57 protein-coding genes and 2 tRNA genes (2 of these 59 cut by a window edge) are annotated in these 57,671 nt (G+C 34.1%); 41 read left to right on the top strand and 18 right to left on the bottom strand.

Translation table 11 applies throughout. The annotated features are described in order from the left end of the window. The 14 genes from BAZ10_RS03505 to BAZ10_RS03440 all read left to right on the top strand — a co-directional run. Positions 1–435, top strand: partial view of a hypothetical protein gene (locus BAZ10_RS03505; protein WP_245803734.1) — the 3' portion only. The gene continues 93 nt to the left of window position 1, outside the view; only the last 435 of its 528 coding nucleotides appear in the window; its start codon lies beyond the left edge, outside the window; the stop codon is at positions 433–435. A gap of 23 nt (positions 436–458) precedes the next feature. Then, positions 459–1,286 (top strand): DKNYY domain-containing protein, encoded by an 828-nt coding sequence (locus tag BAZ10_RS03500; RefSeq protein WP_245803733.1) that lies wholly within the window; start codon positions 459–461, stop codon positions 1,284–1,286. A gap of 70 nt (positions 1,287–1,356) precedes the next feature. After that, positions 1,357–2,223 (top strand): DUF4303 domain-containing protein, encoded by an 867-nt coding sequence (locus BAZ10_RS03495; protein ID WP_078770866.1) that lies wholly within the window; start codon positions 1,357–1,359, stop codon positions 2,221–2,223. 56 nt (positions 2,224–2,279) lie between these two features. Then, complete coding sequence (locus BAZ10_RS03490; protein ID WP_078770864.1) at positions 2,280–2,660, top strand: hypothetical protein; 381 nt, start codon at positions 2,280–2,282, stop codon at positions 2,658–2,660. A 10-nt stretch (positions 2,661–2,670) separates the two neighbouring features. After that, positions 2,671–3,237, top strand: a complete 567-nt coding sequence (locus BAZ10_RS03485) for a DUF4303 domain-containing protein (protein ID WP_078770863.1) — start codon at positions 2,671–2,673, stop codon at positions 3,235–3,237. A 294-nt stretch (positions 3,238–3,531) separates the two neighbouring features. Continuing rightward, the gene (locus BAZ10_RS03480) at positions 3,532–3,789 is read left to right on the top strand and encodes a DUF7660 family protein (RefSeq protein ID WP_078770862.1); all 258 of its coding nucleotides are present in this window, start codon (positions 3,532–3,534) and stop codon (positions 3,787–3,789) included. Between the two features lie 134 nt (positions 3,790–3,923). Further along, the gene (locus tag BAZ10_RS03475; protein WP_221407194.1) at positions 3,924–4,730 is read left to right on the top strand and encodes a DUF4274 domain-containing protein; all 807 of its coding nucleotides are present in this window, start codon (positions 3,924–3,926) and stop codon (positions 4,728–4,730) included. An 8-nt stretch (positions 4,731–4,738) separates the two neighbouring features. Continuing rightward, positions 4,739–5,443, top strand: coding sequence for an SMI1/KNR4 family protein (locus tag BAZ10_RS03470; RefSeq protein ID WP_078770950.1), 705 nt, complete (start codon positions 4,739–4,741; stop codon positions 5,441–5,443). A gap of 32 nt (positions 5,444–5,475) precedes the next feature. Then, complete coding sequence (locus tag BAZ10_RS03465) at positions 5,476–5,937, top strand: SPRY domain-containing protein (RefSeq protein WP_078770860.1); 462 nt, start codon at positions 5,476–5,478, stop codon at positions 5,935–5,937. 61 nt (positions 5,938–5,998) lie between these two features. Beyond that, complete coding sequence (locus BAZ10_RS03460) at positions 5,999–7,216, top strand: hypothetical protein (RefSeq protein WP_078770859.1); 1,218 nt, start codon at positions 5,999–6,001, stop codon at positions 7,214–7,216. Between the two features lie 15 nt (positions 7,217–7,231). Next, positions 7,232–8,077, top strand: a complete 846-nt coding sequence (locus BAZ10_RS03455; protein ID WP_078770858.1) for a leucine-rich repeat domain-containing protein — start codon at positions 7,232–7,234, stop codon at positions 8,075–8,077. A gap of 202 nt (positions 8,078–8,279) precedes the next feature. Further along, positions 8,280–10,745, top strand: a complete 2,466-nt coding sequence (locus tag BAZ10_RS03450) for a tetratricopeptide repeat protein (protein WP_078770857.1) — start codon at positions 8,280–8,282, stop codon at positions 10,743–10,745. A gap of 62 nt (positions 10,746–10,807) precedes the next feature. Next, complete coding sequence (locus BAZ10_RS03445; RefSeq protein ID WP_078770856.1) at positions 10,808–13,015, top strand: ATP-binding protein; 2,208 nt, start codon at positions 10,808–10,810, stop codon at positions 13,013–13,015. 4 nt (positions 13,016–13,019) lie between these two features. Then, positions 13,020–13,649 (top strand): response regulator, encoded by a 630-nt coding sequence (locus tag BAZ10_RS03440; RefSeq protein ID WP_059155790.1) that lies wholly within the window; start codon positions 13,020–13,022, stop codon positions 13,647–13,649. A 79-nt stretch (positions 13,650–13,728) separates the two neighbouring features. On the opposite strand, the gene BAZ10_RS03435 is transcribed toward BAZ10_RS03440, so the two are convergent. After that, a complete protein-coding gene (locus tag BAZ10_RS03435) occupies positions 13,729–14,295 on the bottom strand; it encodes a hypothetical protein (RefSeq protein ID WP_078770855.1) in 567 nt (188 codons plus the stop codon). Positions 14,296–14,590: 295 nt separating this feature from the next. After that, positions 14,591–15,577, bottom strand: a complete 987-nt coding sequence (locus BAZ10_RS03430) for a resolvase (RefSeq protein WP_245803732.1) — start codon at positions 15,575–15,577, stop codon at positions 14,591–14,593. Between the two features lie 296 nt (positions 15,578–15,873). Here BAZ10_RS03430 and BAZ10_RS03425 point away from each other — a divergent pair, with 296 nt between their 5' ends. From BAZ10_RS03425 to BAZ10_RS03405, 7 genes are all read left to right on the top strand, one after another. Continuing rightward, complete coding sequence (locus BAZ10_RS03425) at positions 15,874–16,827, top strand: hypothetical protein (protein ID WP_078770853.1); 954 nt, start codon at positions 15,874–15,876, stop codon at positions 16,825–16,827. 213 nt (positions 16,828–17,040) lie between these two features. After that, positions 17,041–18,591 (top strand): L-piperidine-6-carboxylate dehydrogenase, encoded by a 1,551-nt coding sequence (amaB, locus tag BAZ10_RS03420; RefSeq protein WP_078770852.1) that lies wholly within the window; start codon positions 17,041–17,043, stop codon positions 18,589–18,591. Between the two features lie 76 nt (positions 18,592–18,667). Next, a complete protein-coding gene (gene lat / locus BAZ10_RS03415; RefSeq protein ID WP_078770851.1) occupies positions 18,668–19,990 on the top strand; it encodes an L-lysine 6-transaminase in 1,323 nt (440 codons plus the stop codon). A 77-nt stretch (positions 19,991–20,067) separates the two neighbouring features. Then, positions 20,068–20,298 (top strand): putative signal transducing protein, encoded by a 231-nt coding sequence (locus BAZ10_RS03410; protein ID WP_059324365.1) that lies wholly within the window; start codon positions 20,068–20,070, stop codon positions 20,296–20,298. 167 nt (positions 20,299–20,465) lie between these two features. Beyond that, positions 20,466–20,666 carry a bacteriocin-like protein gene (locus BAZ10_RS18880; protein ID WP_131828230.1) on the top strand — a complete coding sequence of 67 codons (201 nt, stop codon included), beginning with the start codon at positions 20,466–20,468 and terminating at the stop codon, positions 20,664–20,666. Positions 20,667–20,872: 206 nt separating this feature from the next. Beyond that, positions 20,873–21,052 carry a bacteriocin-like protein gene (locus tag BAZ10_RS18875; protein ID WP_131828785.1) on the top strand — a complete coding sequence of 60 codons (180 nt, stop codon included), beginning with the start codon at positions 20,873–20,875 and terminating at the stop codon, positions 21,050–21,052. 300 nt (positions 21,053–21,352) lie between these two features. Continuing rightward, positions 21,353–22,843: a serine hydrolase gene (locus BAZ10_RS03405; protein ID WP_078770850.1), complete on the top strand. Its 1,491-nt coding sequence runs from the start codon at positions 21,353–21,355 to the stop codon at positions 22,841–22,843. 273 nt (positions 22,844–23,116) lie between these two features. Here BAZ10_RS03405 and BAZ10_RS18960 read toward each other — a convergent pair whose 3' ends face one another. Then, positions 23,117–23,278 (bottom strand): hypothetical protein, encoded by a 162-nt coding sequence (locus BAZ10_RS18960; protein WP_165690088.1) that lies wholly within the window; start codon positions 23,276–23,278, stop codon positions 23,117–23,119. A gap of 231 nt (positions 23,279–23,509) precedes the next feature. Then, entirely contained in the window at positions 23,510–24,634 is a 1,125-nt protein-coding gene (chrA, locus tag BAZ10_RS03400) for a chromate efflux transporter (RefSeq protein WP_108721270.1), read from the bottom strand. 376 nt (positions 24,635–25,010) lie between these two features. Between chrA and BAZ10_RS03395 the strand changes: the two genes are divergently transcribed. Then, positions 25,011–25,241 carry a hypothetical protein gene (locus BAZ10_RS03395; protein WP_078770848.1) on the top strand — a complete coding sequence of 77 codons (231 nt, stop codon included), beginning with the start codon at positions 25,011–25,013 and terminating at the stop codon, positions 25,239–25,241. Positions 25,242–25,272: 31 nt separating this feature from the next. On the opposite strand, the gene BAZ10_RS18955 is transcribed toward BAZ10_RS03395, so the two are convergent. Both BAZ10_RS18955 and BAZ10_RS03390 read right to left on the bottom strand, forming a co-directional pair. Next, on the bottom strand, positions 25,273–25,428 hold the full coding sequence (locus BAZ10_RS18955) for a hypothetical protein (RefSeq protein ID WP_165689655.1): 156 nt from the start codon (positions 25,426–25,428) through the stop codon (positions 25,273–25,275). Positions 25,429–25,679: 251 nt separating this feature from the next. After that, positions 25,680–25,756 (bottom strand) — tRNA-Ala (locus BAZ10_RS03390). Between the two features lie 104 nt (positions 25,757–25,860). Here BAZ10_RS03390 and BAZ10_RS03385 point away from each other — a divergent pair. The 7 genes from BAZ10_RS03385 to BAZ10_RS03355 are packed head-to-tail and all read left to right on the top strand — an operon-like array spanning position 25,861 to position 32,233. Continuing rightward, positions 25,861–26,397 (top strand): C40 family peptidase, encoded by a 537-nt coding sequence (locus BAZ10_RS03385; protein WP_078770847.1) that lies wholly within the window; start codon positions 25,861–25,863, stop codon positions 26,395–26,397. A gap of 48 nt (positions 26,398–26,445) precedes the next feature. Next, on the top strand, positions 26,446–27,258 hold the full coding sequence (locus tag BAZ10_RS03380) for a 2,3,4,5-tetrahydropyridine-2,6-dicarboxylate N-succinyltransferase (RefSeq protein WP_059325083.1): 813 nt from the start codon (positions 26,446–26,448) through the stop codon (positions 27,256–27,258). Positions 27,259–27,269: 11 nt separating this feature from the next. After that, positions 27,270–28,463: a glycosyltransferase family 87 protein gene (locus tag BAZ10_RS03375; protein ID WP_078770846.1), complete on the top strand. Its 1,194-nt coding sequence runs from the start codon at positions 27,270–27,272 to the stop codon at positions 28,461–28,463. 1 nt (position 28,464) lies between these two features. Beyond that, positions 28,465–29,391, top strand: coding sequence for a glycosyltransferase family 2 protein (locus BAZ10_RS03370; protein ID WP_078770845.1), 927 nt, complete (start codon positions 28,465–28,467; stop codon positions 29,389–29,391). Further along, positions 29,392–30,165, top strand: a complete 774-nt coding sequence (locus BAZ10_RS03365) for a polysaccharide deacetylase family protein (RefSeq protein WP_078770844.1) — start codon at positions 29,392–29,394, stop codon at positions 30,163–30,165. It begins immediately after the preceding gene. Then, positions 30,162–31,265 (top strand): glycosyltransferase family 4 protein, encoded by a 1,104-nt coding sequence (locus BAZ10_RS03360; RefSeq protein WP_078770843.1) that lies wholly within the window; start codon positions 30,162–30,164, stop codon positions 31,263–31,265. The genes BAZ10_RS03365 and BAZ10_RS03360 overlap by 4 nt, the downstream gene beginning before the upstream one ends. 26 nt (positions 31,266–31,291) lie before the next feature. Continuing rightward, positions 31,292–32,233, top strand: coding sequence for a proline dehydrogenase family protein (locus tag BAZ10_RS03355; RefSeq protein WP_078770842.1), 942 nt, complete (start codon positions 31,292–31,294; stop codon positions 32,231–32,233). A 145-nt stretch (positions 32,234–32,378) separates the two neighbouring features. On the opposite strand, the gene BAZ10_RS03350 is transcribed toward BAZ10_RS03355, so the two are convergent. From BAZ10_RS03350 to BAZ10_RS03305, 10 genes are all read right to left on the bottom strand, one after another. After that, a complete protein-coding gene (locus tag BAZ10_RS03350; protein ID WP_078770841.1) occupies positions 32,379–32,690 on the bottom strand; it encodes a DUF962 domain-containing protein in 312 nt (103 codons plus the stop codon). 121 nt (positions 32,691–32,811) lie between these two features. After that, positions 32,812–33,540: a tryptophan synthase subunit alpha gene (gene trpA, locus BAZ10_RS03345; RefSeq protein ID WP_078770840.1), complete on the bottom strand. Its 729-nt coding sequence runs from the start codon at positions 33,538–33,540 to the stop codon at positions 32,812–32,814. Between the two features lie 17 nt (positions 33,541–33,557). Then, positions 33,558–34,739 (bottom strand): tryptophan synthase subunit beta, encoded by a 1,182-nt coding sequence (gene trpB / locus BAZ10_RS03340; RefSeq protein WP_078770839.1) that lies wholly within the window; start codon positions 34,737–34,739, stop codon positions 33,558–33,560. 9 nt (positions 34,740–34,748) lie between these two features. After that, the gene (locus BAZ10_RS03335) at positions 34,749–35,396 is read right to left on the bottom strand and encodes a phosphoribosylanthranilate isomerase (RefSeq protein ID WP_108721200.1); all 648 of its coding nucleotides are present in this window, start codon (positions 35,394–35,396) and stop codon (positions 34,749–34,751) included. Between the two features lie 697 nt (positions 35,397–36,093). Continuing rightward, positions 36,094–36,867 (bottom strand): indole-3-glycerol phosphate synthase TrpC, encoded by a 774-nt coding sequence (trpC, locus tag BAZ10_RS03330; protein WP_078770838.1) that lies wholly within the window; start codon positions 36,865–36,867, stop codon positions 36,094–36,096. 268 nt (positions 36,868–37,135) lie between these two features. After that, entirely contained in the window at positions 37,136–38,125 is a 990-nt protein-coding gene (gene trpD, locus BAZ10_RS03325) for an anthranilate phosphoribosyltransferase (RefSeq protein WP_078770837.1), read from the bottom strand. A 6-nt stretch (positions 38,126–38,131) separates the two neighbouring features. Next, positions 38,132–38,701, bottom strand: coding sequence for an anthranilate synthase component II (locus tag BAZ10_RS03320; protein ID WP_078770948.1), 570 nt, complete (start codon positions 38,699–38,701; stop codon positions 38,132–38,134). A 106-nt stretch (positions 38,702–38,807) separates the two neighbouring features. Continuing rightward, entirely contained in the window at positions 38,808–40,229 is a 1,422-nt protein-coding gene (locus BAZ10_RS03315) for an anthranilate synthase component I family protein (RefSeq protein ID WP_078770836.1), read from the bottom strand. Between the two features lie 253 nt (positions 40,230–40,482). After that, complete coding sequence (locus BAZ10_RS03310; protein ID WP_078770835.1) at positions 40,483–40,893, bottom strand: DUF695 domain-containing protein; 411 nt, start codon at positions 40,891–40,893, stop codon at positions 40,483–40,485. After that, positions 40,877–42,556 (bottom strand): amino acid permease, encoded by a 1,680-nt coding sequence (locus BAZ10_RS03305; protein WP_078770834.1) that lies wholly within the window; start codon positions 42,554–42,556, stop codon positions 40,877–40,879. The genes BAZ10_RS03310 and BAZ10_RS03305 overlap by 17 nt, the downstream gene beginning before the upstream one ends. 524 nt (positions 42,557–43,080) lie before the next feature. Here BAZ10_RS03305 and BAZ10_RS03295 point away from each other — a divergent pair. From BAZ10_RS03295 to BAZ10_RS03285, 3 genes are all read left to right on the top strand, one after another. After that, the gene (locus tag BAZ10_RS03295; protein ID WP_078770832.1) at positions 43,081–46,050 is read left to right on the top strand and encodes a tetratricopeptide repeat protein; all 2,970 of its coding nucleotides are present in this window, start codon (positions 43,081–43,083) and stop codon (positions 46,048–46,050) included. A gap of 55 nt (positions 46,051–46,105) precedes the next feature. Beyond that, a complete protein-coding gene (locus BAZ10_RS03290; protein ID WP_078770831.1) occupies positions 46,106–47,881 on the top strand; it encodes a porin family protein in 1,776 nt (591 codons plus the stop codon). A gap of 56 nt (positions 47,882–47,937) precedes the next feature. After that, positions 47,938–48,009 (top strand) — tRNA-Arg (locus BAZ10_RS03285). Between the two features lie 395 nt (positions 48,010–48,404). Here BAZ10_RS03285 and BAZ10_RS03280 read toward each other — a convergent pair. Continuing rightward, a complete protein-coding gene (locus BAZ10_RS03280) occupies positions 48,405–49,220 on the bottom strand; it encodes a hypothetical protein (RefSeq protein ID WP_078770830.1) in 816 nt (271 codons plus the stop codon). Between the two features lie 211 nt (positions 49,221–49,431). On the opposite strand from BAZ10_RS03280, the gene BAZ10_RS03275 reads away from it, so the two are divergent. Further along, positions 49,432–50,520, top strand: a complete 1,089-nt coding sequence (locus tag BAZ10_RS03275) for an alpha/beta fold hydrolase (RefSeq protein WP_078770829.1) — start codon at positions 49,432–49,434, stop codon at positions 50,518–50,520. After that, entirely contained in the window at positions 50,517–51,938 is a 1,422-nt protein-coding gene (locus BAZ10_RS03270; protein WP_078770828.1) for a S41 family peptidase, read from the top strand. The genes BAZ10_RS03275 and BAZ10_RS03270 overlap by 4 nt, the downstream gene beginning before the upstream one ends. Before the next feature lie 68 nt (positions 51,939–52,006). Here BAZ10_RS03270 and BAZ10_RS03265 read toward each other — a convergent pair whose 3' ends face one another. Next, positions 52,007–52,990: a BtrH N-terminal domain-containing protein gene (locus tag BAZ10_RS03265; RefSeq protein ID WP_078770827.1), complete on the bottom strand. Its 984-nt coding sequence runs from the start codon at positions 52,988–52,990 to the stop codon at positions 52,007–52,009. A gap of 172 nt (positions 52,991–53,162) precedes the next feature. Here BAZ10_RS03265 and BAZ10_RS03260 point away from each other — a divergent pair, with 172 nt between their 5' ends. The 7 genes from BAZ10_RS03260 to BAZ10_RS03230 form a co-directional block, all read left to right on the top strand. Further along, entirely contained in the window at positions 53,163–54,059 is an 897-nt protein-coding gene (locus BAZ10_RS03260; protein WP_078770826.1) for a hypothetical protein, read from the top strand. 272 nt (positions 54,060–54,331) lie between these two features. Then, positions 54,332–55,081 (top strand): sulfite exporter TauE/SafE family protein, encoded by a 750-nt coding sequence (locus BAZ10_RS03255; RefSeq protein ID WP_078770825.1) that lies wholly within the window; start codon positions 54,332–54,334, stop codon positions 55,079–55,081. Position 55,082: 1 nt separating this feature from the next. Continuing rightward, positions 55,083–55,325: a MoaD/ThiS family protein gene (locus BAZ10_RS03250; protein WP_078770824.1), complete on the top strand. Its 243-nt coding sequence runs from the start codon at positions 55,083–55,085 to the stop codon at positions 55,323–55,325. A gap of 5 nt (positions 55,326–55,330) precedes the next feature. Continuing rightward, complete coding sequence (locus tag BAZ10_RS03245; RefSeq protein WP_078770823.1) at positions 55,331–55,747, top strand: molybdenum cofactor biosynthesis protein MoaE; 417 nt, start codon at positions 55,331–55,333, stop codon at positions 55,745–55,747. A 49-nt stretch (positions 55,748–55,796) separates the two neighbouring features. After that, entirely contained in the window at positions 55,797–56,672 is an 876-nt protein-coding gene (gene fdhD / locus BAZ10_RS03240; RefSeq protein WP_078770822.1) for a formate dehydrogenase accessory sulfurtransferase FdhD, read from the top strand. Continuing rightward, entirely contained in the window at positions 56,669–57,019 is a 351-nt protein-coding gene (locus BAZ10_RS03235) for a DUF7009 family protein (RefSeq protein ID WP_078770821.1), read from the top strand. Before fdhD ends, BAZ10_RS03235 begins: the two co-directional genes overlap by 4 nt. 21 nt (positions 57,020–57,040) lie before the next feature. After that, positions 57,041–57,671: the 5' end (the start) of an FdhF/YdeP family oxidoreductase gene (locus BAZ10_RS03230; RefSeq protein ID WP_078770820.1), read on the top strand. Its footprint extends 1,763 nt past the window's final position; the window shows 631 of its 2,394 coding nt (coding positions 1–631); its start codon is at positions 57,041–57,043; the stop codon falls past the right edge of the window.

Below are 57,671 nucleotides of genomic sequence, written 5' to 3'. Positions count from 1 at the left end.
CCCAATCGGGTTACAAGAGAAGTTCCGGAAACAGGAGCTGTACATAATTATACAACCCGTAAAGAAGTTACTGAGCGTCTTAATCCCATGATTGTTATGACTTCCAAAAATGCTGAAATACTGAAATTTCGGATACAGGGAAATATAAGTTCCGGTGGACTCAACATTAATCGGATTAAGAAAATTCGTTTTGAAAAAGGAGAGCAGAATGGTAATAGTATGACGCTGAGATACTATGTGGAAATCAAAAAGACTCCCGGTAAAGAAGGCTCTAATGTAGCGGGTTATAATTATACAAAAGATGAAACCTATAAAATTCCGAACGATGTTAAAATAATAAAAATTGAATTGTACGAAGACCGAATCGATGATATATCCGATACAACCCCAAAGCTTATTGCTGAACAAACGTTTAATTTCTTTGCAAAAATATAATCACTTGAAAATGAATTCTAGCAATGCATGCACCTAGATTAATAAGTATAGACCAGAATGATATTGCCGATTTTGATAAAGAAGCGGTATTTTTTGATCCAGCCACAAAATCCCGAATTTCCTATTGGACAGACGGGACGGATATATATTGGCGTACAACGAAATTAAAAGCTAATCCGGAATGTTTTTTTGTATTTAATAAACTCTTTGCTAGGGATAATAAGCATTGTTTTATGCAGAATAAAAGACTGAAAAATGCGGATGTAAACAGTTTTGAGGCATTAAATTATTGCTTTGCAAAAGACCGTCATTTTGTATGGTGTCTGGGTGGAAAATTTGAACCTTATGATATTGAGACTTTTGAAGTATGTGATGATGGTTTTAATAAAAATCTGATGCACCAGACCTTTTATTTTTCAGATGGAAGCTCAGCTGATGGTACGACACAAATTTCCTCAGGTTATGCGAAGGATAAACATCAGGTCTATTGTTATGATCATACAGGTAAAGTGAAAATACTGAAAGAGGCTAACCCTAAAACCTTTGTTTCCTTTAATGATGGTAAGTTTGCCAAAGATAGTCTGCATGTTTACTATTATTTTAATCAGATTAAAAAAGCAGATCCCAAAACATGGAAATTACTGGATCTCAAAGAAGGTTATTCCTGTGATGCAAAGCGTGCGTTCAGATTTAAAACTTGTTTGGAAAATACTGATATAGCAACATTATCTATTTATGAATTCATCGATAAAGAAGGTTATACAACAAAATTTTTAAAAGATAAAAACGGATTGTTTGATTTGGATGGAACAAGGATTACAGAAGACAAACTGAAAAAAGATTATGCCTGAAAAATTTAGAAAACTGATATCTTTTAACCGAATGGAAAACCTTTGTCTGGGAATATTAAAGTAGAAAAACATGAGTAAAAGCAATAATAAGATAAAACTGAGTGAAGAAGAAGCGGTGAAAATAATCGTTGATCTCGATCAGATTGTCGTTTCCCTCGATAAAATAAAAAGTCATTTTGCAGAAGACAGCAATTTTCAGAAACATGATAAAACACTTAGTGACTATATCATAAACGAAAAAGTTAATCAGACACTGGCACAAATCAGAGGTTTATTATCCTCTAAATTTTCACTGAGTGTAGGTGAGGACGATATGGATGATCTGGAAAGAGCTTGCAGCACTAATAGATACTGGACTCCTGAGAACAATGAAATGGATACTGTTTCTGTAAATCCTGAAAATTGGCATGAAACGAATCTTCCTGTTTTATCTAGTTCAATTGTAAATGAATTCGATTTTTTTCATCAGCTTTTCAGTAAGAAAGAACAAAAGATGTATGCCTTTGCCTTGATACTGGACAATGATTGCCTTACCGCTTATGCAGCAGTTTCTACAACCGAAAGCTTAAAGAAAATCCATAAAAATAAAGAATGGGATGCTCCTGAATGGTGTCTGTGCGTTAGCCAAGGCGCTGTAAAAGAAGGTGTAGACACTTTCACCAAACTGCTTTTGGATCGCTACAGAAAGGATATTGTACCGTTATTTCAACAGGGATTTGACTATGCACGCGAACGGCAAAAAAATCTGCAGTTATTTACAGATGCTCTGCGCATTGCCAAACAGGAACTTGTGAAAAAATATGGTAATGAAGTAGAAGAAATGGCTTTTTACATAAGCATACCGGGAGAGCCAATTGTAGAAAAGAACACTGCATTGGCTATCAATAGTGATAGCAATACGAAAGTAAAAGAACTATTGGATAGCTTATATATTTAGAATGAAATTTTGACATACTGGTCGCTGAAAATGATACTTCAATACATTAGAATGATATGAAAAAAAAACTTACAAACCCACCATCAGATAAGCGTGACAGAGAACTGTGGATGCAGCATGGGGCAGGCTATATTGTGTTCGAGAATATCCGGAAATCTGCTATCAGCAAAATCCCGCCAGAAGCTGACAACACACTTCGGGAAGCTCATCTAACAGCGATAGACAACACCATATATGGCATGATGATGCAAATGGACGGAATATTTGGCTCTCTGGAAAATGAAAACTACCGCCTGGATTTGCAAACCAATATTGTCCTTTATAAAGATGGCGAAGTGGTTGAAGAACTTAATACTCTTGAAGGAGACGGAATGTGTATGGGATTTCATGGATGGATAGAAAACGATTTTGGAAGCGATGAAATTGTAACTGATTAGGATTAAAAAAATGAATTTAGATTTTGAAAAATTAGCTGTAGAGATTGAAGCAGCAACCCGAAAATATTTTCAGGAAATAGTGGCTAATCATGCTGCTGAAAATATTTATGCTTTTGCATTATACAGCGACGAAGGTGCTATGACGGTTTGCCCGGCAACCAATACGATGGATTTTTTAGCTACCAGACCTCAAAACGACTTGACCTATTATACATTTGATCCAGCAGAATGGTGCTATGAAGGTAGCAGGCCAGGCGATGGATTTTCTGCAATATCCCATCAGCTGTATGAAGCAATCGAAGATGATATGAAAGAAGAATATGATAATGACGATGAGGAAAATGATGAGGAGTTTGAAGAGTTCCAGCAAACCTTGTATCAAACTTGTTTTGAAGTTTTACTCAAATTAAAACAAGAAAACTTCTTTAAAAACCTTGTTGGGAAAGACATTTTCTTAATGTTTTCCGTAACTGAATATGAGTTTGATCGAAATAAACTGAGAGAGATGATTATTTTACTGAATGATAATCCATACCAAGAGGAATATCTGGACTGGATGAAAACATGGCGCAAATAAAAGAAAAGGCTTCCGCTTGCGTGAGCGTTTCGCTCGTGCAGGGAAAGGAATTCAAGTGAAAAATTATTAATTATGGCAACAAAATAATAAACCAATTGAAACATGGTCTTTAAAAGTATTTGAACAAAAGCCAGATTATGTGCATCAAAACCCTGGGAATGGGAGTATAGCAGTTCAATAAATTATTGTGATGATTTTGGACAAATTTTGAAAATCGATGTTAATAGATAATGTGGATACGAGCAGGGAGAATGCTGATCAAACGTAAAACTCGAAAATATTATAGCCAATTATATGAATGATACACTTAACAACTTTAAAGTTACAGACAGGCAAAGCTTCATTAAGTTTCTTGACTTATTACGTAAGGACCTTTTAGACAATCCTGAAAATTGGGAAAACAAAACATTGCCCGATTTTCTAGAAGCTTTAAGTGCATATACCGAAGACGTTCAGGGGTATTACAACAATATAAAACTAGATATAAATGCTGACAAACCAGACTGGTCAACCTTTGCAGATATTTTTAAAGGTGCAAAAATTTACGAATAGAAATTAATACCTGTTATAAAAACCGCTATTATCAGGGATATTTTCATCTGGCACCTTTTATTATCTTTAATTTGGGAATTTATTATGATAAAAGTGAAGAGTAGTCTGTTTGTACTGACCGAAATACATAGCCTATGAATATAACAAATCAGCAACAAGATTTTATTAACACCCATTTTCATGAAGGCATTCAGCAAAGTGAGTTAGACGAATCAATATTCAGAGAGTTAAAGACTTCGGAAGAATTACATTACCTCGCTACCCATCATAATTGGGACAATGGTGTGAAAGTTTTACAATGGATTGTTGAAAGTCCTATTTGTAGTGAAGCGACTGCTCTGGAGTTATTCTGGCTGGCACAGCCACAGGATTTTCAGCAATGTAAATTGGATATAACGTTACAGGATGAATACCTGAACGAGGTGTTTACACTGCTGAAAACAATTTTAAAGAATTATCCTGATAACTTTTATAAAAAAACAAGTCGTCAGTTTGATCCGGCACCATTTTATGAAAATGAGCTCATTATTCCCGACTGGATTTATCAGAAAACCAATGGCGAAGACAGCTATGTGTACTACGAAGAGGATGACATAGAAGATTGGTTTGATGCGGATTGGAAAAACAATATCCAGCGTGCAGAATCTGCGATTGAATTATTCAATATAGCCTGGTTTCTGGACGAACCAGAACAGGCATCGTTGATTTTAGAGCATCCGTTATGTGATAAAGGAGTTGCAGTTCTGGTATTTTGGCGACTGTACAACGAATGCGCTATGTATACCGAAACAAACGGGAAGTTAAAAGAGATAATTCATAACATTCTGAATAATACTTATCCTGAGATGTTGAGCTATGATCCTAAAACGGATGAAAAAGTTGATTACAAGAAGAAAAAGATAGTCTGGGAAATACCAGAAATATTTAGAAAACAGGTTTAAATATGCCTATGAGTACTTTAGAAGACTTAGAAAAAGAATTTAACTTTACTTATCCGGAGCTTTATAAGCAATTATATGCCGATAGAATGCTGGATTGGGGTTCTGATGGAAACGGCTGGTACACTAATGTTTTTCCGACGTTAAAAGAAAATCCGCCTTTGCTTCTGTTTGGAAGTGATATCGAAATTTGGGATCCGATTGTTTATCGCGATGGAATCAGGGAAATAGTTAACCATGAAGTATATGACATCAATCCTAAGTACCAAATGCTTCCTCTCGCAAAAAACGGTGCCGGAGATTTGTATGTTTTCCAATTGGATATGGAGAATAATGGTGAAATTCCCATTACATTTTTTGGTCATGATTCAGATGCTGAAGTTTTATCCAAAAATCTACAGGATTTTATCTTCAGACAGCTTTTGGAATCTCTAACCGAAATAGATGAATACTCGATGCTCTATGAGGATTCTGAAGAGAAAATCAAACAGAACCTGCATAATCAGCTGAAGACACACCGTAAGTATTTAAAAGCTGAACAAGTTGAAATTCTGGAGGATCTTTACCAGCGTGATATTTTTGAATATACTTACAAAACACCCAATGGTAGTGAATTTGAGGCAAAAGGCCTGCTGACTTTTGACGATCTTGAAAAGCTTATTAAGCAGGAAATGGCATTTGAAAAATTGAACATAAAATTTGATTATTGGAAATAGAATAATTGACTCAATAATTATAAAAAAACACAATGATGAAAAAGAATGTTGCTTTCCTGATTTTGAGTGCGCTGCTGGTTGTGTTCTACAGTTGCAAAGAATCGGAAAGAAAAAAAACGATTTTTCCGAATTATCTGAAAAATACCAACTGGATTCTTAATGAAGGAGGACTTATAGCTCCGGATGGTGGGAAAACTTATTATATGTCTCCAAGAATTGACACTGCAGTTATTTTCAACTTTCATGCTGTCAACTTTTTAGATGAAGAAAAATTCAGAAGCTATGATGCATGGGAATGTGGGAATGATTGCTTTACTGAGGTGCACGGCAGGTATTATTTTACGGGAGCTAACCAGATCAAAATGGAAGTTGACAGCATTAGCAAGTCCGATTTCTGTGACAGGCCAACACAAATTTTCAATCCATCGAAGGAAATGGTTTTCAATCTTGTAAAAGATGGAAAGCAGTTAAAACTAACAAGGAAAGATAAGTAAGAAGATTGTTGAATTGATGCTGAACTTTCGAAAAATGGATTAAAAACAATAAGAACAGTAAATGGAGAATAAAGAAACCTGGATAGAAGGAGATATACTTTTTTATAAAGATCATGGTAATATTGAGAATGCAAATATTCATTCACTAGAGTATGCATATGTACATATTTTAGGAGATGTACCCTTTCTGTTTGTTTTCGCAGATCATCAACACTATATATCTACCGAGCTGAAAGGTTTTGAAGAAGTATATCGCGAACTTTCGGATAGGTTTGGTTTTGACTCCGAAATCTTTTTTGCAGTATGTAAAGCCGGAAATGAAGATGATAAAGTAAAAATATGGGCAAAAAAAATGCCTCGGAATTATCAGATTCTTGACGAATATCCGGATGATATCGATTTTGGCTATGAAGTTTATGCGGAGCCCAGGCACATGTTATCGTGGGATACTACATACGAGCAACTGGAAGGATCGGGTTTTGTGGAAGCTTATTTTACAGATTTTGGTGCCAGATATTTAAGATTCAGATATCCGGTTAGAGTAGAGGGTCTTCTTATCGATCAATTAGAAGTATATGCCGACAATATCAGTACTAATCGCCCTGTACAGGAGTTCTTTGTAAGCCTGTACGAGGAAACGAATACTGATAAAAGTTATCAGCAATTGAGAGAACTTTGGGTTGATGACGATATTGATATTAGTCGGTACGGTTATGAAAGAGAAGACCAATGTTATCTGCAATTTGTTTTGACAAACGGTATAAATGCCTCTATTTGCTATACTTATGATAAAGGGTATTCTTATGACGATGGCAGCACATCACTTCATTTCTATAACAAAAGGGAGTACAAGTATTTTTTAGAAAATAAAGAATATGAAGAAGTGATGGAAATATCAGGATTAATACCATTCGATAATAGTTTGGATATGAAAGTTAATTATATCGATAATGATGGCGTTAAGCACATTCCGCTAAAGGTAAAAGAACTATTGGGAGAGAAAAGTGGTATATGGATCGACAATACAAATCATAAAATAGGATTTGCGGGAATAGACACTGCATTGATTCTAGACCTTGAAAAAATTAGACATTTTACCTTTCAGAATGTTCTTCCGGCAAAAGGAGCAGGGTATGCAGATCTTATTGTTCATCTTAGTACCGGAAATTATCTGTACGTTTTTATAGAAGATACTTATTTCTTCGATCAGTTTGCTCAGCAATTGGAACAAATGACGAAAAAGGTGGTTGAAATTCCTGAAGCATATTATAACTGTTAAAAACATGCATATCAGATGTATATAGGAAGCACAGCTAAAGAAAGACCAGATCATTTTGTGGTAATAGAAAGTGGAGATTCTGCCACAGAAATTTTAGCATTAATGAAAGAAAAACAGATTTTCAATCTTATTCTGGATGGAAAAACCTGTGATACAGCTATTTTTGAACTTCCTGAGTTCAGAGAAGTCTTCGGAAATGTCAATATTATCTATTTTTCCAACTTCAATATTGACAAAAGAGAAATTTTGTATGCCCTGAAAAATGCTTTTCGTCTCGAAATAAGGAAATGTACATACAAAGGAAAAGAACTGATTGACTGGACTGTTTTTACGCGATTAGAAGAGCTGTTTACGCCTTATTCCAAACGGTTTGTTAATCTGTTTACACATCCAGCGCTAAAAACTATTTTCATTGAAAAATTTACAGAAGAAAACTATCGGTTTCCTGAAAATGAAATACTGCATACGTTATCTATAGAAGGCAATGTTTCCTGTGACTGGTCTACACTTACTCATTTTAATAAATTAGAAGCTTTATACCTGTCCGAGATTAAATCATTAACCGACATTTCATGGCTGGGAGATCTCAATAATTTAAAAGATCTGGATATAAGTCTTTGTAAAAATATTGAAGCCATTATAGAAGTTATTTCAAAAATTAAGAGTCTTAAATACCTCCATATCTTTCAGAGCGGTGTGATAGAATCCCTACAAAGTTTAGCCAATCTTACCAGTCTGGAAGAGCTCACTATTGAAAATAAAGGTAAATTAATAGATAAAAACATTTCTTTTCTAGATAAAATTTCCAATCTGGAATACAGTATCGAAATCGGAAGTTTTGGTGCAACAAGCGATAAATAACTAACAGCTTTTGAAAGTTTGCATTTTTGATTTTTTAAACTTTAGATACAGCCTTGCCAAGGCTATGAGATAAGCTCATCATAACAATGTTAAAATAGGGGAGTTTAGTATGAAGAATGTCGCGCTAATCCAATAATACAAATCTGCAAAATCACTGTAAACAGGGATATTTTAAGATTACCGGATTTGGTAATTTTAGCGAATGGCACACCGTATTTATTTATACAACTACGATCAGAAAACAAATCAATCATTCGATACCTATTTGGGCGAATGGAACTATGAAATTCCTATATTATTATACCCTCTCATTGCAGAAGATATCAGAGTAGAAGGTGTTGAATTTTTCTCCCACAAAGAGCAAGGAATTGTACAGCTGCGTTACTTTTTCAATCTACTGGCTGATACCTATCAACTGCATTATAAAAAAGCTTACTACGAACCCGTTAACAAAATGTTTGAGTTTCTGGAAGCATTGCCTTATGATTCCTTCGTACTGAATGCAACAGATGTCTTCAATATGAGCGAGGAAAAGCACAAAGTACAGGCAAAGGAATGGCTTGTGGAGATTCAGCAGAAAAGCAAGCAGTATAAAAAAGCAGTGGAAACTCAGAATATTAGCTTATTAGATTCCTTGTTTTCACAATACGGTTATTCGTCATTTCTCGATATTTTACAAACAGACTGGATCAATTACGGATTGGGATATTTTGAAGAACTTGCTTACAAGAAAATAGCATCTTCTATATTCGAAGAAGAAGGGAAATTTGGATTGAAAGACTCAAAAGGTACCATTCTGGCTCCGGCTATTTATGATGATATTTTTGAAGCAGATTATTATTACGGTATATCGGTGATTCAGAAAGATAGTTTGTTTGGTTATCTGCAGAGTAACGGTAAAGAACTGGTTCCTCCGGTTTATGAAGAAGCCTTTGATGTTTTCGACTTTGAATCCGAGCCTTTGGGCGAAATAAAAATAAAAGGAAAGACAGGAATTCTAAAAGTCCATTCAAATACTTGGATACTTCCTCCTGATTATGACTCAACTGAAGTAATTACTTATGGATTTTTATGTGTGGAAACAGGTGGGAAATATGGAGTTTCTAATTTTGCAGAGATGATTATTCCTGTTGAAAGTGATAACCCTTATGAATATGATTATTTTCCGGAACTTTTTTTCACCAAACAAAAAGGAACCAGCAAACGCAGATATTACACAAAAGAAGGAAGTTATCTGGGTGATTTTGTTGAAGAAAGCATTGTAAAAGCGGGTGCTTGTTTTTGGGTTAAACCAAATAAGTTTGATAAAAAAGGCAGGCTGATAGATGAAAAAGGTAATTCTGTAATTGAGGAGGCAGATCAGTTGATGCTATTAGAACGTTTTGATTGTTTGGCGGTTTGTAAAGATAAAAACTGGAAGATTTATAACAGCCTGACACATCTGTTTCTACTGGAAAATGAGCGGATCACAAAAGTAAACGGAAAAGCGAATATCGAATATAAGCACAATGTCTTTACACTTGAAACCCAAAACGGATTAGGTCTTTTCGATGCCGAAAATAATATTTGGCTAATCGCTCCCCATTTTGATATTAAACAGATTCATTATTTGGAAAATGGATTTCTGTCAGTTCAGAAAAAGGATGGTTATCAAGTATTTGATTTCGAAAATGGTTTGTCCGAAAAGCTGTACGAGTATATTTCTAATCCTTTAAATTATAGAACGGAAGAAGGGCTGTTGTTTCTGTATCTGGGGGATAAGATGTTCAGGATGAATGAAGATAAAAGCATTCAGCTGGTAGAGCTCTCCGAGTATGGTTCTATTTATCTGGATCGCTATTCATTCCGGGGAAAAGATTTAGAATACTTTATTTCCTTTTATAATAATTGGAAAGATCGGGCAGGTAGTAATCCTGAGCAATTCATGGAAGCCGAGACCATTAAAAAGATGGCTCTTGATGCTAAGGAAGATCAAAATTGCAAGGAAGCATTACGTTTGTTTGAATTATCTGCTCAAAAAAATGATTTGGACAGTTGGGTAGAAATTGGTCTGTTACTTACCGATCCCGAAATTGAAGAATTATTTGATCCCAAGAAAGGAATATCTTATTACGAAAAGGCTGCACAACAAAACCATGCAGTCGCCTGGAATAATATTGGCGCTTTGTACCACAACGGCACGGGGTATTCATTTAATATCAAAAAAGCAATTAAAGCCTACGAAAAAGGAGCGGAGCTTGGTGACGGAATGGCGCTTACCAATTTAGGTGATCTGTATTATTTTGGTGAACATGTAAAGCAGGATTACGATAAAGCTTTGGACTTTTACCAAAAGGCAGAAAAAAAGTACTACTATAACTACGATAAAATATCAGAAATATATTATCAGTTAAGCGATTATAATAATCTTCTGGATTACCTGAATAAAGATTATGAGCAGACTTATTCCTGTATTTATTATGGTATTCTCTATGAAGAAGGTTTGGGTGTAAAAACAGATTTGAAGAAGGCTATTAAGTACTACGAACAAGCTAATGCTTACAGTGCTTACGAATATGCCACACAGCGTCTGGTATACCACTATGGTGAAAGTTTGGAATTTAAAAACGAAAAGAAATACCAGAAATGGAAGTCTTTCGCTGAACAAAATGATTTCGAAATTGATTAGAAAGTATTTTATCTATATTTACGTTCCTCAATATAATAAATTTTAATAGAGAGAAGGGTTTGATGTACAGGTTATTACTTATATTCACTTTATTTATTTGTCCGCTTTTTGTTCAGGCACAAGATGCTTTGGGCAAATTAGAAAAGGAATATAATAATGCTTCAGACAATACAACCGAGCAGTTAAATATAGCTCCTAAATATGCGACTGCCTTATTTTTCCATAATCTCAAACCGAAATCTTATCAGATTTTAGCAAATAATATTTCCATTGCCACAAAGCTGGCAGAGGGGAAGTATGCTACTATTTTATATGCCGTTCAGGCAATGAATTACAGACTTGATAACAAAGAAGCAGAATCTTCAAAAAGTCTGGAAATGGGAAAGGCTTATAGTTTAAAAACAAATAGTAACGAGGCAAAAGGATATCTGGAATATGCAAGAGGTTGGATTCTCACCCGTAATAACAAAATTACTGATGCCGTGGCTGCTTACCTGAAAGCCATTAATTATTACGAAAATTCACCAACGACTTCTACACTGTACGGAAGATACGGAAATACAGCCAAAGAATTATCCGCAATTTATGCTGACCTGAATGAATATCAGCTGGAAGAAAAATATAGCAAACAGTTTCTATTATTAGCATCCAAACAAAATGATCCCAACCTGATCTTTGATGCCTATATGAGAATGGGCTATATGTTTGAACAAAAATATGTTCAAAACCCTTCTGATAAACAGTTTAGGAATAAAGCAGAACAATATTATGTGCAGGCAATCACGACGTTTAACAAGAATAAAGGGTCTATGCTTAATAAGAGCAATCTTTCTTATGCAGCCATTAATCTAGCCAATTTATATACTGAGTTTAATCCGGAAAAAGCCATGGAATATGCTCAATTAGCCAATAAAGTTAGCCTGGAAACGGGTGATGCTATTCATATCGCTTCTTCGTTTGGAATTTTGGCAGAGTTGGCCATACAGAATAAACACTACGATTTAGCTAAGTCTTATTTTCTGAAAGCCTCTATGGAAATCGGAAAAAGTCCTGTCAGAAACCATAATATAGAACTATCTATCTTGGAATCTCTATCCCGAATTAGTGAAGAGCAGGGTAATTATAAAGAAGCACTTGTTTATTATAAAAGTTATGTTGATAAATACAAAAGTGTCTATGATCAGGAAAAACTGGATATCACAAAAAGATTGGAATCTCAGTTTGAAAAAGAAAGACAGGAGCAGAAATATATAAAGCTACAACTGGAAAGCGATAAAAAAGCGCAAGAAATCAAGTTGATAAATATACTTAGGGCACAACGTGAACAGGTCTATAATAACCTAAAACTGGTAGAAGAAAATCAACGTGAACGATTAAAATTTTCAGAACTAGAGTCAGAGAAAAAAGAACAACAACTCCGTCTGGCAAAGTTAGAAACCAGACAGAAGAATAATGACATCAATAACTATAAAAAGCTATTGGCTTTCAAAGAGAAAATCAATACCTACTATACTATTTTTATTGTCATTTTTATTGTTTTAATCCTCTTATTACTTTACGCCTATAAGCAACGTGCCAAGTCTATGAAACAAAGAGACGAGTTGCATGCTCTGGCTATGGAAAAAGAGAAGCAAAATTCAAAAATATCAACACTTACTGCATTGCTGGAAGGCCAGGAGCAGGAGCGTGGCCGTTTGGCCCGTGATCTTCATGATGGCTTAGGAGGGTTGCTATCGGGTACTAAACATCAGCTTTCTTATCTAGATCCTCATCAATCCGAAAATATAGAAGAAGGCATTTCAAAATCGATTAAGCAAATTGATGGTGCTGTAGAAGAACTAAGACGTGTAGCACACAATTTAATGCCGGATTTATTAGTGAAATATGGTTTGGAAGTTGCTATCCAGGAGTTTGCTTCCCGTATATCCAATAACGCTTTAGATATCCATACCGAATTTATCAACTACAGCAATTCCTTGTCCGAGGAAAAGCAATTGATAATCTACAGAATCATTCAGGAATTGGTGAATAACGCCATAAAACATGCTGATGCTTCCGAAATTATTATTCAGATAAGTCAGGAAGAAAACATGCTCAACCTTACAGTAGAGGACAATGGTAAAGGTTTTGATCACAAAGGACTAAACGTAAAAAAAACCGCTGGTTTTCACAATATAGAATCAAGAGTTCAATTTTTGAAAGGAACGATGAATATCATATCCGAATTGAATATTGGCACCAGTATAGAACTTCAAATACCTATTCATTAAAAACATGATAAAAGTAGCTATAACAGACGATCATCCACTTCTATTAGAAGGACTGAAGAATATTTTGGGAAATAGTGATACAATAGATGTTGTAGATTGTTTCCGAAATGTTTCGGAAATGAATGCAGGTCTTGCAAAACAAGCTATCGATATATTATTGCTGGACATCAATCTGGTAGATACCAACAGTATCGAGCTCATAAAACCTCTAAAGAAGAAGTATGGAAATCTCCAGATTATAATACTCAGTGTTCACAATGAGCTGCCTGTAATTAACAGTACTTTGGCTGAAGGAGCATTAGGATATATCCAGAAAAACGCTTCGGTTTCCGAAATCCTGGAAGGGATTAATACTGTATATGCGGGTAAACAATTTTTGTGTTCACAAACCAATTCTGTCCTGGAAAAGAAATCGCTGGATGGGCTAAACCAGGTTCCGAAACTAACACGAAGAGAAAAGGAAATTTTAGCCGAAGCGGCGAAAGGACTTACGACCAACCAAATGGCAGAAAAGCTTTTCATCAGTCCGCATACAGTAGAAAGTCACCGAAAGAATCTTATCGAAAAATTTCAAACTTCCAATCTTAGTTCAGCGATTAAACTTGCGATAGAATACGGTTTGATTATCGAATAAAATATTCATTGTAAAAAAGCCTGCTCACATATTGTAAGCAGGCCTTTTATATAATCAAGTTAATTCGGTGCGTGATAATTTAGTCCTTGAATTTCAACGTAGCACGAAATAGATTTTTCTTCCCTATTAAATCATATTCGTCATTATATACCGGCTCATACATTAATACGTAAGCATTTCCGTTAAAATCCCTTAAACTGATGGGTTGGTCTACCATGATATCATAAAACCTTGTAATAGTACGTGTAGCAGTCCACTGCTTTAAATTTCCTTTAGGGTTTTTGTCGAATCGGTGATCTTTAGCATCTGTAAAGTACCAATACGAAGGAGCCTGATCCATTAAAAACATTTCTTTGTCTTTATTATATAATTCTTCCGCCATGCCTGTATTCTGAAACCATGCAACCTCCGGATTGTACGTATCTGCAGCCACTGTGTAAATATTCTCGTCTGTAGTTGCTCCAATTAGAAAACCTTCCAGATTTGTAGAATTGATTTCGAACAGGAAAGGAGATTTTTTAAGTTCATAAACATCATTTACAGGCTGAACTACTTTTCCGTCTTGTTTAATAACTACTCTTAATGACTGTGCAAAAGTGATAAAACTCAGTAAAGAAAAAAGAATTGTTAAACTTAATTTTTTCATTATATATCTTTAAAACTGTAGCAAAGATATTGGACTTTATCTCCATACACACTGGCTGATTTCAGGGGTTTTTTAGCTTATTCTTATCAGTTGTTTAGTAATGATAAGCAATTTTTGATCCTGTTAAAATTTTAATTCAAAATGATTTTAGCCTTCATAGTTCGTCAGGCTTTCTATAAACTGAACTCGGTCCGACATCTCTAAAGGAAGATGTTTGTATTAGCAATGTCACCCTGAGCTATGCCTGTAATGAGCTTGACGAATTATCGAAGAGTATTAACTATAAGGCTCTTAGCTAAAATAAATTAGGTTTTAACTGGATTTTTATATATGCTGCTTTTTGCTTTTTACCTTTAGCTGATGCTGAATTTAGAGGATAGACTTCAGCATAGAAAGTATCATTTTTCACCCAAAATGCCTTTTTCTCATCTGCTATTTTGAAGTTAGTGAAATTCACATATAAAAGATTGCCTTGTTTTTTTGTTTGTGGAAAGTATTTACTGATCACCAAATTGCTTCCTACATCATTATTGGATGAGACAAAGGAAACCCAGTTCTTAACAGGAAGAATTTGTGGATAGCCACTTGTAGCTAAATCAAACATCACTGCATCTTTTACATTGAAAAAAGAATAGTAAGGATCTGTAACTTCGTTAGAATTTTCTTTAAAAACTTCCATGTTTAAGGCTGATGATCGTCCTACATATTCATTAGCAAGAGGTCCGGTCTCTGTAGATATATCTTTATGCTGTGTAATGATTTCTTGTTTGCCATTTTCAGTATATATCCAGTTGTTGTCTTTCAGTGTTATGTGTGGATTTTTCACCAATGCTTCATCAATTCGTTTTTTTGATGCTGTTTTAAATTCCTGTTCTGACACTTCATCAATTGTACCATATTTATTAAAAGATTTATTTTTAAAGTCATCAGATTCTTTAAACATACTGCTTCTTATTTCATAAAGATTTACACCTTTTAAAGTCAGTTCAAATGCTGCTTTAAATTCCGATTTTAAGACAAAAGCTTCGATGCTGTTCGAAATATTATTATCAATACTGAAGTGAATAGAGTAGAAGTCATCAAATTCTTCAAACCCATAATAATTATCGAGTTTATTATTAGCTTTTTTAAGATGAGCAGCATTTTTATCCGGAGATACAAAAAACTGTACAGAATCCTGTTTGGTAAATAGCTGAAATGGTACATCCTGTATATTATCTACTCCTTTTATCTTTTTAAAATCGGCAAATGTTATGGCTTTTTGTGTAACTTCAGTTTTCATTTTATTTGTTTCTGAAGTTTTATTCTTTGAATTGCAGCCCACGAAAACAATAAACGCAGATGTTATGAATAATTGGTTAAATATTCTCATTTTATATTTTTGGACAAATGTATCAGTCTAAAATACTACAACCAACAAAACAGCCTGATATGGGGAATAAATGGCTGAAAACAGGGATATTTCAGGAAATAGATTTTAGAGAATTTTACAAAAGATAGAAATCAGGTGTAATATGTACTCTAAAATCTATGGAGCATTAACAGGTGAGAAACTAAATATAACTTTAAGAAAACTGAATGTTAGTTGATTTGCATAAAATAACCATAAATGAGATTGAAAAAATTTCAGGCGGAGAAAACAAAATGCTTACAATACGAATTGAAGAAAAGGTTGAAATTGAAAAGCTTATTACTTTAAATGAGATACTGGATAAAGAGAATTTTCTAATTTCTGTTATTATAGAATCTGAAAATTCACTTTTGGACAACAAGGTTTCGGGTATCTATGTTTTTCCGTATTTATCAAATGCCACTAAACTGAAAATATATGTTAGTGATTATGACGAAAAGTTAGAAAATTTAAATTTTTTAAAAAGCATTAATAATTTAAGCTATCTGGATATTTCAACCAATGCCAGGAAAAATCTAAGATTTGATGAACTGGTAAAATTCCCTGTAATAAAACATTTTAGTTATTTATGTGAAGGATTAAACAATGAACAAAATTTCTACATTAATAATTTTTTAGAACTGAAATATCTGGCGGTATATGATTTAAATCTGGAATTACTGAGGAGCAATGCCTCAATAAATGAGTTAAGAGTACACAGAAAGCTAATTAATCCGAAATTATTTACAGAAAAGTTTCCAAATATAGAGAATCTGATTTTGGAAAAATGCAGCGATCTGGATTTTCAAAAAGATATTGCAAATCATCCAAATCTGGTAAACATTTCCTTAAGATATATGAATAGTATTTATGAAGTTCCAAAGTTTAAAAATCCAGACAAAATAAAAAAAGTATCACTTTTAGGTTTAAGGAATCTGAAAGCCTTAGATAACATTACAGAAATGAATAATTTAGAAGTTCTGGAAATTACCAATATTCAAAATATAAAAATTGAGAGCTTTTTGATCTTAAAAGAACTAAAGAAACTAAAGAGTTTATATATTGTATTTGAAAAGGCTGCTCTTAATACTGAATTTGAGAAGTTTGCTATTAAAAATGGTTTACCCATATTTATAGAATGAATCGATATTTAAATAATGATTTAATCTCAGGAATTAAACTATAAAACCTTTATTGTAATATATTAAGGATAAAGAACAAAATTATAATATCAACCGTTTTATGTTGTAATTCTTCTGGCAAAGATGTTAAATTTAGTATAATAATCGGTAAACGACTGTTAGGAATCGCCAAAAATAGTTATATTAGTGAACGAACACTGAATTATAATTAAAATGACAAAAACCAATCAAAGTTTTAAAATCGAAAAATCTCTTCAGCATCTTGGAATCTCTAAAGACAATAAAGGTGCTTCTTCCGGAACCAAATTTTTTGCAACCGGAAAATCTATTGACTCTTATTCGCCAGTAGATGGTAAACTAATCGCTAGTGTAAAAACAGCTTCTGAAAAAGACTATGAAAAGATTATCAAACTTGCACAGCAGGCTTCTTCTGAGTTCAGGTTAATGCCTGCACCCAAAAGAGGAGAAATCATCAGACAATTCGGATTAAAACTAAGAGAATATAAAGAAGATCTTGGTAAGCTTGTTTCTTATGAAATGGGAAAATCTCTTCAGGAAGGCTGGGGCGAGGTACAGGAAATGATTGACATCTGCGATTTTGCAGTTGGATTATCCCGCCAATTACACGGATTCACCATGCATTCGGAACGTTCACAACACAGAATGTACGAACAATACCATCCGCTTGGAATCGTAGGAATTATATCAGCTTTTAATTTCCCGGTAGCCGTATGGAGCTGGAATGCAGCATTGGCTCTTATATGTGGTAATGCTATTATATGGAAACCTTCCGAAAAAACACCACTTTGCGCTGTAGCTTGTCAGAATATCATGGCTGAAGTTCTGAAAGAGAATAAACTGCCGGAAGGAATTTCCAATCTGGTAATCAGCGATCATGTAATAGGCCAGAAGATGGTAGAAAGTAAAGATGTCCAATTGATATCATTTACCGGTTCTACGGCCGTAGGAAGAGAAGTTGCGTCTAAAGTTGCCGGACGTTTCGGTAAATCTATATTAGAATTAGGTGGCAACAACGCTATTATCATCACTGAAAATGCAGATTTAGAAATGTCCATTATCGGAGCTGTATTTGGTGCGGTTGGAACGGCAGGTCAAAGATGTACTTCTACAAGACGACTGATTATCCACGAAAGTGTGTATGATAAAGTTAAGACCAAACTGGTAAAAGCTTATGGCCAGTTGAAAATAGGAAATCCATTAGATGTAAATAATCATGTAGGTCCGTTAATTGACGAACAAGCTGTTAAGCAGTACGAAAATTCTATCGCAAAATGTAAAAAGGAAGGTGGAAAATTTATTGTTGAAGGAGGTCAGCTAAAAGGGAAAGAGTATGTTTCGGGCTGTTATGTAAAACCATGTATTGCTGAAGTAAAAAATTCATACGAAAACGTACAGCATGAAACCTTTGCGCCTATTCTTTATATTATGAAGTATAAAACGCTTGAAGAAGCAATTGCTATGCAAAATGATGTTCCGCAGGGACTGTCTTCAGCAATTATGACTCAAAACCTAAGAGAAGCAGAGTTATTTTTGTCACATGCAGGATCCGACTGTGGAATTGCTAATGTAAATATCGGGACGTCCGGTGCAGAAATTGGAGGAGCATTCGGTGGAGAGAAAGAAACCGGTGGTGGAAGAGAATCCGGATCGGATGCATGGAAATATTACATGAGAAGACAAACCAATACGATTAACTATGGTAAGGATTTACCATTGGCTCAGGGAATTAAATTTAATATATAACCCTAAATATTACAATCACAACATTACAGATAAAACTAATATGTAATTAATTAACGAAAAAATAACCCCAAATCAAATGAACAATATTGTAGATAATAATCAGGTAAAAGAAACTTTAGGCAGACATATTCTTGCAGACGGACTGGATATGGTAATGGATTTTGAAAAGTCACACGGCTCTGTAATTGTAGATAATCTTTCAGGTAAAGAATATCTGGATATGTTTTCTATGTTTGCTTCGGCAGCTGTAGGCTACAACCACCCATATATTTTAAAACATCAGGACTGGCTTGGGAAGCATGCAACTTATAAGCCTACACTTAGTGATGTTTACCTTCAGGAATATGCTGATTTTTTAGAAGTATTTGAAAGGCTAGTTATACCAGAAGAATTACAATATTGTTTCTTTGTAGAAGGAGGAGCATTAGCAGTAGAAAATGCACTTAAAACAGCTTTTGACTGGAAGACAAGAAAGAATTGGCTGCAGGGAAGTAAAACCGAAGCTTCAATGGTTATTCATTTTCAACAGGCATTTCATGGGCGTTCCGGATATACACTATCATTAACCAATACAGCTGATCCCAGAAAGCATCAGTATTTTCCAAAATTTGACTGGCCAAGAATAATCAATCCGAAGTTGACTTTTCCGATAACAGAAGAAAATTTAGCTTATACAATTGAGCAGGAAGGAAAAGCTTTACTTCATATTCAGGAATCAATTCTGGCAAATCCGAATAAAGTCGCATGTATTATTATCGAACCTATTCAGGCTGAAGGTGGAGATAATCATTTCCGTCCGGAGTTTTTCCAGGAACTAAGACGTATCTGTGATGAAAATGAAATCTTGTTAATTTTTGATGAAGTACAGACCGGAATCGGAATTACAGGAAAGATGTTTATGTTCCAGCATATTGGTGTTGTTCCTGACATTGTTAGTTTTGGTAAGAAGACTCAGGTTTGTGGTATATTAGCCAGTAAAGAAAAGTTGGATGAAGTGGAGCATCATGTATTCAAAGAATCTTCAAGAATCAATTCTACATTTGGTGGGAACTTTGTCGATATGCTTCGCCTGAAGCTAATGCTTGAAATCATTGAAAACGAGAATTTATTAGAGAACGTACAGCAGCAGGGACTTTTCCTTATAGAAGGTCTTATTCAGCTACAGAATCGATATCCGGATTATCTTTCGAATGCAAGAGGAGTAGGGATTATGTGTGCAATAGATTTTCCTTCGAAAGAACTTAGAAACAAAGTTCAGCAACAGTTATTTGCAGAAGAAGATATTCTGATTTTACCATGTGGAGAAAAGTCAATACGTTTCCGTCCGCACCTTAATGTTCAGCAAGCAGATTTGGATAGAGTATTATCTGCTATAAATTCTATTATTTCAAAAATTTAATATTATTTTTTTTGTAAATCATTTGCTTTTTTGAAATGATTTTACTAATTTTAAACCGATTTAATAATGAAATTGATATGGATTTGAATACAAAGGTGTCGGTTTTTGAAGGAGACAAACCACAAGAAGTACAGTTAATAAAATCTAAACTGGAAGAAGCAGGTATAGAAGCAGAAATTGATAACTCATATATGTCATTTCTTTCTACACCAACTGCAACAAACCTAAAAGTAAAAGTGTATCTGAAAGATGAGAAAAAGGCCTTCGATGTTATAGATGGCTATTTAAAAGAATATAATAACAATTAAAACCCCTTATTCATAATTTTAAATTTTACTTTTTTGAGGCCTCTGGAATCTTTTTCCAGAGGTTTTTTATAGTATACATGTAATTTTATCACATAAAAGTGAAATAATTGTTTTTTATTCGGTTTGTATTACTTAAATTTATCCTAACCAAATAAATATATAAGTATATGAAAAACTTAAAGAAACTTTCAAGAGAAAGTCTAAAAGGGATTAATGGCGGATATAGAATGTGTCCTGAAGATGGAAATTGCGGTGATGGATTTTGTTGCGCAGGAGGCTGTAGACCCATTTCCGGAGCAGGACCAAATACCTATTTATGTAGCCCACCACCAAGTGGCCCAAAAATAGAGCCTTTTCCAATTGAATGATAGTACTCTAGAGTGAAATAAAGTTATAATTTGTTATAAAGAAACAACAACTGCTTCAGGAAAGTGAGTTGCTGTTTTATTTAAGCCACTAATATGTAGAAATAAAAAATCAAAACATTATATAGGCATCATAAAAAAGTGAAATATTTGTTCTTTATTCAATTTCTATTATTTAACTTTATCACAACCAAATAAATATAAATAATATGAAAAATTTAAAAAAAATTTCAAGAGAAAATTTGAAAGCAATTAATGGCGGATTCAGAATATGTCCTGAAGATGGAAATTGTGGAAATAATTATTGTTGCTCTACAGCAGGAGGTTGCAGACCAATCTCCGGAGCAGGGCCAAATACTTATTATTGTATAGCCTTTCCAGTTAGTTAATAGTCTATATTAAAATTTAGGCTAATAAATTTGTTATAAAAAACAGCAACTACTTCAAGCAGGTAAGTTGCTTTTTTATTAATTTGATGATATGCAAAGATTTAAATATTAAGTAATTTAATGAAAAAGTCCCGATTGCTCGGGACTCACCAAATCACATTTATTATATTATGAAAAATATAACTCTGTACTAAAGATACGATATTTATTTATACAAAAAAATAATTTTATTAAATTATTTTTACTGCATATATCTGTAATTAAAGATTAAATTTCAGTGTCTATTAATTAAATAAAAATATGAAGCAAAGATTATACTTATTTAGCTTTTTGCTATTTGGTTTAATACTATATCAGGGACAAACAGAAAACCTTAAGGGAGTTGATCTGGAAATTCAAAAAATTTTAAACGATTATAAAGGTGTTGGCTTGTCGGTTGCAATCGTTAGAAAAGATAAAGTAATTTTTTCCAAAGGCTTTGGGTATCGTGATCTTGAAAATAAACTACCGGTAACCTCCAATACACTATTTGGTATAGGAAGTAATACTAAAGCCTTTACATCCGCTTTAATAGGAATAGCAAATACTGAAAATAAATTATCTGTTAAAGACAAGCCTTCAAAACATATTCCGCATCTGGAATTTCCTACAGAAAGAATGAATGAGCTGATCACCATCGAGGATTTATTAGACCATAGGAGTGGATTGGGATCTGTAGATGGCTCGTATATCTTTTTTCCTTCGGACAAAAGAATTGACCTTCTGAATAAACTACCATTTCTAAAAGCAAACGGAGAGCCAAAAAACAGCTGGATATATAGTAATTTCGGGTATATTATCCTGGGAGTGATTGCAGAACAGGTATACAATAGTACATGGGAAAAACTTATAAATGAGAAAATATTCAGCCCGTTAAAAATGAATCATAGTAATATATCGGTTGATGAATTAGTGAAACAAAAAGATTTTTCCTATCCGTACGGTATTTATCAAAATAAGATAGAGAAAGTACTGTTCCAGAAAACTGGGAATGATAATCCAGGAGCCGGAATTAACAGCTCTGCCAATGATATGGCAAACTGGTTAAAACTTTGGTTGAATTACGGAAACTTTGAAGGAAAAAGAATTGTTTCCGAAGACTATATTAGAAATGCGATAAGTACTAAGGCTATAATTGATGGCGGTGCGCCTTCAAAGAAAGATCAGGCCAACTACTTATTTGGTTATGGCTATGGTTGGAATACAAATATTTTCCATGGACATTACAGAGTATATCATGGGGGACTTGTTTCGGGATTCTCATCTAATGTTGTTTTATTTCCTGCGGATGGATTTGGAATAGTAGTTCTCAGTAATCAGCATAATACCGATCTGCCCTATACTGTTGCAAGCATGCTGGCTCTCAGAATGCTTGGTTTGGATTATAATAAACCTTATAGTTATGAAAAGGAGATACATGATATTTCAAAACCGGAAAAATATTTTAAACTTATTAATGAAAATGAAAAGCCAACTCATGCTATGGATTCATATTGTGGGGAGTATGAAAATATGGGTTATGGTATAATTAAGGTAGTTAAAGAAGGTGATAAACTGTATGCTGTTTTTCCGGCGTTTCGATTTGCTTTAGAGCATAAACAATATGATTATTTCAGGTTAAAATTTACAGAAGAATTTCCACAGCAAATGAATCCTGATCTTAATTTTGGATTTAGATTAAATAGTAAAGGAGAAATTTCTGAATTAGAAATGGATATTCAAAGGGGAATAATTTTCAAAAAAATAAAATAGTAAAGCATTGAATAGAAAAGTGCTTTATAATAAATACAAAGCACTTCAAAGATTGGTGTTTTAATTCTGTGTATATAAATAAAACAAAACGGAATTATATACAAACCGGAAGATTAATTTAAGCTGAAACTTCAACTGTATCTATTTTATCTGAGTATTTATTCAGATCATTCTGCAAATGTATTCATAAATCACTTTTGTGCGAAATTTGTTTTCGCAAAATCAAAGTATTAATGATTCCTAAGTAGTAGAAGAGTCTCTTCTTTAATTATTTTATCCGTTTGGGCAACATATCGGATATGGATCCGTGCCTCTTGGCAGACATACGCTGGTAGGGCCATTACCGTCATTGCATACTGGGCAGAACATCCTAATACAGCCGGTGCCACTACCACCATTGATTTTTTTCAGTTCAGGTTTTGTAATTTTTCTCATAATGCTAATATTTATTTGGTTAAATATAAAGATAAGCATAATTCTAATAGTTGTGATATGTTTTAAAAAAAATAAATGTTAACGTTTTCAGGTACTTATAATTATTTTTGAAAGGATGTATTAATGATTTGAAAATAATTTTATTAAATCTCAAACAAGGATTTAAAAATGTAAAAGATTTAATCCGGTATATTCGCTGTTGTAGACATTCTATTTTCAGTTAAATCAAATTTAGAAATATTGTAAGGTGAATCCGAGTAAAGCTCCTAATAAAACAATCCACGCACTGTTCATATTTTTGAAACGGAAAAGTAAGCTAAAACATAATACAGCAATAAATATAGTTCTCCAATCTGCAATACTATCTTTTATCATTTCATAACAAACAGCTATAATAATTGCTATTGATGCAACATTTACAGCATCCAAAAATATAGATAGAGATTTTGAACTACGCATTTTTTTCATTAGCGGATGAAGCAATGCTACAAATACAAATGATGGTAAAAAAATAGCAATGGTAGAAATGAGAGCACCCATAAAACCATTAATCTGATAACCAATAAAGGTAACCGAAGAAAAAACCGGTCCGGGAGTAAATTGTCCGACTGCAATTGCATCTATCAGCTGTTGCCGAGTGAGTAAGCCTGTTGCTACTAGTTCTGTGTCTAAAAAAGCAAAGAGTACATAACCACTGCCATATAAAATAGCTCCAATTTTTAAAAAGATAAGAAAAAGGTGAAGGTTTTTAGATGTAATAAATCCGGGATTTGAAATTTGTAATAAAGCAACTGGAATTAGTGAGTGTATTGTATTTTGTTTATTGATTAAGCTAAAGAGGATGGCCATTATACCTGCTCCGAATAATAAAAAAAATTCATTAATGCCTAATAGTGATAGAACAAGAACAATGAAGCCAATACCCCAAAGCTGTGGAGTCTTCAAGGATTTTTTGGCCAAAGGATAAACAGCCATTAAAATAATTGAAATTATTGCAGGTTTTATCCCATATATAAATGGTTGTATCTCGGGGAGCTGACCATATTGCTTATATAACCAGGAAAAAAATAAAGTGATGATAACAGCAGGACATATAAAGCATAATCCGGCAATAATTAGTCCTCTCCATCCAGCTCTATCTTGCCCGATATGAATGGCCATTTCAGTGCTGTTGGGACCAGGTATCAGGTTTGTAGCACCTATTAAGTCAAGAAAGTGTTCTTCAGACATCCATCTGCGTTTGGTTACTACTTCCTGTCTCATCATAGCAATATGGGCCGCGGGACCTCCAAAAGCAGTAAAGCCTAATTTCAAAAAGACTTTAGCCAATTCGTTTAGGCTTTGTTCTTTATCCATTTTCCACATGTATTATTTATTGAACAAATAATCATAAGTGATTACATGATTTTTACTTATAAAGTAAATAACATTATCCTTAATTTGTCATATAAAATTACATTAACAATTATAATACTCTATAATGTATCTGCGAATATGATGATAATTTAATAATCATATAAGAATTAATGTCAAATTATAAAGGTGAAATTTATCCAGATATATTTATTTAAATAAATATTATGTATGCTAAATATCTATAATAAACAGTATTTATCGGGATTTGTATAATGATTTAGGAAATTGTTTTTAAAAAGAATATCAATAATCGTTATTAAATACAAATCATATAATATGAATTAGTATTTTTACGTCTGATCAAAATGTATAAACTATGAATATAAAACTACTAATTTTTTCAATTTTTGTATTAAGTACTACTATTGCCTGTACAACTGACAGAGACCAGGATTCAGTTAAAGCTGATGCTTCTGTATCTATTAAAAATCTTACTAATAAGATTAAGATAAAAAAGACACAACCTAATAAGACTGCGGAGAAAAAAATAACTCTGGCTGAACCTACTGAAACAATAGATCCAACAAAATCGGATAGACCTAAATAAAAAATTAGCCCTCAATTTGAGGGCTAATTTTTTATCCATTTGGACAACAAACTTCGTATGGTCTTGCACCAATTGGTATGCATGCATAATAGGGGCCATCATTATTATTACATTGCGGGCAAAATGCCATATAGCATGCCTGGCCTCCATTAATTTTTCTTAATTCAGATTTTTGAATTTTTTTCATGTTAATATTTATTTAATTTGGTTAGATTGTAAATATAATAATAATTCTTTATAAAGTGATATATTTTCCGGATTAAATAGTAATACAATATTATAATACAATGAATATGTTTTACTAGAGTTAATTGAATGCAATATTAGTAAGCATTTCCCTGAATAAGGAAGAGGAAGTATAATTGTAAAAAAACTGAATGGTCTACAAAAATATAAAAAAATAGCTATAACAAATTCAGTTATAGCTATTTATGTTTCTGGTGGAGAATATGGGATTCGAACCCATGACCTCTACACTGCCAGTGTAGCGCGCTAGCCAACTGCGCCAATCCCCCGATGCAGTTGCAATAGTAAAAATTTTTTTGGACGTGAACAAAATTTTTTATAAAAAAATGCGTTATAATCCTATGTAATCTATATTTTTCTTAATTTTAGGTCTATGTTTAAAAAGATATTCTTACTCAGTATTTTTTCTTTATTCATTATTTCATGTTCTTCTTCCAAAGTAGTTACCAAAAGACCTATAGGAGGAAAAAATTACGGTAAGAGCTATACTCTAAGAAATCTTAATTCCAATTTCAGCGGAAGCAATTCCCGTAAAGTAGACAAGCTTTTGCGTACTGCAGAAGATTATATGGGAACGCCATATAAATTTGGTGGCGTAACAAGATCTGGTATGGATTGCTCCGGATTTATCACTACAGTATACGATAGTCAGGATGTAGCTCTTCCGCGCAGATCTGAAGACCAGTCTCGTGAAGGCAGAGAAATTTCTATAAAAAATGTAATACCAGGCGATCTGTTATTCTTTGCAACATCTGGAGGTTCAAGGGTTTCTCATGTCGGAATTGTTCATACTATTCGTGATGGAGAAGTTAATTTCATTCATGCTTCTACAAGTAGAGGGGTGATGATCTCTTCTCTGAATGAAAAATATTGGAATAAAGCCTATTTAAGTGCCAGAAGAGTCTTATAAATTTATTAAATTTGTCACTTTAAATTCACTAAAACTATACTAAGCATTATGAGTTTGCAAGAGACAATTGAGAAAATCTGGGATAATAGAGATTTACTACAAGATAAAGACAATCAGGAAATCATTCGTGATGTAATTATGAAGTTGGATTTGGGAGAGCTGCGTGTAGCTGAACCTACTGAAAATGGATGGCAAGTGAACGAATGGGTAAAGAAAGCGGTAGTAATGTATTTCCCTATTCAGAAGATGTCGACTATTGAGGTTGGTCCTTTTGAATTTCATGATAAAATCCCGTTAAAGAAAAACTACGCAGAAAAAGGAGTAAGAGTTGTACCTCATGCAATTGCAAGACACGGAAGTTTTGTAGCTCCGGGTGTTATTATGATGCCTTCTTATGTAAATATCGGTGCTTATGTAGACAGTGGTACAATGGTGGATACATGGGCAACAGTAGGAAGCTGTGCGCAAATCGGTAAAAACGTTCACCTTAGTGGTGGTGTTGGTATCGGTGGTGTACTAGAACCATTACAAGCTGCTCCGGTAATTATTGAAGACGATTGTTTCGTAGGTTCCCGTTGTATTGTTGTAGAAGGTGTTCATGTGGAAAAAGAAGCTGTATTAGGTGCTAATGTTGTACTAACAGCGTCTACAAAGATTATCGATGTAACTGGTGACGAGCCTGTAGAAATAAAAGGCAGAGTTCCGGCGAGAAGTGTGGTTATTCCGGGAAGTTATACAAAGAAATTTCCGGCTGGGGAATTCCAGGTTCCTTGTGCCCTTATCATAGGTAAAAGAAAAGAATCTACAGACCTTAAAACGTCATTGAATGACGCTTTAAGAGAGCATAATGTAGCTGTATAGATTTCCTTTACATGATACGAAATACTGTTTTTAGACTTTGGTCTAAATACGGAAAATTCATAGAGCAACCGAAATATATTTTTAGTATTTATATTTTGGTTGCTATATTTTCTGCTATTGCCAAATACAGGGGAGGTCCGTCTAAATACAACAATTATCTGATCTTTAAAAATGTTTTCAGAAATACTCTCCTTCAACAAAATCTTTATGTAGAATACCCACTTCTGCACTTTGACAAAAATCATTACGGAATAATATTCAGTGCACTTATTGCTCCGTTTACTATTTTACCAGACTGGTTAGGAATGATTTTATGGAATATTGCTAATGTAGGTTTGTTTATTTACGCAGTAAAGCAATTACCATTTTCCGAAAAAATGAAATCCTTTTTTGCATGGCTATGCTTCCAGGAGCTTATTACGGCTATGGTAAGTTTCCAATTCAACGTTGCACTAACAGGACTTATTATATTGTCTGCCTGTTTTATTTACCAAAGGAAAGAAAGCCAGTCAGCTATTGCAATTCTTTTAGGAACCTTTGTCAAAATTTATGGTATAGTTGGGCTTAGCTCATTCTTCTTTGTTAAGAATAAAAAGAAATTTATTGCAACGTTAATTATTGGTGCAGTAGCTTTCTTAGCTATTCCTATGCTTTATTCATCTGTACATTTCGGACTGCAATCCTACACAGACTGGTATGTAGAGTTGGTAAAGAAAAACAATGATAATCAGGTTCTGGGGAATATGCAGGATATATCTTTAATGGGAATTGTAAGAAGAGTTCTGGGAGATGCCAATATATCCAATTTATGGTTTATAGCTGTTGGGTTGCCACTATTTACTTTGCCATACCTGCGGATTAAGCAATATAAGAATCAGGCTTTTCAGCTGATGATATTAGCTTCTACCTTACTTTTTACAGTATTGTTTAGTTCCGGTTCCGAATCCCCAACATATATTATAGCAGTTGCCGGAGTTATGATCTGGTATCTTATTCAAAAGGATAAGAACAGATTGGTTAATGGGCTTATGCTGTTTGTATTGATTCTGACATGTTTTGGTATGTCGGATCTATTTCCTAAATATGTAAAGCAAAACTACATCATAAAATACTCGTTAAAGGCACTGCCTTGCTGCATTGTATGGTTTAGAATTACTTATGAACTGCTGACAAAGGATTTTAATAAAAACTATCAATTGCAATAAAATGAAGAAGATTAATATTGTAATACCGGCTCATAATGAGGAAAAGAATGTTCCTATAATGAGGGAGCGTATCGCTGCTGTATTTTCTTCATTAAAAGATTATGCTTATGAGATTATCTTTGTTAATGATGGTAGCAGGGATACTACACAACAAGTTCTAGAAGACCTTGCTGCCCAATACCCTGAAGTTAGATATATAGAGCTTTCCCGGAATTTTGGACATCAGGCTGCATTAAAAGCTGGTTTAGATAATGCTGATGGAAATGCTGTGATCTCTATGGACGGTGATCTGCAGCATCCACCAGAGCTGATTCCGCAGCTTATTAAAGAGTGGGAAAACGGACACGATATAGTATATACCATTAGAAGGTATAATGAGAATATTTCTTTAAGCAAAAAGCTGACTTCAGATATTTATTATAAAATAATCTCCTCGATGTCCGATTTTACTATAGAGAAAGGGGCAGGTGCTGATTTTAGATTACTGGATGCAAAAGTTATAGAAGAAATAAGACAAAATCATGAGTCTGATCTTTTTATACGTGGATTGGTAAAATGGGTAGGTTACAAACAGAAAGGAATAAAATTTGTCGCTGCTGACCGCGAAAACGGAATCAGTCAGTATACCATAAACAAAATGTTTAAGCTGGCATTAACGGGGGTAACATCTTTTAGTGTAAAACCTTTATATTTTGCTGCTTACCTTGGTTTTTTCTTTTCTGCTTTATCATTACTATATGTTCCTTATGTTATCTATTCATTTATGAATGGAAGTGAAATATCCGGATGGGCGTCTCTTATCATGACAGTAGTTTTCTTCGGAGGACTGCAATTGGTAATGCTCGGTATTATAGGTATTTATCTTGGTAAGGTATTCAAACAGGTTAAAGACAGACCTCTATTTATTATAAGATCTAAAAATTTCTAAATGATTCTATTAAGTTTTGATATAGAAGAATTTGATATGCCTCTGGAATATGAGGGAACAATTCCGTTTGAGGAGCAATTACAAGTCTCCAGAAATGGATTGCAGAATATATTAGCCATTTTAAAAAAACATAATGCAAAAGCAACTTTCTTTTCGACTGTTGTTTTTGCAGAAAATAATAAGGACTTGATTGAGCAATTGCTTTCAGATGGACATGAACTGGCATCACATACCTGGTATCATTCAGAGTTTTCAATTGAAGATTTGAAGAAATCCAGAGAAAGGCTTCAGGAAGTTTTCGGTACTGATATTATCGGACTCCGAATGCCAAGGATGATGGAAGTAGATGCTGCAGAGGTAGAGAAGGCTGGTTATACTTATAACTCGTCAGTTAATCCTACATGGCTTCCGGGAAGATATAATAACCTGAAAGTTAGCAGAAGATATTTTCCACAGGGAAATGTGCTTCAGGTTCCGGCTTCGGTTTCGCCATGGAGAGTGCCATTATTCTGGTTGTCTTTTCATAATTTTCCTGTAAATATTTACAGATACCTAGCAAAGCGAGCGATACAAAAAGACGGATACCTTAATATTTATTTCCACCCCTGGGAATTTATGGATATTACTAAAAAAGCATATTCGTTACCTTCTTATACATCTGTAAACACAGGTGATAAAATGGTACAACGATTCGATGAATTTGTACAATGGCTGAAGCAAAATCAATATACATTTGGTACTTTTAAAGACTTCTTAGAAACAACTAAAAAATGAAGATAGGCTACGACGCGAAACGCTTCTTTCATAACACATCGGGACTCGGAAATTATTCACGTGATCTGGTGCGTACTTTATCAGAATACTTTCCGGAAAATCAATATTTAATGTTTGCTAAAAATACGTCTGAAAGAACAGCAGGTCTTTTGGAACGTAGCAATATTATCTTCAGAAAAATAAGCAAAGGAAATCTTGCCCGTCAAATGAAAATGGGGAAGGATGCTCAGAATGAAGGATGTAATATTTTTCATGGATTGTCTGGTGAATTACCATTAAAATGGAATGATAAAAAGATAAAAAAAGTTGTAACTATCCATGATCTTATCTTTCTTAAGTATCCCCAATATTATTCATTTTTTGATCGTAAAATTCATACATGGAAGTTTAAAAGAGCCATAAAAGATTCGGATCTTGTTATTGCGATTAGTGAACAAACTAAAAAGGATATTATGGAGTATTTTAAAACTCCTGAATCCAAAATAAGAGTGATCTATCAGACTTGTCACGAAGCTTTTAAACAGAACTTTTCAGAAGAAGAATTTACTGTTGCAAAGGCTAAATTTAATCTGCCGGAACGCTTTATCCTAAATGTTGGTACAGTAGAAGAGCGCAAAAATTTGTTTTCTGTTGTAAAAGCCATAAAAGGAACTGATATCCCTTTGGTTGTTGTTGGCAGAGAAACCAAATATAGCCAGAGAATCAGAAAATTTATAGCTCAGAATAATATGGAAGGGCAGGTCTGTTTTCTTACAAATGTGAATATGACTGAACTGGCAAAGATCTATCAGTTGGCCGATATCTTTATTTATCCTAGTTTGTATGAAGGCTTCGGTATTCCGGTTATAGAAGCTCTTTTCTCTAAGACGCCGGTTATAACGAGTAATATAAGCTGTCTTCCGGAAGCAGGAGGGCCGGATAGTCTCTATGTAAATCCGACGAGTACAGAGGATATTAAATCTAAAGTATTACACTTATGGGAAAATCCGGACGAAGGAAAAAGGAGAGCAGAAAATTCTTTTCAGTTTGTCCAAAAATTCAATGAGAAACAAATTGCTGAAGAGGTTATGAATGTTTACAGGGAAGTCATTACATTTTAAAAATAATAGTATTATAATTAAATAATATGGAACAGTTACTGGCAATAGGATCTCAGGCACTTCGAAAAGCAGCATTAAACGAAGATGCAAAAGCTTATATACTACAAAACGAATCATTATTCAAAATACTAAAAAGAGTTGCAAACCGATACATTGGTGGTGAAAATCTGTCTGAAACAGTTAATAAAGTTATCAAAGAAAATTCTAGAGAATTTAAATGTTCTATAGAGTTTATGGGAGAGAGTACCCGTACTGTAAAAGAAGCGATGGAAGCTAAAGATGAATTTGTAAATATTTGTCAATCAATTCATAGCCAAAATTTGAATTCTACAGTGTCTCTGGATTTATCTCATATAGGATTGGCCATTTCAGAAGATTTATGTTTTGAAAATATTTCAGCTATCTGCACAGCTGCTGGTGATAAGGAAGTTATTATAAGTGCAGAAGGAACTGAACGGACAGATGCTATATTACAGTTGTATAAAAAAGCTTCTAAAGAGTTTTCCAACTTGTCGATAACATTACAGGCATATCTCTATAGAACAAAAGATGATTTTGTTGATATAATTAAAGAGAAAGGAAGAATACGGATGGTAAAAGGAGCATTTGAAACAGAAAAAGGTTTGTCACTTCCACGTGGTAATGCTTTGGACGACCAATATCTGTATTATGTTGAACAATTGCTCTCTCAGCAACATCTGTGTTCTATTGCTACACATCACCATGAGATTCAGCAAGAGGCTAAAGCTCTTATCAATAAATATCAGCCTGGAAAAGAAACCTATGAATTTGAAAGCTTATTTGGTATACAGACTGAACAGTTAATCAAATTAAAAGAAGAAGGTTATCCTACCAAACTATATTTTGTATATGGAAAGGAATGGTATCTTTATGTTTGTAATCGTTTAGCTGAATATCCACTTAATTTGTTCCGGGCATTACAGGATGTTATGGAAGAAAATGTTTAGTAATAAATATTCTAAATATAGAGGCTGCTTGTGAAAGCAGCCTTAGTCTATTATATATCAGTACAGGAATGACATGTATCCTGAACTTCTGGAGCATAATCGTAGCATGCACAATATGTCCATTCGCCTTATCCGGTAAAGCATTTTATTGTCTAAACTTTTGTTTACCCATTAATAATTCAAAGAAGAGTTTGAAATCTGAAATCAGGCTCCATAGAGGATAGGTAAATGTAGCGGGCTTATTCTTTTCGAAAAATGCATGACCAATCCAGGCGAAACCATATCCAACAACGGGAACAAACCAAAGGAGGTAATATTTCTCTGAGAAAAGCGAATAGAACAATAGGATAAACACTAATGCCGTACCTGTAAAGTGTAATATTCTACAGGTATAATCTTTATGCTCAGTAAGGTAAAAATTATAGAAATCTTTATAGTTATCTATTTTCTGGGCCATGATAATAGAATTTACTACTAAGTTAATTAAAATCAGATGACCATGATAGATAAAATTTCAGCCACTTCTTAAAATTAAGAAATGGCCGAAATATATTTTGTGTGTTTTTGAGATGTATTTTTTATTTAATAGATTTGATAAATTCTGCAGCTTTACTTTCCCAGTTTTCATTCTCCAAAAGAATTTTCACAAAAGCCGAGCCTATAATGGCACCATCTGCATGCTGTGCAACTTTGTCAAAGTCAGTTTTGTTTTTAATGCTAAAACCAATAAGAATCTGATTTTTCAGATTTAAAGACTTCAGTCGTTTGAAATAATCATCATTGTCAATTTCCTGATTGGTACCGGTAGTAGAAGAGCTGCTTACGGCATAGAGAAATCCTGAACTTAAGCTATCAAGATACTGAATCCTTTCATCAGAAGTTTCCGGAGTCACCAAAAAAGTAAAATTAATGCCATATTGCTCCAAAATCTTTTGATATTTCTTTTCAAATTCTATAGGAGGTAAATCAGGAAGTATTAATCCTGAAACACCAGAAGCCTGGCATTCCTGACAGAATTTTTCGAAACCGAATTTTAAAACAGGATTCAGGTATCCCATAAGAATTACCGGAATATTGATTTCATCTTTTACTGTTTTCAATTGTTCAAAAAGCCTGGCAATGGTCATTCCGTTTTGTAAAGCCAATTCATCGGATTTCTGAATTACAGGACCATCTGCAACAGGATCGCTATATGGGATTCCCACTTCAATCATATCGGCACCAGCAGACTGGATAGTCTTCATTATTTGCGCTGTATCATTCAGCTGAGGAACTCCGGCAGTAAAATATATATTGAGTTTTTTCATTGTTTAGAGATTAAAAGTTAAGCTAAATGCTTCAAATAAGTTTCCATATCCTTATCACCACGTCCACTAAGACATATTACAACAACATCCTCTTTATCGAATTTTTTCTGATCCAATACAGCTAAAGCATGTGCGGATTCCAGTGCTGGAATAATTCCTTCAAGTCTGGTAAGTTCAAAAGCGGATTTCAATGCCTCATCATCATTTATACTGAAAAACTCTGCTCTTTTCTCCTGGAATAAATGCGCATGAAATGGACCAATACCCGGATAATCCAGCCCTGCAGAGATACTGTAAGGTTCTATAACCTGTCCGTCTTCTGTCTGCATTACAAGACTTTGGCTGCCGTGTAAAATTCCTAATGTTCCCAAAAAGGTGGTTGCGGCGCTCTCACCGGAATCTTTACCCAGACCACCAGCTTCTGCAGCAATAATGCCAACACCAGGTTCATCTACAAAATGATAAAAGGTCCCTGCAGCATTACTTCCACCACCTACACAAGCAATAACGTAATCAGGATTCTCGCGCCCGATATGTTCTTTCAGTTGGAATCTTATTTCTTCACTTATAATACTCTGGAATCTTGCCACCATATCCGGAAAAGGGTGAGGGCCTACAACACTTCCAATAATGTAATGGGTTGTAGAAGCATTGTTAATCCAGTCTCTTAAAGCCTCGTTTACAGCATCTTTTAGGGTTTTGCTTCCGGACGTTGCAGGGATTACAGTTGCGCCAAGCATTTTCATTCGGGCAACATTTGGAGCCTGGCGGGCAATGTCTATTTCACCCATATAAACGATACATTCCAGTCCTAATAGGGCACAAGCTGTTGCGGTAGCCACTCCATGCTGGCCAGCTCCTGTTTCTGCAATAATTCTGTTTTTGCCTAAGCGCTTTGCCAGCAGAGCTTGTCCGAGTGCATTATTTATTTTATGAGCACCTGTATGGTTCAGATCCTCCCTTTTCAGATATATATTGGTATGGTATTTGTCACTGAGATTTTTAGCAAAATAAAGTGGAGTAGCCCTGCCTACATAATCTTTAAGTAGAGCATTATATTCCTTTCTAAAATCATCACTATTTATAATATCCAGATAATTGTCTTCTAATTCTTTTACATTAGGATAAAGCATTTCAGGGATAAATGCTCCGCCGAAATCTCCATAATATCCGTATTGATCAGGATTTTTGTATTTCATTTTTAGTTTTTATAAATGTTGAATAAATTCTTGTATTTTGTCTATGTTCTTGTCACCCGGACTATTTTCAAATTTGGAGTTGATGTCCAAAGCAAAGGGTTTTACCTTTAGATTTTCCATCTTAGCTATATTCTCAGAAGAAATTCCTCCGCTTAGCAAGTATGGTTTTTGTAAATCTAATTGATCCAAAACGGACCAGTTAAATGTTTCCCCTGTCCCACCATAAGCTTTTGAGTCGGTATCAAAGAGAAGTAAATCTACATAAGCTTCAAATTCTAAAATTTTGGATTTGAGTACTTCGGTATTTACCTCTTGACCAATCCGGAATACTTTAATAATCTGTGTATCCGGAAGAAGTTTTTTCAGATTGAGTATATATTCTATGGTTTCGTCGCCATGCAGCTGTATATAATTCAAATGTGCTTGTTTGGTAATATCAGAAACTATAGCAACATCTTCATTTACAAAAACACCAACCTTTCCCAAATGGTTTATTTCTGATATTTGTTTCAAATTTAAATGATTCAGAACGTAACGTGGTGATTTAGGGTAGAATATAAATCCAAGAAAATCAACTCCAGACTTCTGTAATTCCTGAATCTGATCGAGGTGTGCTAATCCACATACTTTAATTGCATATCTTTCTGATAATATCATTCTTAGCAAATTTTCTTTTTCAAGTAATTCTTTTTTCACCTTTTCATCGATTAAGTGTAATCTATTATTAATATTTTTATTAAAATGATCAGAATAGTCAACCAAAATATTAATAATTAAAGTTGAAATTTTGAAATATTCGATAATAATTTCTACTGTTTCATTTATATCAAGATTGTTTAATGTCTTATAGAATTTATCAAAGCTGTCTTCGTAATGACCTGCTATTTTATTCCTAACATTTGTTATTTTTTTGTACTTAGAAAAATAATTATCAATTTTTAATAATATATTATCTAACTCACTAATAAATATTTCATTTTTGGCTAATGTTTGGTAAAAAAGCGATGGTTTAGAGCTATCAATAGTTTTATGCTTAAATTTATTTAAAACTTCATGAATGACTAGGTATGAGTTTCTTATATAAAAATATTGTTCCCACTTTGAGTCTGATTTTAATAATCCTTTTACATTAACTGCTAAATCTAACTGTGCAATAAAATTGAAGATAATAAACTTATTGAAGGTCAAATTATTTTCAATTTCTATCAATATTCTTTTATTTAAATTATTAAGAGGCATAGCCTCTTTCATAATTAAAAATTGTTCTTTAGTGCTTTTATATTTTTCTATGTATGAAGGAAATTCTTTAATAATTAAGTTACATTCATTAAATAATATATCTTTATTATTCATATCATATAATTTTAAGAAATTCTCCAAATTTATTTCCAGGATTGTCTCCTTTCATGAAATATTCTCCCATAAGGAAAGCATCGAACCCTTTCTCTTTTAGGAATAAAAAGTCTTCAGTATTGTAAATTCCGCTTTCTGCAACGGATAGTGTTCCTGTCGGAAGGAGATTTTTAAGATTAACAGAATGCTGTAAATCTACTTTAAAGTCTTTCAGGTTACGATTGTTAATACCAACTAGGTCGATATCAGTATTGAAATGTTTTAATTCTTCTTCTGTATGAATTTCCAAAAGAACTTCCAGATTCAGAGAATGTGCTAATCCTGTAAACTCGGAAACCTGCTCCGGAGATAGACAAGCTGCAATAAGGAGTACTACATCTGCACCCATAGCTTTGGCTTCATAGAACTGATAAGCATCGATCATAAAATCTTTGCGGAGAATAGGGATGTTGATGTGTTCTCTTACATTTAGGATATCTTCTTTGGATCCACCAAAGAATTCTGTATCTGTAAGAATAGAAATACCACTTGCCCCATATTGTTCATAAGATGAAACAACAGAAAGCGGATTTTGGATATTATTAATAATGCCTTTAGAAGGAGATTTCCTTTTAAATTCAGCAATAATACCACTTTTGTTTTTTACACTTTCTTTTAATGAAAAAGTCTTACGTGAAAAGAAAGCCTGGTCTTTTAATTCTTCTGTTGAAATAAGCTTCTTATCTGATGCTAGTTCCAGCTGTTTTTGTGCAACAATTTTATCGAGTATATTCATCTTTTTAGTTGTCAGTTATTGGTTGTTAGTAATCGGTTATCAGTTGAATTATTAATCATTAAGAATTAGTTATCAAATTCTATTAAAGGCTCAGAGTAACAATTCTAGTACTGTATTTCATTTCTGGATTGTCAGGCTGAGCCTGTCGAAGCCTCTTGAAAATTATTATATAAGTTTATACTGCTTCGACGAGCTCAGCACAACATAGTGTCACATTGAGCGAAGTCGAAATGTTCAACTTGAACAAGTTCTCTCTAGCATAAAAGTTTTAACCCTTAACCAAAAATTGTAAACTTTTAAAAGCTTTCCCACTTTCCAAGCTTTCTCTGCTTAATGCCAGACAAGAATCGTAATCTCCATATTTACCGGTATTCTTTAAAGCCATAGCAGCATTAGCTAATACAACTGCATTTTGCTCATAGGTAGCATTTCCTTTCAGTATATTCAGGAAAATTTCTGCAGCTTCTTGTTTGCTTGAACCACCGAATATGCTATCTGCTGTAATAGTTTTAAAATGTAAATCTTCTGCAGAATAAATTTCTTCTCCTTTTTCAGAATAAATTTTGGTATCCTGTGTAAGGCTAATCTCATCATACCCGTCTAAAGCATGTACCAGCATAAATTTCTCCTTTTGTTTTTGCAGCAAATATTGGTATATGCGCGCAATTTCCGGATTATAAACACCAATCATGGAGTATTTCGGTTTTGCAGGATTTACCAATGGCCCAAGAATATTGAAAAATGTACGAAGACCGAGGTTTTTGCGAAGTGGTCCTACAGCTTTCAGTGCCGGATGGAAGAGTGGAGCATGGATAAAGCAGATATTTGCCTTTTCCAGATCTTTTTTCAGATCTTCTGCATTATCTTTAAACTGATAACCTAATTCCTCCAATACATTCGAGGCTCCACTTGTAGAAGAAACTCCATAGTTACCATGTTTGGCTACTTGTTGCCCCGTTCCGGCTACAATGAAGCTGGCCAGTGTTGATATGTTGAAAGTATTTTTCCCGTCGCCACCTGTACCTACGATATCTACAAGATCATTAGTGCCTAAATCTGCAGGAACAGCTAATTGTAATAGTGCTTCCTGAAAACCTTCTAATTCGGCAAGTGTAATGTTACGCATGAGAAATACTGATACAAAAGCAGTGACTTCGTTTTCATTGTACCTGTTTTGTGCAATTTCGCTGAGTATAGCTTTCGCTTCTGCCCGTGAAAGTGTATGATGATCGAAAAGGTATTGTAATATCTGTTTCATGAATTATTAAGCATTTAAAAAGTTTCTAAGAATAGTTTCACCTTGCGGTGTAAGGATACTTTCGGGATGAAACTGTACAGCGTGAACATTGTATTTTTTGTGTTGCAGAGCCATGATCATTCCTTTGTCGTCCACAGCCGTTATTTCCAATTCTTCAGGGAAATTTTCATTAGCTACAGCCCAGCTGTGGTATCTTCCGGCTTCAAAGTTCTCAGGTAAATCTTTAAAGAGTAATGTGCTGTCTTTTATAACCTGTACATCAGTAGCCACACCATGGTATATTTCTGAAAGGTTAACAAGACTTCCTCCAAATGCTTCTGCAATAGCCTGCTGACCAAGACATACACCAAAAATTTCTTTTTTTGGAGCATACTCTCTGATCAAATCCAGAAGAATTCCTGCTTCCGAAGGAACTCCCGGTCCTGGCGAAAGAATAATTTTGTCATACTGATCTACTTCAGCAAGTGTGATTTGATTATTCCTGATTACGTCTACAGGATGTCCGACTATTCGTTCAATGATCTGTACAAGGTTATATGTAAAACTATCGTAATTGTCAAAAACTAATATCTTCATAAGATTTATCTTTTTAATATTTAGGCTTCGACAGGCTCTGCCTGACATTATAGTGAAAACATTTTTTTGTTGTCACTCTGAGCTTGTCGAAGAGTATTGTGATTTTTTAGTTTATTTTATTGGCTTTCTTTAAAGCAGATTTTAGAGCATTTAATTTGTTTTTCACTTCCTGCACTTCACTTTGAGTATCGGATTTGGCAACAACTCCGGCTCCGGCCTGATAATAAAGTGTATTGTTCTTACTAAGGAATGTACGAATCATAATCGCCTGATTACAACTTCCGTCGAATCCTACAAATCCTATACAGCCACCATAGTAGCCTCTGGAAGTTTTTTCATATTTATCAATAAGCTCCATAGCCATATATTTTGGAGCACCGCTTAGTGTTCCTTGTGGGAATGTAGTAGCAATCATTTCAAAAGGATTTGTTCCTACAGCTACATCCGCGGTAACCTCGCTTACCATATGAATAACATGAGAGAAGAAGTGGATTTCCTTTAGCTTGGATACTGTTGTGTTTTTACCCATTATGCTAAGGTCATTTCTTGCAAGATCCACAAGCATGGTATGCTCAGCATTTTCTTTTGGATCTTTCTTTAGTGCTTCTGCAGAAGCAAGATCAGTTTCTATGTTTCCGGTACGTTTAAATGTTCCGGCGATTGGATGGATAATTGCTTTTTGGTCTTTTATAATCAACTGGCTTTCCGGACTGGAACCAAAGATTTTGTAGCTTCCGTAATCGAAATAGAAAAGGTAAGGGGAAGGGTTGATATTTCGCAATGCTCTGTAGACATTGAATTCATCTCCTGAAAACTGTTGCTCGAATCTGCGGCTGAGTACCATTTGGAAGGTATCGCCTCTCATTGCATGCTTTTTAGCCATTTCGACTAATTCAGCCATCTCTTCATCAGTAAGGTTGGACTTCTCCTCATCTTTTGTTTCAAAAGGAAATACAGGTGCGTTCTTTTGATTGATAAAGGTTTCCAGAGTAGAGAAATCAGATTCCAGACCTTTGATTTTATTCTCGAAAATTGTCATTTCGTCATTGAAATGATTGATAGCAATTACGTATTGATATAACCTGTAACGCATTAGCGGAATATCGGTTTCCGGAGAAGCTGGCTTGAATTTGACAGTATCGAAGAACTGAACAGCATCGTAGCTGGTGTATCCGTATAATCCCTGTGCCAGATTTGCCAATGGATGCTCAGATTTTTCTGGAACAAAACAATTGGAAAATTCCTGTAAAACCTGTGTAAGTTTTTCACTTCCTAACAGGTGTTTCTGTGGTGCCTGATTAGGAAATTTAACTTCTATTTCTGTAAGGTTTTTAATCTCAATACCGGAAATTGCATTTACACAGATAAAAGAGAAATTGTTACTTGTATTTTGGTTTCCGGCACTCTCTAACAGAATAGTATCGCGGTAACGGTCACGAAGGCGAAGATAAATTCCTATAGGCGTAAAAAGGTCACTCAGGTAGTTTTTATGTTTGGTTGTAATGTTAATGTTCTGCTTAAAATTCATGGTTTAATATTGTAAGTATGGTTAAAAAAAAGACTTCGACACAATATGCCGAAGTCTTAAACTCTTTTCTAATATTATTTATCCTAATTATAATACATAGAGGAAGTGCCCAGATCCGACATAGATTTGGAAAGCCACCACCAGTTAGTATTATTAGTATTAAATTTCATATGTATTAAATATCTGCTTTGAGGCAGTTAATATTTTATCGGAGCAAATGTAAATATTTTTTTGATATAAAAAATACTTTCTGTTATTTTTTTGAATAAAAATTTTTATAAAACTCCCAATTCTCATCTGTATCATGTATGATATCCAGCTCTGTTTCTACATTAGCAGCCATATTGATGGCTAAAATTGCACTATGAACATCAGACGTATATACATACCACACTCTTCTGTTTTTACCGGTAAAGGATAGGGCTAAAATAGCTTTGCCTTCCTTGGCAAATTCCTTTTCAAATTTATGCTCAAGATTATCCAGTTTACCCAGTATAGTTTCGTCTGGTAGATTTGTTTTTTCATTTCCTTTAAAGCGATAGGCAATCTCCAAACGTTGAGAATATTTTTCCGAAACAATATGTTCATCGATGTTTTCTTTACCCCGAAGGAATACAACATTTCCTTCTTCATCATGAAATCTGTAGTTAAACCAACTGCTCATATTTTTTATTCAGTTTACTGTTTTTATATCCGTAAGTAAAGTAGATTACCAATCCTATTGCCAGCCAGATCAGGAACATTGTCCAGTTAGATAAACCAAGCTCTGTCATCAGATAAAGATTGAATAAAATACCAAGTATAGGGATTAATGAAAATTTGTATTTAAGAGCAGCTATAGCAAGACCCGCCCAAACAGCTATGAAAATAACAAGCAAAGGTTTCTCGGCAATAGATTCTTTAATCTGTGCAATGCCAAACTTATTATATACAATGATACCTGTTGCTATCAATAAGATTCCTATCAGATATTTCCCGTTAATGTATGGTATCTTGAATTTAGCCGTTTTGCTGTATCCTTTATAATCCAGATATAGAATTCCGGAACATACCATAATAAAGGCAAAGAATGTACCTACACTGGTTAAATCTACCACAAACTGCATATCCAGAAACATCGCCGGAAGCCCAACCAGAATACCAGTGATAATAGTAGAGTAGCTAGGTGTTTTATATTTAGGGTGAATCTTTCCGAATTTCTTTCCTAAAAGGCCATCACGGCTCATTGTCATCCATATTCTTGGCTGTCCGATCTGGTATACAAGCAAAGCACTGGTAATTGCGATAACGGCACTTACAGAGATTACACCTGCAATAAAATTCATTCCTACTTTTCCGAAGACAAAGGCCAACGGATCATCTACACGTAATTCTTTATAGTTCACCATTCCTGTAAGCACAAGAGAGATAATGATATATAAAACAGTACAAACTACCAGTGAATAAATCATCGCTCTTGGCATATCGCGCTGTGGATTTTTACATTCTTCGGCAGTGGTGGATATGGAGTCGAAACCAATAAAGGCAAAGAAAACAGCGGCTACACCTTTTAGAATTCCGCCTACACCATTTGGAGCAAAAGGAGACCAGTTTTCAGGCTTTACAAAGAAAGCACCTGCAACTATAACTAAAGCAATAATACCTAGTTTTAGGATTACAAGACCATTGCTTACATTTTTGGATTCTTTAATCCCTACAAACACCAATGCAGTAATTAATACAGTAATTAAACCTGCAGGCAAATCGAAAAGGATATGTAAATTTCCAATAACAGGAGCTGTTTCATATGTTTTAGCTGCAGCAATAATATTACCTGGCAGGTGTTCTCCGACTTTAGCATGTAAAACCTGCTCGTAAGCACGTGATGCAGAACCTGCATCTATTGCCAGCCAATCGGGCCATTTTATACCAAAGCCCTGAAGCATGGAGGTGAAATATTCGGACCAGGAAATAGCTACTACCATATTAGATACAGCATATTCCAGAATAAGTGCCCATCCAATAACCCATGCAAAAATTTCGCCCAGAGAAGCATAAGCATAAGTATAAGCACTTCCACTTACAGGAATCATAGATGAGAATTGTGCATAACACAGCGCTGTAAAAATACAGGCTACTGCAACCATTAGAAATAGTAAGCTTACTGCAGGACCACCATCATAAGAGGCTCTACCTATGGTGCTGAATATTCCAGCACCAATAATAGCTGCAATCCCGAAAAACGTTAAGTCCCTTACACTAAGGATTCTTTTTAGACCAGATGAATCTTCATTATCTTTTTTCGACGCTAGGTCAATTATATTTTTCCTTCTGAAAAGTTGCTTCATAAGTTGGACTTTATAGTTGAGAAGCACAAAAGTAAAATAAAATATAATAAAGCTTTAATAAAAATTAACATAATGTTAATTCCCGAAAAGAAAATATCTGGAAATCAAGGGCAGGAAAGCGATGCTATTTTAAATAAAATTAAATTAAATTGTGAAAACTTGAAATGTATGGCTGAAATAAAGTTTCAAGTGACGTTAGTTTTATGATATAGTATAGTTTTATCAGTAGTTTACTGAAATAAGTTGTTTAAAGTAAAATTATTTATAAAAGCTCATATTTATTTGTAATATAATTGATTAATACACTTTAACGAAACTAAATTTTATTGCTTTTTCACAGATACATTCAGAAATACATTTCTTTCAAAGGTATTTTAAACAGGGTAATTTATGCTTTTTTTAACAGCTGCGGTTTATGGCAATCACTAAGTTTTTAGTACTTTTACCCGAAATATACCATTACTACAATAAATCTTATTGGTTTATCGTTGTAGAAAAAGACGTTTAACACCTACTTTTTATTAATGAGTCCTAAAAACATTCTCATTTACGCCGGGCTTTTTGGTGCAGTAACTCCTGCATTCGCCCAACAATCGGCCTTCTTTAAGAATAGAGAAGAGTACAGAACATCCTTAGCAGAGAAGCTTTATCAGAATAAAATCTATAAAGCATCACAATACGAATTTGCACGCCAATATTTTTATCAGAATCCAGAGGGAGCCAAGAAAGAGGCATCCCTTTTCTATGATAATATTATAGGCGTAATTCTGAATCAGAATCATTCTGAAGAAGGGTTGGAAGCTTTTACAAAAAAGTATCCGAAGAGTGCTTATTTTGCATTGGCGAATGGTCCTTTAGCAGATTATTATCTGGCAAAAAAGGATTTTCCAAAAGCTTTGGAAAGCCTGAAGAAAGTAAATCAGTATAACCTGAGCAAAGAGGAAAATACACAGTATATCCTGAAGTTGGGTTATGCCAAATTTATGACAGGTGATACTAAGGGAGCTATCGAGGCATTGGATGAAGCTTATGCCAATGCTAATGATGATGGTAAAAAGGATGTAGCCTATATGCTTGGGCATTTACAATATGCTGAAGGCAATACTGAAAAAGCATTCCAGTATTTCGATACTATAAAGGATAATCCGAAGTATGCACAAACCATCCGCCCTTACTATGTACAGTTATATTTCAACCAGAAGAATTATGACAAAGCTATAGAAGAAGGAAAATCATTACTTAATGAGAATATTTCTAAAGACTATACTGCAGAAGTAAATAAGATTATTGGAGAGTCTTACTTTATGAAAAAGGATTATGCTGCTGCATATCCTTATCTGAAAACTTACCTGAACAGCAAAAGTGTTCCTTCAGAAAGTGATCTTTACGAAATGGGATTCGTAGCGGCACAGATGAAGCGTTATGATGAAGCAGTTAGCTATTACAATCAGCTAATCAGCTCTCAGTCTGCTTTAGCACAAAATGCATATTACCAATTAGGAAATGCATATCTGGAAGTAGGAAAGAAACGTGAGGCGTTATCAGCATTCCGCTCGGCTTCACAAATGAACTATGATTCCAGAGTTCAACAATTGGCTTATGAGCAATATGCTAAACTGGGTTATGATATCGGTAATCCTTTTGAATCCAATTCTCAGGTTATTCAGAATTATTTAGCTAAATATCCGAATGCAGGAAATTCTCAGGAGATGAAAGGTCTTTTGGTAAAGTCTTACCTGTATTCCGGTAACTATAAAGAAACACTTTCTGCAATTAAAAAATTGGGAAGCCAATCTGCAGAAACCGCTAAAATTGAGCAGGAAGCAGCTTTCCTGTTAGGCACTGAAGAATTTAATAAAGGAAACTTTACTGAAGCTGAAACGCTTTTTGAATATTCACTGAAGTACAACTACAACAAAGACTTCAATGCCCGTGCACAATACTGGATGGGACAGAGTCAATACCAAATGGGAGATTATGGTTCAGCAACAGAAACTTTGCAGAAGCTATATAACTCTGGTGTAAACTTCGAAGAAAAGCAACAATTGCCATACGATCTGGCTTATGCATATTTTAAGAACAAAAAGTTTGAGGATGCACAGAAATACTTTAAGTTATATCTGCAAAATCCTAAAACTGAGTTTAAAAACGATGCCGAGCTTCGTTTAGCGGATACACATTATGCAAATAATGAGCTGAATGATGCTATTGCTATCTATGATCAAAATGCAGATGGTACAGATTATACCCAATTCCAGAAGGCAATGTCTTTAGGATTTAAAGGGGATTCTGAAGCTAAAATTGCTGCTCTGAAGAAACTTATCTCCACTTATAAAAATAGTGAGTATACGGACGACGCTCAGTATGAAATCGGTGTAGCTTATGCATCAGATGAAAGATATGCTGAAGCCAACGATTACTTCAATCAGGTAATTAAAACTTCTCCGGATAAGGATCTAGTTGCAAATGCTTCTATCTATAGAGCGCAGAACTATGCAGATCTGGGACAGGCAGACAAAGCTATTGCAGAATTTAAGAATTTAGGAAATACTTACAAAGGGACAGCTTATGCAGACAAGATAGTAGCTGCAGCTAAGACTGTATATCTTAAAAATGGAGATACGGCAGGCTACCAAAGTTTTGCTTCATCTCTTGGTGTTAAAATAAGCAGTGGTGAGCTGGATGAGATTAATCTTTCTACAGCACAGAAACTTTATGCTAATAAAGACTACAAAGGAGCTATTACTTATTACGAAAAATATCTGACTCAGCGTCCAACAGGTGAAAAGCTGTATCAGGCCCAATACGAATTAGGAGAAAGCTACTACCAGACTAAGAATAATACAAAAGCTGTTGTCGTTCTTAATGAAGTAGCAAATACTCAAAACGAATATCAGGAAGATGCACAGGTAAGATTGGCTCAATTGTACATTGCACAAAACAATCCTGCCGAAGCGAAGAAGTACCTTCAAAATCTTGTGAATTCATCCAATGCCGGTATCAAGAACTATGCTGTTACAGAAATGATGAAGATTGCTGTAGATGCTGAAGACTTCAGCCAGGCAGAAAAATATGCAGATCAGGTTTTAGCCAATACTAAAAATTCTCCATCAGTAAAAGAGCAGGCTCAGATTATCAAAGCCAGAAGTTCTATGAAGCGTGGTAATGATACTGAGGCTAAAAAAGCTTATACCGCTCTTGAAAAATCTGCTAATCCAGAGGTTGCTGCAGAGGCGCTATATGCAAAAGCTTATTATCAGAACAAAGGAAAAGCGTTTAAGTCTTCTAACGAGACGATCTTTAAGCTTTCCAATAATTATGCTTCAGAAGAGTACTGGGGAGCTAAATCCCTGGTATTAATGGCTAAAAATTATCTTGCATTAGGAGATAAATATCAGGCATCTTATACAGTAGATCAGATTATTGCTAATTATAAAGATTTCCCGGATGTGCTAACAGAAGCTAAACAGGTGAAATCTCAAATCAAAAAGTAAGTTTTTAAATTAATGCAGCGATGATCCGCTAAATGCGGAAAATAAAAATATACGAATGAAAAAACATATTCAATATATAGCAGTTATCGGTGTTTTAGGAGTAGCAGGAGTACAAACTGCCCATGCACAGATTAAAGAAGAAAAATTGGTTCTTAATCGTAAGCGTGAGCCTGAAGTAAAGAAAATTGAGAAAAAGAAAACTTCTGTTCCTACAGAAAAAAACTTCCCGCCAAAAGGGAAGGACTCTCTGAAATATCAGGTAACCAATATTCCTTTGATTTCGGATTTTAAAACTTCTACTATCAAAGGGGAAGATATTTCTCCTAAATTCAATACAGGTTATAACCGTAACTATTTCCAGTTGGGATATGGTAATTATGGTAAGTTTTTGGTAGACGGAAATGTTTCCGGAGAAATACAACCTAATCTGGAGGTTGGTGCAGATGTTCACCATATCTCTACCAGTGGATTAAAGAAGTACTATAATTGGGATTCTAAACAACAGAATACTGAAGCAAATGTATTTTTAAATTCATATGGTGAAGTAGGGAAGCTGAATGTAGATGCAGGTATCGAGCTAAATAACTACAACTACTACGGGAATTACCAGGATGTAATACAGCCTGCTAACAATGCAGATCTTAAGCAAAACTTTACAAAATTTGGTGTAAATGCTTATTATGACTTTTATGCTAATAATTATCTGAATGATATCCGTGTAAAAACAGCATTTACCAAAGACCATTTCAATGCTAAAGAAAATTTCTATGACGCATTGGTAAACTTTGCAAAACACGATCTTAAGATCAGTTCTTCTGATGGTATTACAATGAATGCCGATTTAGGCGTAGGAATACAGGGGGTAAATACACAATTTGATATTCTGAATAAAAATGAGTCAACTCATTTTGTGGCGAACTTTACACCTGAGGTTACTTTCTTTAAAGGAAACCACTATCTGAAAATCGGATCGCGTTTTACATCGCTCACATCCAAATATCAGACAGCAACAACAGACAGAACCAGAAATAATAAATTCTACTGGTTCCCGACTGCTGAGATTTTAATTGCACCAAAAGATGAAGTTAAGTTTTACGCTGGGGTAGATGGTGGTATTAAACTAAATACTTATACAGATTTGTTACATGACAATCCGTTCCTGGTATCAGATCTTCAGCTTCGTCCTACAGAGACCAAATACCATATTTATTTCGGTATTAAGGGTGATATCGAGCAGAACTTTAAATATGACATTAATGCAGGTTATAGCAAACTGAATGATATGTTATTCTACAAGTCGAATAACCTGTTCTCTACGGATCCTGCTGTTCAAAGAAATGCATACGATTATCTGAATACTTTCAATACTGTTTATGATAACGGAAATCTAAGTGAAGTTACCATCAATGCTCAGTATTTCCCATTGGAAAACTTAAACTTTACAGGGGAGCTAAAATATATGAGTTACTCACTGAAAAACTTTAGCAATGCATTCTATAAGCCTGTTGTACAAACAACTTTAGGGGCGAAGTATTCTATGCTGAACAAAAAGTTGAACCTTGGTTTTAAAGGTATTTTTGTAACTGACAGAAAAGCAAACGCTTTCGATGTACAGCCATTAGGTACCAATAACCAGTATACAACTACTGAAGTAAATGATAGAAAGGTTTCAGGATATGTAGATATTAACCTTTCCGCAGAATACAAATTACACAAGAACATCAGTGTTTTTGTAATGGGGAATAACCTAACCGGAACATCTTATCAGAACTATTTAGGCTACAAAGTAATGGGTGCTCAGGTACTTGGTGGAATCAAGCTGGAATTTTAAGGAAAATAATTGCAAATTCCCGTAATAAGTACTTATTTTGCACTCCGAATAAGGGAGGCCCCATAGTTTAATGGATAGAATTAAAGATTCCGGTTCTTTAGGTTGAGGTTCGATTCCTCATGGGGCTACAAATAATTCTATTAATCAATAGTTTAAAAGAAAATAGATAAAAAAAGGGACTTTTATAAAGTCCCTTTTTTTATTTTCTGGTGCTAATTCATTTTGTGAATATACAGGATGAGCATATTCCATATACTCTATACTCTTGCATTGAAGTCTTTAATGAATTAATTAGAATTTTGAATTCTTGATTTTCTATGGATTCCATATTATTTGTAAGATTTTGTGGATAGTTTTACTCCAACCATTAAAGTCGGGATTTTTGTTGCTAATTGTTAATTAGTTATGAGTTAACTCATCTAAATGCCAATTCCTCAGCTATTTTTATTGCAATTAATAGTTTAAAGTTGCAGTGATAAGTTATTACTATTTGAATAAACTTAGAATTTTATAAAAAATAAATCTAATGATTGTATTCATAAGTAATCTCAATCGGATTAAGTGGGTAAGGAGTACCATCTATGTTATAAGGTTTTTGTATTTCAGAAATGGGATAATCCATTGTATTATAATTGAATGTAGATTTATATATTTTGAAAATATTCCCAGTAGCTCCGTTGTCTTTTCTATATTCGACAATATTACTATATGAAGCAAAAGCTTTGCCCATAAAACTCAGGTCATAATTTATTAGTTTGTCAAATCCTTTTACATTTTTGAAAGGAAAATTCTTAGTGATATAGGCTACTTGAATATTTTCTTTAAAATCAGCTTTTATTCCACTTTCGTATCCTGTTCCTGTAGATGCTCCTGAGGTTATCATACCATTTGTTAGATTATATATTCCACTGACTGTATAGTCTCTTGATGAGAAGGTTTCAGAATGTGAAATCTGTACTTTTGCATTGTCTAAATACTCATAAATGAAAGTTTTAGTTCCATATGCAGGATAGTACTGGTTTTCTTTTATCAGTCGGTTGTTGATATAAGTATAGCTATATTCAGATATTAACTTTTCGTTATTATAGCTTTGAATATTAGTAATCAGCTCCCCATCATAGGTGAAAAGTATTTTACCTCCCTTATTACCTGTGAGTTCCTTAACTTTTTGCCCATCATAACTGACATTATATATTGCATCATTATTTATAGTTATTTTAACAGGCAATATAAGAGGTTGTACTATTGGAGGATCAATAATTTCAGGATTATCATAGCTTCTTCCACAAGAAGCTAATACTAACAAAATAGCAATGTTAAATAAGTTAAAATACCTCATGTTTTTTCATTATTTGATGTAACAAAAATAATCATTTTTACCAAAAATAGAATATAATTAATATTATACCTTACTGATCTTATCTTCTAATAATTTTAGAATATATAATTAGAACAGTTTATTGTTTTAGTTATAAATATTTAATCATACTATATCTCTTTATTGGGAATTATAAATATATTTGCGTCCAGCCATTTAAATATTAATATAAATGAAAAAGATATTTACTTTTTTTTTTCTCATCAGCCCGTTTATGGGATTATTGCAAGCTCAAACTTCTGTCAAAAAGGATTCTATAAATCAATCTAATCTTTATAGACAATATAAATCAGAATTTGAGCAATATGAAAAGCAGCATGGAAAGTATATCCAAACCAACAATACAAAAATGCATTATCTGGAATGGGGAAGTACTAAAAATCCTACCCTTATTTGGATTCACGGAACATATAGCAACGCTTATGAACTTTACGAAATCATAGAGCAGCTTGTTCAGCTGAATTTACATGTTATAGCTATAGATTATTATGGGCACGGATTTACTTCAATCCCCCAAAAGGATGTATCTATATATGATGTAGCGGATAATATCAAATTTTTGTTAGATAAATTGAAGATAAAAAAAGCAATTATTGGTGGTTGGTCAAGAGGAGGAAGTATAAGTACAGCTTTTTATAATGCTTATCCGGAGATGGTTCAGGCGCTTATTCTGGAAGATGGTGGTTCAGTAGCCTGGGATTTTGGTGTGAAAGCTTCAGATATTGAGAAAGATATTGCAGAAACAAAACAATATTATAAAAATAAAAAGACATTGGTATTTGATACCGAGTTTGATGCATACTGGTATATGTACAATAATTGGGGAATAAAAGGAAAGCAGGGTGAAAAGCTGAAGAAGGAGATCTTCACATCATATGCAAGGATTAAGAAAAATGAAGCCGGGAAGTACGAAATAAATCCCGGCGCAGAGGAACTGACTGGAGAAAATTCTGCGGAAGAAAACATTGCTATTATTTATACACCATTTACAGCGAAAAAAGCTTTTGGGGCGTCAACACATCAGCTTAATCCTAAAATTATCTATCGTAATCTAAACAAGCCAATGCTCATTTTCGACCCTGTCAGTAAAAATGACTGGTTCGATTTTAAGGATGAAAATACTGCGCTCACAAATGCCCATCAAGAATACATTGTCCATAAGATTTATAAGGATACCTGGCATGGTGTGAAAGATGAAAGACCAACTGAAGTGATAAAAGATATCAAGACATTTTTAATTCAAAACAAACTTATCAAATGAGATCGTTACTGATTACTATTCTGATTTGTAATTTCTGCATCGCACAAAAAAAAGATTTATTATTAGATAAAACTTTAAAGAAAGATAGTATAAAGGCTGAGTTTTCAGAGCTTTATAATTTAACCAATACCATCCATCCCGGACAGTTTATGTTTTGTTCGAAAGCCAGCTTTGATAAAACATATATAGATTTAAAAAACTCAATCAAAACAGATTTGTCAATCGTTGATTATTACAGATTAACAGCCACTTTAATGGCAAAAATAAAAGACGGACATACTACAGTTGACAGAACGCAGATCAGCAATTTATTGAAAGACAGAGTAGTTTTCCCTTTCAGTATTTATAAAATTAAAGATCAATATTATTTAAATAAATCAATACCGGAAAATAAAGATTATGCAGGGTTAAGAATTTTAAAAATAAATGGAAAAGAAATCAGCTCAATCGTAAATGAAATCAAAAAATATGTTCATCTTGAAGGTCAAAATGAAACAGGATTAAATGCGCGGTTTAGAAATTTCCCCTTCTACTATTTCATTTATAATCCGGTTAATAAATTTGAAATCGAGTATCTGGATCAAAACAAACAGAAGCAAAAAATTAGCTTAAATGGAGTGTCATATGAGACTTACACAAAGGCGATTAAAGAAAATATTGAACCATTAACCACCGAATTTAAGACAGACAACCTGGCGATTCTAAAATTCCATTCTTTTGAAAATGGCTATAATGAAGCCGACAGGAAAATTGCGGAAAAGAAATTAGACGTTTTCTTTAGCCGACTTGATAGTCTGAAAACCGAAAATCTAATCATCGATTTGCGGGATAATGGAGGTGGTTCTGCTGATATTGCAAACTATCTATTTTCATATTTAACCAATAAATCTTATTACTACTTTGATTATGTAGGAGTTAAGTATAATACAACAAAGCAATGGAAACATTATGCTCAATATCCTAATAATATTGAGGAAATTGTTTTAACCGAAACCAAGCGTAAAAATGGTTTGAATTGTTATACAGATACCAATGTTACAGATTATTGGTGGTTTGAAAAGCAGCAAAATAAACCCAATTATTATAAAGGAAAAATCGAAGTTCTGATGAATGGTGGATGCTTTTCAACAACGGGGCATTTACTGGCTTTGATGCGGGAATATAAGATTGGAAAGTTTTATGGAGAATATTCCCAGGGAAGCAACTACAGCAACGCTGGCGGACAGGCATTTGTGCTGCCTTATTCTAAAACATTGGTTTGGATACCAACTTCTCAGTATAAAATGAGAACTCCAAATTTCCAATACGATTCAAAAGGAATCAAGCCGGATATAGAAGTGCAAATTGAACCAAATGATTTGAAGACTGGATTTGACAGGCAAATGGATTTTGTAGTAAAGCAGATTGCAGTCGATTAAAATAAGAATATAAAATTTACACCAACTCTGGAAAAGTAAGTTTGAAAATTAATCAATTAAAAATATCCTTAAAATACAGTTACCAGTAACTCCATTGTTTTCTTTTCTTTATCTGCAATTGTTTCCAGAATATCCGATGCCTGATGAATATATATAATGTCTTTTGTCTGACTTACTTTTTCAAATAATTGTGAAACTGAAGTCCATAATTCTGCAATTTCTGCAAGGGCTTCATAACCCGTTTTTAACACATCAAGTTTTAATAACTCATAACTTTCTTTCAGGAAATCCCGGTATAGATTTCTGAACAAAGCACCACCTGTTCCTGCTTTCTCCATAAGCATAGCAGACAATGCAAATTCTTTTTCGATGTCCTCACTTGTATTAAACCATTTAATAATTTCGGTGCTTGTTTTCAGAATACCTTTGTAAGAAATATTAGTAATGGGCGGGTTTAGATACTCTGTGGCATTATTCCTAATAGCAGTTGACACAGCTTTCTTAAGATCGAAATTGTTACCTGTTGATTTTATCGTATAGTACAGGTTTTTGGATGCCATAGGTCCTTTTGCTGCCCGTGCTTCAGTAAGGCTTCCTAGTGATGTTTGTACCTGGCCGCCTTGTTGTTTTGTATCGACTAAAAAAGCATTATAATCATCATAACCATAGATAGCAGCATAATGTCCTGCAAAATGAAAAGGATTAGAGAAGTAAGTTAAATAATAACAATCCATTTTTAGTCCAACCGCTTGTCCGCTATCAAGATGTTCTTTTACTTCTTCCCATGCTTTCTGCTTTGAAGAAGTTTCTTTAACCGATAATTCAAGGTTTAAATTTTTGGTGATATTCTTCGTAAGCCAGTCAGGCTTAATACGCCCTCCTATAAACGGAAAATCCATGGTTTTCATATTCCAATAGATAAAACCAAGTCCTTCACCAAGCCCAAACAGCATAGGTTCGGAGAGTTCGATACCAATTTGATACAGCAATGTTCCTGTTGCTGTAGTTTCACAATGCTGTCCGTTAAAAGGTTTGAAATGATCTATTTTCATGGTTATGATATACTTATGACAAATTTATAATAAAGTATTGTTTGTTGATTGTTTTATTAGCCGGATTATTTATTTTATCAAAATATTTATGGTAGCTGATAATATTTCAGAAGTCTATCAATATACCTATATTTGAATAATTCTTATAAATTCCTTCAATATAAATAAAAAAATGATATTAAATAGAAATGCCGGAATTGGACTTTTTGAAAAAAACAACCATAATGAAGAAGGGCTCTTTCTTTTTGATTTTAATACTCATGAAAGAATATATTTAAAAACATATCCGGAGTGGAAGCCTGAAAGTATTTCACCTGATGGAAGTAAAATTGCAATCACAAACTATCCATCTACAAAAACAAGGTATTCTAAAACAGATTTGATAGTAATGGACCGTAATAGCCAAAATGTATTACTTGATACTCATAAATATTTTGTTCTTGATACAGCATTTGATATGGCGGGAAGCAAATTATTGGTGACTGCGCATAAAATGAAAACATTCTGTCTTGACCTATTAAAAAATGAAATAATTGCGGAGCTTCCTAAAGAATTAAGACTTTATAATGGAGACCTGGATCTGGAACATAATAGTTTTATAATGCCTTGCGAAAAGGCAAAAGATACTTGCTATACATTTGATTTTGCAACAGGTAAAACAGGAATTCAAAAACTTGGAATAAAAGAAAAAATTTGCAGAATTAGATATTCTATTGATTTCTCAAATATTTACGTTATTTCAGAAGCTAATATTTTGTATTGTTTTGACAGAAATTATAAAATTAAATGGAGCAAAGATTTTAGTGATATTGGTAGGATTGATTCCTCAGATATATTTATAACGGATGATAATAATTATATTGCAGTCGAAGCAGTAGATGTAAAAACCAATGACTGGGGGTCTGATTTTGTAATTGAATGTAATAATGGAGAAATTGTAAATCGAATTGAAGGATATCAGTACCGCGGAAGATTTGCAACGGATTATTTTGAAAATAGAGTTTTACTTCATACATTCAAAACAGTGGACCTGATAACAGGACATATCTCAGAAGAAAAAATAATTTAAATATACATTTTGTAAAAGCATTGAACACTCTCTTCTGAGAGTGTTTTTTTGTGCAAAGCAAAAATAATAATCTATCTATGTCTATTCATACCTACAGAGCTTATCCTCAGTTCATGAACAATAAACTCTATGGGGTTTATAGATTTCGGTATGATAAACAATGCATGATATTCTTTTCACAATCTATCATATATTCTTTTATATTCAGTTAATCAGTTTAGTATCAAAAATCAGTATTATTGTAATAGTAAAATTAATACTCCGGAAAGCCTATGGGACATTGGGAACTTCTGTTATTTTTCTTAGTTATTGCATTTGTTTATTCATCCGTTGGCTTTGGTGGCGGATCCAGTTATCTCGCAGTTCTGGCAATGTACAGTCTGCCATATCAGGAAATGCGCTTAACGGCCTTAATTTGTAATATAATTGTCGTTACTGGCGGAGTGTATATTTATATCAAAAACAATCAGGTTAATTGGCGCAAGATCTTGCCCATTACTCTTGTCAGCGTTCCTATGGCTTATATAGGTGCTGTATTAAAGATTAGTCAGGAAACATTTTTTCTGATTCTGGGAGTTACTTTAATTATCGCTGCGGTATTATTATGGATAAAAACTGAGACAAATAATGAAGAAACTATTTCGGAAGAATCAAAGTCCTCAGTAGCCAGAAATAGCTTTTTAGGAGGCGGCATAGGCTTTTTATCTGGGCTGGTAGGTATTGGTGGCGGTATTTTCCTTTCTCCACTACTAAACCTGATGAAATGGGATACACCACGAAAAATTGCAGCTACATCCAGTGTTTTTATACTGGTGAATTCCATCTCCGGAATTGTGGGGCAATTAACCAAACTACCGGCAGAAATAGATTTTATAAGGATTCTTAGTCTGTGCTTAGCTGTATTTATAGGTGGACAAATAGGTTCCAGAATGTCACTAAAGTGGAATCCTTTGATTATAAAGAGAATGACCGCTATTCTTGTATTGATAGCAGGTATCAATGTATTAATTAAATATTGGTAAAATGAAACTTAAAATATTAGCATTCGGAATTACAAAAGATATTCTGGGTGGTGCAGAAAAAGAAATAGAACTGACAGATGAAATAACAGTAAAGGATTTAAAAACCAAGCTTGAGAGTGAGTTTTCTGAATTAAAGCGTTTAAGATCTTATTTTATTGCTGTTGACGATGAATATGCAGAAGATAACCAGGTTATAATAAGTACAAACGAAGTTGCAATAATACCCCCTGTAAGCGGAGGATAAATTATATGATTGATATAAAAATAACAGATAGCAAACTGGATATTGCAGAATGTCTCAATTTAGCCAAAGATTTAGAAAGTGGTGGTATTGCAACTTTTATAGGAACTGTACGCAACAAAACTAAGGATAAACCAGTTGTTCGATTAGAATATGAATGCTATCAGTCCATGGCTATTAAAGAAATCCGGAAAATAACAGATAAAGCAATATTGCAGTTTTCAGTGCGGAATGTAGTAGTTCATCACCGGACAGGAGTTTTATTTCCCGGAGAAGAAGCTGTAATTATAGTTGTGAGTGATGGCCACAGAGATGCTGTTTTTGATGCCTGCCGCTATATTATAGACACTATAAAACAAACGGTGCCCATCTGGAAGAAAGAAATTTTTGAGGACGGTGAAGAGTGGGTTTCTGCACATCCGTAATTTTTGAGGAATAAAAATTTGTATATTTACTATATAAGTCTCTTTAGATATGAAAGCTAATGTCCTGGAAAGCAATTCCGTAAAAAAGGCAGAGATTATCAAAGTTAAGGATAACCAGAGTTTTTCTTATTCAGATGATATTGCTGTAGAGGAACCTTTGGAAATAAGAATTACTTACGGTACTAAAGAGCAAAAACAGAGCAAAAATATATCCGTAACGATGCGGACTCCCGGACATGATGAAGAGCTTGCTGCCGGTTTTCTGTTTACTGAAGGAATTATTTCAGGAGATCAGCAAATTAGTAAAGTAGCACATCATCAGGCCGAATGTTCCCGAAATCAGGAAAATATTATAATCGCAGAATTGATTGACGATTTTACTCCGCAACTGATGAAAACAGATCGGAATTTTTATACAACTTCCAGTTGTGGTGTCTGCGGAAAAGGTTCTATAGAATCAATCCGAACAGTAAGCCTTTTTAATAATACCGATAAGGAAGATTGTATACTCTCTCTGGAAACCTTGTATCAGTTATCCGATAAACTTCGTTCGTTCCAGAGTAATTTCAGTACCACTGGTGGTATACATGCTTCAGGAATGTTTGATCTAAATGGCAACTTATTGGCCTTGCGGGAAGATGTGGGCAGGCATAATGCTTTAGATAAACTTATTGGCCATGCTTTATTTACACAACAGTTACCCCTTAAAGATAAAATATTGGTATTAAGCGGGCGGGCAAGTTTCGAGCTTATTCAGAAAGCAGCAATGGCCGGGATTCCTGTTGTTGTAGCGATAGGAGCGCCCTCAAGTCTTGCTGTTGATCTTGCAAAAGAATTCGATATTACCTTATTAGGTTTTCTTCGGGATAACCGATTCAATATTTACCATTCAGGCAGCAATTTTAAAATTGACAACTTATTATGAAAATAAGAATTAAAGATAATTCAGTAAGATTTCGTCTTACTCAGTCAGAAGTTCACGAGTTAGGAGAAAATGGGATTGTATCCAGTTTAACACAGTTTGCAGACCGTCCATTTATTTATATGGTTAAAAGAACGAATGATACAGAACTTTCTGCAGATTTTATTGAAAACAGAATCGTAATGAAAATGCCGGAAGCCATGGTGGAGGAGCTTGTAATGACAGACAGAATAGGCTTTGATGGTGAATCAGGGATTGTAAAGCTTCTGATAGAAAAGGACTTTGTTTGTATAGATAATACTGTGGAAGATCAGAGCGACAACTATCCCAATCCTAATATGAAATGCTAATCATCCTTAAATAAAAAGGCTATGGAAGGAATTGAAAAAAACAAGATAGAAAAAGAGATCAGCAGAGAACCCAATGCCGAGAATCCCTTTACTTTATTAGACCTTAAGCTTACTCATGTTGAGAGTAAAGCCGCAGGTGTACCTGCTGTAATGGCAGCATTTAGCGATTTATTTGAAGAGAAAACACCAGTCCGTGGAATGCGGGCGCTATTCAAAATGAATCAGATGGGAGGCTTTGACTGCCCAAGCTGTGCATGGCCAGATCCGGATGACGAACGTTCTGCTCTTGGTGAATATTGTGAAAATGGTGCTAAAGCATTAGCAGAAGAAGCAACAACCAAAACCGTAACGCCTGAATTTTTTAAGCACAACTCTTTATACGATCTTGCCAGATTAGATGACTATCAGATTGGTAAAATGGGAAGGCTTACAGATCCTATGTATTTACCAAAAGGTGGTACACATTACGAACCGATCAGCTGGGACAATGCTTTCAAAAAAATAGCCGAACATCTTAATGCATTGGAATCTCCGGATGAAGCTGCTTTTTACACTTCAGGAAGAACAAGCAACGAGGCTTCTTTTGTATATCAGTTATTTGCTAAAGAGTTTGGAACCAACAATATGCCCGATTGTTCCAATATGTGCCATG

Source organism: Elizabethkingia occulta (genome assembly GCF_002023715.1).
Lineage (GTDB): Bacteria > Bacteroidota > Bacteroidia > Flavobacteriales > Weeksellaceae > Elizabethkingia > Elizabethkingia occulta.
The sequence above is the reverse complement of the archived record's forward strand: the minus strand, read 5'-3'. Positions and strand labels throughout refer to the sequence as shown.

Excerpts from the sequence above, each read along its gene's own strand:
- BAZ10_RS03500 (WP_245803733.1), top strand. The coding sequence starts at position 459 with ATGCATGCACCTAGATTAATAAGTATAGACCAGAATGATATTGCCGAT.
- BAZ10_RS03495 (WP_078770866.1), top strand. The coding sequence starts at position 1,357 with ATGAGTAAAAGCAATAATAAGATAAAACTGAGTGAAGAAGAAGCGGTG.
- BAZ10_RS03490 (WP_078770864.1), top strand. The coding sequence starts at position 2,280 with ATGAAAAAAAAACTTACAAACCCACCATCAGATAAGCGTGACAGAGAA.
- BAZ10_RS03485 (WP_078770863.1), top strand. The coding sequence starts at position 2,671 with ATGAATTTAGATTTTGAAAAATTAGCTGTAGAGATTGAAGCAGCAACC.
- BAZ10_RS03480 (WP_078770862.1), top strand. The coding sequence starts at position 3,532 with ATGAATGATACACTTAACAACTTTAAAGTTACAGACAGGCAAAGCTTC.
- BAZ10_RS03475 (WP_221407194.1), top strand. The coding sequence starts at position 3,924 with ATGAATATAACAAATCAGCAACAAGATTTTATTAACACCCATTTTCAT.
- BAZ10_RS03470 (WP_078770950.1), top strand. The coding sequence starts at position 4,739 with ATGAGTACTTTAGAAGACTTAGAAAAAGAATTTAACTTTACTTATCCG.
- BAZ10_RS03465 (WP_078770860.1), top strand. The coding sequence starts at position 5,476 with ATGATGAAAAAGAATGTTGCTTTCCTGATTTTGAGTGCGCTGCTGGTT.
- BAZ10_RS03460 (WP_078770859.1), top strand. The coding sequence starts at position 5,999 with ATGGAGAATAAAGAAACCTGGATAGAAGGAGATATACTTTTTTATAAA.
- BAZ10_RS03455 (WP_078770858.1), top strand. The coding sequence starts at position 7,232 with ATGTATATAGGAAGCACAGCTAAAGAAAGACCAGATCATTTTGTGGTA.
- BAZ10_RS03450 (WP_078770857.1), top strand. The coding sequence starts at position 8,280 with ATGGCACACCGTATTTATTTATACAACTACGATCAGAAAACAAATCAA.
- BAZ10_RS03445 (WP_078770856.1), top strand. The coding sequence starts at position 10,808 with ATGTACAGGTTATTACTTATATTCACTTTATTTATTTGTCCGCTTTTT.
- BAZ10_RS03440 (WP_059155790.1), top strand. The coding sequence starts at position 13,020 with ATGATAAAAGTAGCTATAACAGACGATCATCCACTTCTATTAGAAGGA.
- BAZ10_RS03435 (WP_078770855.1), bottom strand. The coding sequence starts at position 14,295 with ATGAAAAAATTAAGTTTAACAATTCTTTTTTCTTTACTGAGTTTTATC.
- BAZ10_RS03430 (WP_245803732.1), bottom strand. The coding sequence starts at position 15,577 with ATGAAAACTGAAGTTACACAAAAAGCCATAACATTTGCCGATTTTAAA.
- BAZ10_RS03425 (WP_078770853.1), top strand. The coding sequence starts at position 15,874 with ATGTTAGTTGATTTGCATAAAATAACCATAAATGAGATTGAAAAAATT.
- amaB (WP_078770852.1), top strand. The coding sequence starts at position 17,041 with ATGACAAAAACCAATCAAAGTTTTAAAATCGAAAAATCTCTTCAGCAT.
- lat (WP_078770851.1), top strand. The coding sequence starts at position 18,668 with ATGAACAATATTGTAGATAATAATCAGGTAAAAGAAACTTTAGGCAGA.
- BAZ10_RS03410 (WP_059324365.1), top strand. The coding sequence starts at position 20,068 with ATGGATTTGAATACAAAGGTGTCGGTTTTTGAAGGAGACAAACCACAA.
- BAZ10_RS18880 (WP_131828230.1), top strand. The coding sequence starts at position 20,466 with ATGAAAAACTTAAAGAAACTTTCAAGAGAAAGTCTAAAAGGGATTAAT.
- BAZ10_RS18875 (WP_131828785.1), top strand. The coding sequence starts at position 20,873 with ATGAAAAATTTAAAAAAAATTTCAAGAGAAAATTTGAAAGCAATTAAT.
- BAZ10_RS03405 (WP_078770850.1), top strand. The coding sequence starts at position 21,353 with ATGAAGCAAAGATTATACTTATTTAGCTTTTTGCTATTTGGTTTAATA.
- BAZ10_RS18960 (WP_165690088.1), bottom strand. The coding sequence starts at position 23,278 with ATGAGAAAAATTACAAAACCTGAACTGAAAAAAATCAATGGTGGTAGT.
- chrA (WP_108721270.1), bottom strand. The coding sequence starts at position 24,634 with ATGGATAAAGAACAAAGCCTAAACGAATTGGCTAAAGTCTTTTTGAAA.
- BAZ10_RS03395 (WP_078770848.1), top strand. The coding sequence starts at position 25,011 with ATGAATATAAAACTACTAATTTTTTCAATTTTTGTATTAAGTACTACT.
- BAZ10_RS18955 (WP_165689655.1), bottom strand. The coding sequence starts at position 25,428 with ATGAAAAAAATTCAAAAATCTGAATTAAGAAAAATTAATGGAGGCCAG.
- BAZ10_RS03385 (WP_078770847.1), top strand. The coding sequence starts at position 25,861 with ATGTTTAAAAAGATATTCTTACTCAGTATTTTTTCTTTATTCATTATT.
- BAZ10_RS03380 (WP_059325083.1), top strand. The coding sequence starts at position 26,446 with ATGAGTTTGCAAGAGACAATTGAGAAAATCTGGGATAATAGAGATTTA.
- BAZ10_RS03375 (WP_078770846.1), top strand. The coding sequence starts at position 27,270 with ATGATACGAAATACTGTTTTTAGACTTTGGTCTAAATACGGAAAATTC.
- BAZ10_RS03370 (WP_078770845.1), top strand. The coding sequence starts at position 28,465 with ATGAAGAAGATTAATATTGTAATACCGGCTCATAATGAGGAAAAGAAT.
- BAZ10_RS03365 (WP_078770844.1), top strand. The coding sequence starts at position 29,392 with ATGATTCTATTAAGTTTTGATATAGAAGAATTTGATATGCCTCTGGAA.
- BAZ10_RS03360 (WP_078770843.1), top strand. The coding sequence starts at position 30,162 with ATGAAGATAGGCTACGACGCGAAACGCTTCTTTCATAACACATCGGGA.
- BAZ10_RS03355 (WP_078770842.1), top strand. The coding sequence starts at position 31,292 with ATGGAACAGTTACTGGCAATAGGATCTCAGGCACTTCGAAAAGCAGCA.
- BAZ10_RS03350 (WP_078770841.1), bottom strand. The coding sequence starts at position 32,690 with ATGGCCCAGAAAATAGATAACTATAAAGATTTCTATAATTTTTACCTT.
- trpA (WP_078770840.1), bottom strand. The coding sequence starts at position 33,540 with ATGAAAAAACTCAATATATATTTTACTGCCGGAGTTCCTCAGCTGAAT.
- trpB (WP_078770839.1), bottom strand. The coding sequence starts at position 34,739 with ATGAAATACAAAAATCCTGATCAATACGGATATTATGGAGATTTCGGC.
- BAZ10_RS03335 (WP_108721200.1), bottom strand. The coding sequence starts at position 35,396 with ATGATATTATCAGAAAGATATGCAATTAAAGTATGTGGATTAGCACAC.
- trpC (WP_078770838.1), bottom strand. The coding sequence starts at position 36,867 with ATGAATATACTCGATAAAATTGTTGCACAAAAACAGCTGGAACTAGCA.
- trpD (WP_078770837.1), bottom strand. The coding sequence starts at position 38,125 with ATGAAACAGATATTACAATACCTTTTCGATCATCATACACTTTCACGG.
- BAZ10_RS03320 (WP_078770948.1), bottom strand. The coding sequence starts at position 38,701 with ATGAAGATATTAGTTTTTGACAATTACGATAGTTTTACATATAACCTT.
- BAZ10_RS03315 (WP_078770836.1), bottom strand. The coding sequence starts at position 40,229 with ATGAATTTTAAGCAGAACATTAACATTACAACCAAACATAAAAACTAC.
- BAZ10_RS03310 (WP_078770835.1), bottom strand. The coding sequence starts at position 40,893 with ATGAGCAGTTGGTTTAACTACAGATTTCATGATGAAGAAGGAAATGTT.
- BAZ10_RS03305 (WP_078770834.1), bottom strand. The coding sequence starts at position 42,556 with ATGAAGCAACTTTTCAGAAGGAAAAATATAATTGACCTAGCGTCGAAA.
- BAZ10_RS03295 (WP_078770832.1), top strand. The coding sequence starts at position 43,081 with ATGAGTCCTAAAAACATTCTCATTTACGCCGGGCTTTTTGGTGCAGTA.
- BAZ10_RS03290 (WP_078770831.1), top strand. The coding sequence starts at position 46,106 with ATGAAAAAACATATTCAATATATAGCAGTTATCGGTGTTTTAGGAGTA.
- BAZ10_RS03280 (WP_078770830.1), bottom strand. The coding sequence starts at position 49,220 with ATGAGGTATTTTAACTTATTTAACATTGCTATTTTGTTAGTATTAGCT.
- BAZ10_RS03275 (WP_078770829.1), top strand. The coding sequence starts at position 49,432 with ATGAAAAAGATATTTACTTTTTTTTTTCTCATCAGCCCGTTTATGGGA.
- BAZ10_RS03270 (WP_078770828.1), top strand. The coding sequence starts at position 50,517 with ATGAGATCGTTACTGATTACTATTCTGATTTGTAATTTCTGCATCGCA.
- BAZ10_RS03265 (WP_078770827.1), bottom strand. The coding sequence starts at position 52,990 with ATGAAAATAGATCATTTCAAACCTTTTAACGGACAGCATTGTGAAACT.
- BAZ10_RS03260 (WP_078770826.1), top strand. The coding sequence starts at position 53,163 with ATGATATTAAATAGAAATGCCGGAATTGGACTTTTTGAAAAAAACAAC.
- BAZ10_RS03255 (WP_078770825.1), top strand. The coding sequence starts at position 54,332 with ATGGGACATTGGGAACTTCTGTTATTTTTCTTAGTTATTGCATTTGTT.
- BAZ10_RS03250 (WP_078770824.1), top strand. The coding sequence starts at position 55,083 with ATGAAACTTAAAATATTAGCATTCGGAATTACAAAAGATATTCTGGGT.
- BAZ10_RS03245 (WP_078770823.1), top strand. The coding sequence starts at position 55,331 with ATGATTGATATAAAAATAACAGATAGCAAACTGGATATTGCAGAATGT.
- fdhD (WP_078770822.1), top strand. The coding sequence starts at position 55,797 with ATGAAAGCTAATGTCCTGGAAAGCAATTCCGTAAAAAAGGCAGAGATT.
- BAZ10_RS03235 (WP_078770821.1), top strand. The coding sequence starts at position 56,669 with ATGAAAATAAGAATTAAAGATAATTCAGTAAGATTTCGTCTTACTCAG.